Origin of the sequence: Pseudomonas sp. 37 R 15, assembly GCF_900004865.1 — a bacterium.
GTDB lineage: Bacteria > Pseudomonadota > Gammaproteobacteria > Pseudomonadales > Pseudomonadaceae > Aquipseudomonas > Aquipseudomonas fluorescens_AM.
Genome location: NZ_CVTV01000048.1, coordinates 1 through 48,635 on the forward strand (window position 1 = coordinate 1; position 48,635 = coordinate 48,635).

The following is a 48,635-nucleotide window of genomic DNA, read 5'->3' on the forward strand; positions in this document are numbered from 1 at the left end:
GAAAACTACTTAACTCATTGTTTACCAAGGAGTTTTCCGTTTCGACTGCGTCGGAAGTGGGGCGAATTATAGGCGCACAGAATCTGCCGTCAACCTTCTTTTTCACATTTCTGTCATATAAGTCAAAAAAGCCCGGAAACGCAAAGGCCGGCCCCAAAGGGGCCGGCCTTTCACTTACCCCGCTTTACAAGCTGGGAAAAGCAAACTGCGAGGCTTCATGACTGGCCCGCTGCGGCCAACGCTGGGTGATCGCCTTGCGACGGGTATAGAAGCGCACCCCATCCGGCCCATAGGCGTGCAAGTCGCCAAACAGCGACCGCTTCCAGCCACCAAAGCTGTGATAAGCCACAGGCACCGGCAGAGGAACGTTGACCCCCACCATGCCCACTTCGATCTCATCACAGAACAGACGCGCCGCCTCACCGTCACGGGTGAAGATGCAGGTACCGTTGCCGTACTCATGGTCGTTGATCAACTGCATCGCAGCTTCCAGGCTAGCCACACGCACCACGCACAACACCGGCCCGAAGATCTCTTCTTTATAGATACGCATCTCGGGGGTCACGCGATCAAACAGGCTGCCACCGAGAAAGAACCCTTCTTCATGCCCGGCGACGCTCAAGCCACGACCGTCAACAACCAACTCGGCTCCCGCCGACACCCCCTCTTCTATATAGCCGCTGACCTTATCCCGCGCCTGCCCCGTCACCAACGGCCCCATATCCAGACCGCAAGTCGTGCCCGCACCGATCTTCAGCGCCTTGACCTGCGGCACCAGCTTGGCAATCAACGCATCCGCTACCTGGTCCCCCACACACACTGCCACCGAGATCGCCATGCAGCGTTCACCGCAGGAACCATACGCCGCGCCCATCAAGGCGCTGACTGCGTTATCCAGGTCAGCGTCCGGCATCAGCACCGCGTGGTTCTTCGCGCCACCCAGTGCCTGCACGCGCTTGCCGCGCTTGGTCGCTTCGCAATAGATGTACTCGGCAATCGGCGTCGATCCTACAAAGCTCAGCGCTTTTACCTCGGGCGCCTCGATCAATGCGTCCACCGCGCCCTTGTCACCCTGCACCACGCTCAGCACGCCTTTAGGCAGACCCGCTTCCTGCAACAATTGCGCGATCAGCAACGTCGAACTCGGGTCACGCTCCGACGGTTTGAGGATGAAACAGTTACCGCACACAATCGCCAGTGGATACATCCACAACGGCACCATTGCCGGGAAGTTGAAAGGCGTAATACCCGCCACTACGCCCAGCGGCTGGAAATCCGACCAGGCATCAATGTTCGGGCCCACGTTGCGGCTGTATTCGCCCTTGAGAATCTCCGGCGCCGAGCACGCGTACTCTACGTTCTCGATCCCGCGCTTCAACTCACCGGCGGCATCCTCCAACGTTTTGCCGTGTTCTTCGCTAATCAGCTGCGAGATACGCGCTTCGTTCTGCTCCAGCAACTGCTTGAAACGAAACATCACCTGCGCACGCTTGGCCGCAGGCGTATTACGCCAGGCCGGGAACGCCGCCTTGGCCGAGTCGATCGCCTGTTGAATGGTTTCGCGACTGGCCAATGGCACCTGGTGAATGACCTGGCCGGTGGACGGGTTATACACATCGGCACTACGACCGCTGTCATTGACCAATTCACCGTTGATCAAATGCTGGATAAGGCTCATGCAGGGCTCCTGAAAAGTTGTTCTATATAGAAGGAGAAATCAGTCGATCTTGTTCAGCACTTCACCGACCGCGTCGAACAGGCGATCCAGGTCCTGCGGCTTGCTGTTGAAGGTTGGCCCGAACTGCAGGGTGTCACCGCCAAAGCGCACGTAGAAACCGGCTTTCCACAGCGCCATGCCGGCCTCGAACGGACGCACGATGGCATCACCGTCACGCGGGGCAATCTGGATGGCTCCGGCCAGGCCGTAATTACGAATATCAATAACGTTCTTGCTGCCCTTCAAGCCATGCAGCGCATTCTCAAAGTGCGGTGCGACGTCGGCTACGCTCTGCACGAGGTTTTCCTTCTGCAGCAGGTCCAGTGCCGCAAGGCCGGCCGCGCAGGCCACCGGGTGCGCCGAGTAGGTGTAACCGTGGGGGAATTCCACTGCGTACTCAGGCGTCGCCTGGTTCATGAAGGTGTGATAGATCTCGCTGCTGGCAATCACCGCGCCCATTGGAATGGCGCCGTTGGTGACTTGCTTGGCGATGCACATCAAGTCCGGGGTCACGCCAAAGCTGTCGGCGCCGAACATCGAACCGGTGCGGCCGAAACCGGTGATCACTTCGTCGAATACCAACAGGATGTTGTGTTGATCGCAAATCTCGCGCAGGCGCTTGAGGTAGCCCTGCGGCGGTACCAACACGCCTGCGGAACCGGCCATTGGTTCGACAAATACCGCAGCGATGTTCGACGCGTCATGTAATTCGATCAGCTTGAGCAGCTCATCGGCCAGCGCGATACCGCCCTGTTCCGGCATGCCACGGGAGAAGGCATTACTCGCCAGCAACGTATGCGGTAGGTGGTCAACATCCATCATTGCCTGACCAAACAGCTTACGGTTACCGTTGACGCCACCGAGACTGGTGCCGGCAATGTTCACCCCGTGATACCCACGGGCGCGGCCGATCATCTTGGTCTTGGTGGCCTGGCCCTTCAGGCGCCAATAGGCGCGCACCATCTTCACCGCGGTATCGGCGCACTCGGAGCCGGAGTCAGTGAAGAACACATGGTTGAGGTTGCCAGGGGTCAGATCGGTAATCTTTTCCGCCAGTTGAAAGGACAACGGATGACCGTATTGGAAGCCCGGAGAGTAGTCCAGGGTGCCCAACTGCCGGGCCACCGCTTCCTGGATTTCCTTGCGCGTATGCCCGGCGCCGCAGGTCCACAGGCCCGACAGCGAGTCATAGACCTTGCGCCCCTTGTCATCGGTCAACCAACTGCCTTCGGCGGCCACGATCAGACGCGGATCGCGCTGAAAGTTACGGTTGGCGGTATAAGGCATCCAGTGAGCATCCAGCTTGAGTTGGCTGGCCAGGGATGATGGGGCGTTTTCCGGCATGTTCATCAGCAAAACCTCGCAAGGCAAAAGGCAGCGTCGGGATTGAAAGAGCGTGGTTGCGGCTAAATTGCCACGGGGATAAAGTCGGTGAAATCCAACTTTTCTAACCTTCAGTCAGGACTTCACTAAACTATGAACAGCCGTCGCCCCGACCCCCTGGCCCAGGTCAGCGACTTTGATATCCGCCTGCTGCGCATCTTTCGCAGCGTGGTGGAGTGTGGTGGCTTTTCGGCTGCGGAAACCGTACTGGGGATTGGTCGCTCGGCCATCAGCCAGCAAATGAGCGACCTGGAACAACGCCTCGGGCTGAGGCTCTGTCAACGCGGCCGCGCGGGGTTCTCGCTGACGGAAGAAGGCCGCGAGGTTTATCAGTCGGCGTTGCAACTGTTGAGCGCCCTGGAAAGTTTTCGCACCGAAGTCAATGGCCTGCACCAGCACCTGCGCGGAGAGCTGATCATCGGTCTCACCGATAACCTCGTCACCCTGCCCCATATGCGCATCACCCACGCCCTGGCGCAATTGAAGGAACGTGGCCCGGATGTGCAAATTCAAATCCGCATGATCGCCCCCAGTGAAGTCGAGCAAGGTGTCCTCGACGGCCGTCTGCATGTCGGCGTGGTGCCCCAGGCCAGCGCGTTGTCCGGCCTGGAATACCAACCGCTGTACAGCGAGCGCTCGCTGCTTTATTGCGCGGTCGGCCATCCACTGTTTTATGCCGACGACAAGCAACTGGACGATGCGCGTCTCGACAGCCAGGACGCCATCGCCCCCACCTTCCGCTTGCCCGCCGAGATCCAGGCCCATTACCAGGCGCTCACGTGCACCGCCAGCGCCTCGGACCGAGAGGGCATGGCGTTCCTGATCCTCACCGGGCGCTATATCGGCTATCTGCCCGACCATTACGCCAGCCTCTGGGTGCAACAAGGCCGGCTGCGCGCGCTGAAACCGGCGACACGGTTTTACGATTTGAGCCTGGCATCGGTCACGCGCAAGGGCCGTCGCCCCCATTTGGTGCTGGAAAGTTTTCTGGAAAGCCTGGCGGCAACCCGCTAACAGGGCCTCGCACAAAAAGTTGAGCAGGTGGACAGTTTTTTGCAAGGCACAAGGACCTTGAACCGTCCGCCGCGAGTTGACCCGCCATGCCACCAGAATCCTCCTGCCCCAACGACTTGCTCTACGGCCTCGATGATCGCCCCAAACCACTGCCCGCCCTGCTGGCCGCCCTGCAACATGTGCTGGCCGCGTTTGTCGGTATCATCACGCCGCCCTTGATCATCGGTTCCACCCTGGGACTCACCGCGCACCTGCCCTACCTGATCAGCATGGCGCTGATGGTCTCCGGCGTCGGCACGTTCATCCAGGCGCGCAGGCCGTTCGGTATCGGCGCCGGGATGATTTGCCTGCAAGGCACCAGCTTTGCGTTCCTGGGCGCGGTGCTGTCCGCCGGTTTCCTGGTCAAGCAACGCGGCGGCAGCCCTGAGGACATCCTGGCGATGATTTTCGGCGTGTGCTTTTTCGGCGCCCTGGTGCAAATCGTGCTGAGCCGTTTTATCGGCCAACTGCGCCGGGTCATCACGCCCCTGGTGACCGGGATCGTGATTACGCTGATCGGCATCAGCCTGATAAAAGTCGGCATCACCGATCTCGGCGGCGGGTTCAACGCCGCCGACTTCGGCGCCCCCATCAACCTGGCCCTGGGCCTGTTCGTGGTGCTGACGATCATCCTGCTCAACCGCTCGAACACGCCTTGGGTACGCCTCTCGGCCATCATCATCGGCCTGGCCCTCGGCAGCCTTGCCGCCTGGTCCAGTGGCAAGCTGGTGCCCCAAGCATTGCCCGACGTGCCTCTGCTCAGCCTGCCCGTGCCGTTTCGCTTTGGTTTCAACTTCGACTGGAGCGCCTTCCTGCCAATCGCGCTGATTTATCTGATCAGCAGCATCGAAACCGTCGGAGACCTCACTGCCAATTGCATGATCGCCCGCCAACCCATCAGCGGTGCGTCTTATATAAGCCGACTCAAAGGCGGCGTGCTGGGCGATGGCGTCAGTTGCATGATTGCCGCCACGTTCAGCGCCTTCCCCAATACCACCTTCGCGCAAAACAATGGTGTGATCCAACTCACCGGTGTGGCCAGCCGCTATGTCGGCTTGTACATCGGCGTAGTGTTGGTATGCCTTGGGTTGTTTCCCATGATCGGCGCGGTGTTGCAGCAAATCCCCAAACCGGTGCTGGGCGGTGCGACCCTGGTCATGTTCGGCAGCGTCGCCGCAGCCGGGGTGCGCATCCTGGCCCAGGCGCCGCTGGACCGACGCAGCATGCTGATCATCGCCACCTCCTTCGGTGTCGGCCTGGGCATCGCCGCCCAGCCCAACCTGCTGCACTTGATGCCAACCCTGGTGCAGAACCTGTTTGACTCCGCTATCACCAGCGGCGGCCTCACCGCCATTGTGCTGTGCCTGCTGTTACCCGAGGCCAAAACCGCCCACGCCGTAGCAAACCACACGCCCGAAAGCGACTCCCTGGAATCGCTTTGACGGTTTTATTGCATCAACACTTGTCTGAGGCTTGAGGGTGGGGTATCTGTGCACACGTCGCCTCCATCGATCAGCACGGAAACCTCCATGAGCCTCGAAGTTCCTGCCCACAGCAACCACGCCGGTAAACCCGCCAGCCGCATTCGGCAAAAGAACGAACAAGCGATTCTCCAGGCTGCTGAGGATGAATTCGCGCGCCATGGCTACAAGGGCACCAGCATGAACACCATCGCGGCCAGTGCCGGGCTGCCCAAAGCCAACTTGCACTATTACTTCACCAACAAACTGGGCCTGTACATTGCGGTGCTCAGCAATATCCTGGAATTGTGGGACAGCACGTTCAACGCGCTGACCGCCGAAGACGATCCGGCCGTGGCCCTCTCCCGGTACATCCGCACCAAGATGGAATTCTCGCGACGCCAGCCACAGGCCTCACGGATCTTCGCCATGGAGATCATCAGCGGCGGCGAATGCCTCACCGAATATTTCAGCCAGGACTACCGTGCCTGGTTCAGCGGCCGTGCAGCCGTGTTCCAGGCCTGGATCGATGCCGGCAAGATGGACCCCATCGACCCGGTGCACCTGATCTTCCTGCTATGGGGCAGCACCCAGCACTATGCCGACTTCGCCACGCAGATCTGCCGCGTCACCGGTCGCACCAAGCTGACCAAGCAGGATATGGAGGACGCCGGCACCAATCTGATCCATATCATTCTCAAAGGCTGCGGCATCAAGCCGGCCTCCTGAACGAAGCGACTTATGCCATTCACGCTGACAGGCTTTTGCGAATTTCGTGAAGAAATACGCAAAAGCCGCTTTATCACCCTGGCGGCGCCGATTACCAGCGCGCACGACGCCCAGGTATTTATCGAGCAGCACAGCGACCTTAACGCGACGCACAACTGCTGGGCCTGGAAACTGGCCGACCAATACCGCAGCAACGACGACGGCGAACCCGGCGGCACCGCCGGACGGCCGATCCTGGCGGCCATCGAGGCGCAGGGATTTGATCAAGTCGTCGTGCTGGTGATTCGCTGGTACGGCGGGATTCAACTGGGCACCGGTGGTCTCGCCCGTGCCTACGGCGGCGGCGCGAATAAATGCCTGCAGAATGCCGAGCGCATCGAGCTGATCAGTCGTGTACCGCTGAGGTGCGCCTGCGGCTTCTCCGAATTGAACCTGCTGAAGCTGCGCGTTGCCGAACTGGACGGGCTGGTCGTGGAAGAAACCTTCACCGCCAACGGCGTGGAGTTGCAACTGGCCCTGGGCGAAGCCCACATCGACACCTTGCAAACCCAGCTCGCCGACCTGAGCCGGGGGCGTATCCTGCTGCAACGCTGAAACTGCTACTGTTGCTCACTGCAATTCCCTGAACCGCGACTCCAAAGGAAGCTTTTCATGTCTACGTCAAAAACCGCACTGATCATCGGCGCCTCGCGCGGGCTGGGCCTCGGCCTGGTCAAGCAACTGCTCCAGGACGGCTGGGACGTGACCGCCACCGTGCGTGACCCGAACAAGGCCGACGCCCTGAAAGCCGTGGGCCCGGTACAGATCGAAAAACTCGACATGGACGATCAGCAAGCCGTGATCGCCCTGGCGCAACGCCTCAAAGACCGTACCTTCGACTTGCTGTTCGTCAATGCCGGCGTCAAGGGCCCCGCGAACCAGGAGCCTGGCCACGCGACTCTGGCGGAAGTCGGCCAACTGTTTTTCACCAACGCCGTGGCCCCGATCAACCTGGCCCAGCGTTTTGTCGGGCAGATTCGCAAGGACACCGGGGTGCTGGCGTTCATGAGTTCGGTGCTGGGCAGCGTCACCATTCCCGACGGTTCGGACATGGCGCTGTACAAGGCCAGCAAGGCGGCGCTCAACTCCATGACCAACAGCTTTATCACCCAACTGGGCGAGCACAAGCCGACGGTGTTATCGCTGCACCCGGGCTGGGTGAAAACCGACATGGGTGGCGAAAATGCGCACATCGACGTCGAGACCAGCGTGCGTGGCCTGGTGGACCAGGTAAATGCCTACACCGGCAAAGGCGGCCATCATTTTGTGGACTACAAGGGCGACACCATCGCCTGGTAGATACACCGATTAACCTGTGGGAGGGGGCTTGCCCCCGATGGCGGTATTTCAGTCATATTTAGATTGGCTGATCCACCGTTATCGGGGGCAAGCCCCCTCCCACACTGACCGCGTCCGCTTGCCTGCACGTGGACCGACACGTAATCTAGCCACCTCGCCCTCCCCGGCGACCCTGGATCAGCAGACAGGGCAACACTGAGCTGGCAAACCTGAACCCATCATTCAGAGGAGCCGGCCAATGCCTGCGACCCGTATCTGGTTAAAAAACCCCCTCGCGATCTTCACCGCCAATGGTCTCGATGCCCGTGGCGGCCTGGTGCTGCAAGACGGCGTCATCACCGAAGTGCTGGCCCAAGGGCAAACACCTGCACAGCCTTGTGCGCAAATGTTCGATGCCCGCGAGCATGTCGTCCTGCCCGGGCTGATCAACACGCACCACCATTTCTACCAGACCCTGACCCGCGCCTGGGCGCCGGTGGTCAACCAACCGCTGTTTCCCTGGTTGAAAACCCTGTATCCGGTCTGGGCCCGACTGACCCCGGAAAAACTGGCCCTGGCGTCGAAAGTGGCCCTCGCGGAATTGCTGCTCTCGGGCTGCACCACGGCGGCGGACCACCACTACCTGTTCCCCGACGGCCTGGAAAACGCGATTGATGTGCAGGTCGAGAGCGTGCGCGAGCTGGGTATGCGCGCCATGCTCACCCGCGGCTCCATGAGCCTGGGCGAAGCCGATGGCGGCCTGCCGCCGCAGCAAACCGTGCAACAGGGCCAAGTGATCCTCGACGACAGCCAACGCCTGATCCGTGAATACCACGAGCGCGGCGACGGCGCGCAGATCCAGATTGCCCTGGCGCCCTGTTCGCCGTTTTCCGTCACCCCCGAAATCATGCGCGCCAGTGCCGAACTGGCCACCTCGCTCGACGTGCGCTTGCACACGCATCTGGCGGAAACCCTCGACGAGGAAGACTTCTGCCTGCAGCGTTTCGGCCTGCGCACGGTGGATTATCTCGACAGCGTCGGCTGGCTCGGCCCGCGCACCTGGCTGGCCCACGGCATTCACTTCAACCCGGATGAAATCGCACGCCTGGGCGCTGCCGGCACCGGCATCTGCCATTGCCCGAGTTCGAATATGCGCCTGGCCTCCGGTATCTGCCCCACCCTCGACCTGCTCGCTGCCGGTGCCCCCATCGGCCTGGGTGTGGACGGTTCCGCTTCCAACGACGCCTCGAACATGATCCTGGAGGCGCGCCAGGCCCTGTACATCCAGCGCTTGCGTTACGGCGCGGAAAAAATCACCCCTGAAGGTGTGTTGGGCTGGGCGACCAAAGGCTCGGCGCAGTTGTTGGGCCGTACGGATATTGGAGAGTTGGCTGTAGGCAAACAGGCTGATCTGGCGCTGTTCAAACTCGATGAACTGCGCTTCTCCGGAAGCCACGATCCGATTTCAGCGCTGCTGCTGTGCGGTGCCGATAGAGCGGACCGGGTGATGATTGCGGGTCAATGGCGGGTCATCGATGGACACGTGGAGGGCCTCGACCTGAAAGGCCTGATCGCCGATCACACCCAGGCAGCCCGCCAACTGATCGCCGGAACCTAAGCCGAATACAGTCGAAAATGTGGGAGGGGGCTTGCCCCCGATGGCGGTGTTTCAGTCCTCTGTAAGCTGGCTGACTCACCGCTATCGGGGGCAAGCCCCCTCCCACACTTGGTTTATAGTGCTTTTGAAATCGGCTTACAGCCCCAGCAGCGACAGCATGATAAAGGTCGCAAACAGCACGAAATGCGTCATGCCCTCGATGGCATTGGTTTCACCATCATTGAGGTTGATCGCACTGACAATCAGCGTAATAAACACCATCACCGTCTGCACCGGCGTCATCGCCATCTGGAATGGCTGACCGGTGTAAAGCGCCATGGCTTCCATCACCGGCACCGTCAGAATCACCGTCGACAGCGACGCACCCAGCGCGATGTTCACCACCGACTGCATGCGATTGGCCAAGGCGGCGCGCAGTGCCGTAAGAATTTCCGGCGCGGCGGAGATAGCCGCCACGACGATCGCGGTGATGACCGGCGGGGCGCCCGTGCCCTCCAGGCCCAGGTCGAGGGTTTTGGACATCACCTCAGCCAACGCACCAATCACTATCACACCAAACACCAGGGTGCCGATCGAGAACGCGAGGTTCACGGGCTGCGCGTGCTCTTGCTCGGTTGATTTCTTGCGGCGTTTTTCCGGGTAGCTGTAGCTGAAGAAATAACTGTGTGGACCTACCTGCATTCTCAGGAACAAGGTGTAGAGCACCACCATCGCACCGATGGTGAAGGCCGAGTAAATTTTCCAGTCGGCCTCGGGGATAAACTCCGGCACCACCATCGACACGCCCATCGCGGTGAGAATCATCACGCTGTAGGTGCGCGCTGAGTCATCGTTGTAGGACTGCTCGCCGTGCTTGATGCCGCCCATCAGCGCGGCCAGGCCGAGAATGCCGTTGATATCGAGCATTACCGCCGAATAGATGGTGTCGCGCACCAGTGTGGGTGAAGGCTCGTTGCTCATCATGATCGCCAGGATCACCACTTCCACCAGCACAGCCGCCAGGGTCAGGATCATGGTGCCGTAGGGGTCACCGACCTTTTCCGCCAGTTGTTCGGCATGGTGGGCCACGCGCATCGATGCCATCACAATAAACGCAATCAAGGCGAGGCCGGCGAGCAACGCCACTATCTGCCCGCTGTGGAGCATCCAGTGTTCCAGCGGGTAGGCGGCAATGGCGGCAATCAGCGCCAGCAGCATGAATTTTTCTTGCTTGAGGGAAGTGAGCATAGGGGGCCTTTAAGTACGGCAAATCAGTCATCGTTGGGGTACAGACTGCGCCACGCCGCTAACGTTTCGTTACACCTTAGTTCACGCCGCCCTTGTGCAAATAAATCAAATACTCTCCTGCTGGTCAGGTTTTGCCGATTATTTCAGCCATGGCCTGTAGAATACCGCCATTGCACCTGATGAGATTTTAGCTATGTACGATTGGCTCAACGCCCTGCCCAAGGCTGAACTGCACCTGCACCTGGAGGGCTCGCTGGAGCCTGAGCTGCTGTTCGCCCTGGCCGAACGCAACAAGATTGCGTTGCCGTGGAACGACGTCGAAACCCTGCGCAAGGCCTACGCCTTCAACAATCTGCAAGAGTTTCTCGACCTGTATTACAAGGGCGCCGATGTGCTGCGTACCTCCCAGGATTTCTACGACCTGACCTGGGCCTACCTGCTGCGCTGCAAAGCCCAGAACGTGATTCACACCGAACCCTTCTTCGACCCGCAAACCCACACCGACCGGGGTGTGCCCTTCGAAGTGGTGCTCAACGGTATCGCTGCCGCGCTCAAGGACGGCGAGCAGCAACTGGGGATTACCAGCGGCTTGATTCTCAGTTTCCTGCGTCACCTGAGCGAAGCCGAAGCCGAGAAAACCCTCGACCAGGCGCTGCCGTTCCGTGACGCGTTCGTCGCCGTGGGCCTGGACAGTTCCGAGATGGGTCACCCGCCGAGCAAGTTCCAGCGCGTGTTCGACCGTGCCCGTCACGAAGGCTTCCTGACCGTCGCCCACGCCGGCGAAGAAGGCCCGCCCGAGTACATCTGGGAAGCGATCGACCTGCTGAAAATCCAGCGCATCGACCATGGCGTGCGCGCCATCGAAGACGAGCGCCTGATGCAACGCATCATCGACGAGCAGATCCCGCTGACCGTGTGCCCACTGTCCAACACCAAGCTGTGCGTCTTCGACGACATGGCCCAGCACAACATCCTCGACATGCTCGAGCGTGGCGTGAAGGTCACGGTGAACTCGGACGACCCGGCCTACTTCGGCGGTTATGTCACCGAGAACTTCCACGCGCTGTACACCTCCCTGGGCATGACCCAGGACCAGGCCAAACGCCTGGCGCAAAACAGCCTGGATGCGCGACTGGTAAAGCCTTGACCGCTAATTACTGAATGAATGTAGGCTAAATGTGGGAGGGGGCTTGCCCCCGATTGCAGTCTGTCAGACAGACATGTATTGACTGATATACCGCTATCGGGTGGCAAGCCCCCTCCCACAGGGGCTTGATATTGTTTGTCAGACTTCGGACAACTCCTCCAGCGTCTTGCCCTTGGTCTCCATCCCAAACACCCACACCACCAGCGCCGCCACGGCAAAACACAACGCGCCCAAGGCAAACACCCCGCCCTGCCCGGTTATCGGAAACACCAGCCCGGTGACCAGAGGCCCCAGCAACGACCCCACGCGACCAATCGCCGACGCAAACCCGGACCCCGTTGCGCGTGCCGAGGTCGGATACAGCTCCGGCGTATAGGTGTACAACACCGCCCACATGCCAAACAGAAAGAACTGCATCAATAAGCCGGACGTAATCAGCAGCCCGACGTTGCCGCCGAACACCGCGCTCTGCCCATATAAAAACGCCATCACCCCGCCGCCCAGCAACGTCACCACGCACACCGGCTTACGTCCCCAGCGCTCGACCAGCCACGCCGCCATCAGGAAACCGGGTATCCCGCCCAGGGAAATGATCACCGTGTAATACACCGATTGCGTCACGGCAAAGCCTGACTGCTGCAGCAACGCACTCAACCACGAAGTCAGTCCGTAGAACCCGAGCAGGGCAAAGAACCACACGCTCCAGATCATCAAGGTGCGTTGACGGTACTGGGCCGACCACAACTGCTGGAAGGCCGAGAAAAACGTGCCTGGCGTACTCGCCACCCGCGACAAGGCGACAGGCTGCGGCAAGTCGGCGACCCCGAGGGAGTCGCGCACCTTTTGCTCGATGCCCAGCAGCACCTTGTCCGCCGCCTCGTGGCGCCCGGCCTGTTCCAGCCAGCGCGGCGACTCCGGAATGAAAAAACGGATCGCCAGCACACATACCGCCGGCACCGCCAGCACCAGGAAGATGTCGCGCCAACCCACCACCGGCAGCAGGAAGTAAGACAGCACCCCGGCAGCGACAAACCCCAGCGGCCAAAAACCATCCATCAACGCGATATACCGCCCGCGTCGCTTTGCCGGAATCAGCTCCGACAACATCGACTGTGCGATCGGAAACTCCATGCCCATGCCAATGCCCAGCAAGATGCGAAACAGCGTCAGGGTCTCGACCGTCTGCGCCGTGGAGCACAAGTAACTGGCAACGCCCCACAACACAATGCTCCACTGAAACACCGGCTTGCGCCCGAAGCGATCGGCGAGCATTCCGGAGAGCGAAGCGCCGACCACCATGCCGAAAAAGCTCGAACTGGCCAGCAACCCGGCCTGGGCCGTACTCAGGCCGAACTCGGCTTTGATCGAGCCCAATAGAAACGTCATCATCGCCAGGTCCATGGAGTCGAAGAAAAACGCCAGGGCAATGATGATGAAGATGATTCGGTGGTAACCACTGATGGGCAACCGTTCCAGCCGCTCTGCTGCGCTATAGCCCTGAGTTCCCATGCCCACCCCCAAAGTGTGAAAAACCCTGGCCGAGTGTGCGGCATCGTCTGCCCTGGCGATTGCTGGATGCGACCTGACCGAAACTAAGAGCGACGCTCGTGCACTGCGGCCAACCGGTTGATTTGCACAAGCCCGGCGTCGCTGACAGACAAGGCCCGGGACTCGCCGATGGCACTCACCCAGTTCGACTGCAAAAACAGCCGCAACAGCCCCGCGCCGAGCGCACCGCCGACATGCGGTTGCTGGTGGCTCCAGTCGAAACAGTCACAGACCAACGGCGACGAGAATGCCTGGATGAAAATACCCAGCTGCGCCAAATGCCGGGTGCCCTTGACCGTCACTTCTGTACGTTGTTCGTAGCGCTGGATCCACCCTGCCTGCGCCATCCGTTGGTACAGCCCGGCCGCCAGTTCACCGCCGAGGTGGTCGTGGCACACGCGGGCGCGACGCAACAGCAGCGGGGCCGGCAACGCGGGATGCTGAACATCCGGCGCAGTGCGCGCCGCACTCGCCATGGTTGTCGTCGCCAGCGCATCGATGGCGGCACTGACATCGGCTGCCGCCACGCGAAACAGCCGTTTACCCCGTCGCGCCTCGATCCGCAGCAGGCCGCTGCCGGTCAACCGCGCCAAATGGGCATTGGCCGACGCCGGCGACAGCCCGGCGAACGTCGCCAACTCCTCTGAAGATTTCGCCGAACCGTCCATCAATGCCCACAGCATTGCGGTGCGCTTGGGCTCGGCAAGCAAGCTGGCGATACGACTGATACATGGTGCCTGTTCCATCTTTCGACTCCCCGTTGAACCGTTTTTCTGCTGCGGTTGGCGCCAAAGTATAGGGGCCAAAACAGCCGGTTCCATGACGTCTTACAGCCTGGATACGGACAGCACTTGAGCGAAATGTCCTGCTTTGCTGGAGGCCATTACTTCACAGCGAATCGCTCCGACAACTGCTCCGTCAATGTCGCACAACGGGACACGAGCATTTCGCGCAGCAAGTTGACGGGCTTGCTCAACTGCGCACGGTGCGCGCACAGCAGGTTAAGCGGTGTACGCTCACCGCGCAGCTCCGGCAGGATCAAGCGCAGACGTCCGGCCACGACGTCGGTACTCACATCCAGCCAGGATTTGTAGGCAATGCCGACGCCCGCCACCGCCCAGCGGCGCACCACGTCGGCGTCGTCACTGACGCGATCGCCCGAAACCGTCAGGCTGACCTCGCGCTTGCCGTCATAAAAACGCCAATGGTCGTGTACACGGTCAGCGAGCATATAGAGCAGGCAGTTGTGCTGGGCCAGTTGCTCCAGATGCCGCGGTTCGCCGTGCCGGGCCAGATAACTGGGCGCCGCGCACAGCACCCGGACGTTTTCCGGGGCGATGGGCAGCGCAACCAGGCTGGAGTCCTCGGGTTCGCCATAACGCAAGGCGATGTCCACTGGCTGACGGTACAGGTCGGCAATGCGATCCCCCAGCAACAGGCGCACGCTCAGTTGCGGGTATTCACGCTGGAAATCATCCAGCCAGGGCAACAACTGATTGCGACCGAAATCCGAAGGCGCCGACAGTTGCAGCATGCCGCTGACATGGTCCTGCCCACTGGCCAGCAGGCGCCGCCCTTCATCCAATGAACTCAACGCGGCGCGGGCGTAGGTGAGAAAACCCTCACCTTCAGCCGTCAAGCGCAGACTGCGGGTGGAGCGTGCCAGCAAACGCGCGCCCAGCTGTTGTTCTATGCGCTTCAACGCAGCACTGGCCACCGCCGGGGACAGGTCCATCACCCGCGCGGCCGCCGACAGACTGCCCAGGTCCGCTGCCCGGACAAACAACTGCAAATCATCAAAGCGCAGCATCCATTTCCACCAATTATCAATTTTCTATTGAAACAGACCTTTGTTTTAGCCGCTTTTATCTGCGCTGGAAATAGCCAATCATCTGGCCATCCCGTTCCCTATCGACCCGGAGTTGATATGTCCACCGCCTTTAACGTCATCGCCACGCTGATCGCCAAGCCCGGCCAACAGGCCACCCTGGAAACCCTGCTGCGCGGTCTGCTCGAACCGACGCGCCTGGAAGCCGGTTGTGAACAGTACGACCTGCACCAGGATCTGCAACATCCCGAGACTTTCTACATGCTCGAGCGCTGGAGCGACGACGCGGCCCTGGCCGACCACGACCAGAGTGCGCATATCCAGGCGTTCCGGACCAAGGCCGCCGACGTGATCGAACACTTCGAACTCAAGCGCCTGAAGTTTCTCGCCTGACCACGCCCCTTTTTTGTAGGCGCGAGCTTGCTCGCGCCTACATTGACCGCATTTACTTGGAGAAATCATGAAAGCCATCGCCTATTACACCTCCCTGCCCATCAGCGACGTGAACGCCCTGCAAGACATCGAACTGCCCGAACCCGTCGCCGGGCCGCGTGACCTGCTGGTGGAGGTCAAAGCCATCTCGGTCAACCCGGTGGACACCAAGGTGCGCCAGAACGTCGCCCCGGAAAACGGCGCCGCCAAGGTGCTCGGCTGGGACGTGGCCGGCGTGGTCAAGGCGGTCGGTAGCGAAGTGACGCTGTTCAAGGCCGGTGACAAGGTGTTCTACGCCGGCTCCCTGGTTCGCCCGGGCGGCAACAGCCAATTGCACACCGTGGATGAACGCATCGTCGGCCATATGCCCAAGAGCCTGGGCTTTGCCGAAGCCGCGGCGCTGCCGTTGACCGCCATCACCGCCTGGGAGTTGCTGTTCGAACGGTTGCAAATACCCGAGGGCAAACAGGACCAGGGCCAGAGCCTGTTGATCGTCGGCGCAGCGGGTGGCGTGGGTTCGATCCTGACCCAACTGGCCAGCCAGCTCACCGCGCTGAAAGTCATCGGCACCGCTTCGCGCCCGCAGACCCAGGAATGGGCCAAGGCTCTGGGCGCCGACCTGGTGATCGACCATAGCCAGCCGCTGAGCGAGGCGCTCAAACACGCCGGTCACCCGCAAGTGACCCACGTCGCCAGCCTGACCCAGACCGACCTTCACCTGGACCAGTTGGTAGAAGCCCTGCAGCCCCAGGGCAAGCTGGCGTTGATCGACGACCCCAAGGCGCTGGACGTGAGCTCGCTCAAGCGCAAGAGCCTGTCGCTGCACTGGGAGTTCATGTACACCCGCTCGATGTTCGAGACCCCGGACATGATCGAGCAGCACAACTTGCTCAACCGCGTGGCCGCGCTGATCGACGCCGGCACCCTGAAGACCACACTCGGCGAGCACTTCGGCGTGATCAATGCGGCGAACCTGCGCCGTGCCCACGCGCTGCTGGAAAGCGGCAAGGCCAAGGGCAAGATCGTGTTAGAGGGGTTCTAGAAAACGGCTGTCAGTGTCGTCTGTTACTTCTGTAGGTAATGGACGACACCATTAGTCCGAGAGTTGACCTTTGTCATCTCTGGGAGCGCATGCGGGTTTATATTGGCCGCCTTTGCCACGATTCTTTTACGTGAGGAAGTCAGCAATGAAGATCCTGATAAAAGCGTTAGCAAAAAAATCCCAATGGGAGGTCCGCCTGGACCAGCGGTCGATTATTTTTCACACCGAAGCCGAGGCCCGTGCCTTTGTCGACACCTTGCAAGCCCGCATCCAGGCCCCCCACCGTTTTCCACTCAGCCAGCAACGCGCCGCCGGCTGATCGCCCTTCAGACCTGCGCCTGCGCCTGCGCGGCCCTTGCCCGTTGCAGGCGCAAGGTCGCCATCGCAATCGTCACCGCCAGCACCCCGCACAGGCTGATGACCATGGCCATCGGCATCGCCGTGCCGTCGTGCAACACCCCGACCAACGATGCCGCCCCCGCCGCCACACCGAATTGAATGCAACCGAGCAACGCCGAGGCGCTGCCGGCGCGCGCGCCTTGCCCATTCATGGCGCACGCCGAAGTGTTGGGCAGAATGCAACCCAGGCTGGCGATACAGATAAACAGCGGCACCAGCAACGGCCAGAGGGCTTCGGTGCGCAGTGCTGCAATCCCCAGCAGCGTCAGCGCCGCCGCCACGTAGACCCACACCGTACGCGAGAGCAAAAACGCCGGGCCGCGTTTGGCGAGTAACCGCGCATTCAACTGCGCCACCAGGATAAAACCGGCCGCGTTGGAGCCGAACAGCCAGCCATAATGCTCGGCGGGCACGCCATACAGTTTGATGAACACGAACGGTGAACCGGCGATATAGGCAAACATCCCGGCAATCGAGATGCCACCGGTCAGGGCGTAGCCCAGGTAAACCCGGTCCGACAACAGCGCGCCGTAACGGCGCAACGAGCCGGACAACGGCTGACGCGGCTGATGCGCCGGAAAGGTTTCCGGCAAGCCCACCGCCACCGCAATGGCCGCCATCACGCTGAACAGCGACAGCGCCAGGAAAATCGACTGCCAGCCCCACAGCCCCACCATCAGCCCACCCGCCAGCGGCGCGAGGATCGGCGCCAGGCCGGTGACCAGCATCAGTTGCGAATACACCTTGGCCGAGCCCACGGCGTCGCATTTGTCACTCACCACCGCCCGCGAGATCACCATGCCCGCGCAACCGCCGAGAGCCTGCACGAAGCGCGCACCGATCAGCCATTCCAGGGACGGCGCATAGGCACAGGCGAAGGACGCGAGGGTAAACAGTGTGACACCGCTGAGCAGCGGCACGCGCCGGCCAAAGCGGTCGGCCAGCGGGCCGTAGATCAATTGGCCGATGGCCAACCCACCGAAATACACCGCCAGGGTCAGCTGGACGTGTTTTTCGTCGGTCGCAAAAGCGCTCGCGATGGCCGGAAAGCCCGGCAGGTAAAAGTCGATCGCCAACGGCGCGAAGGCGCTCAAGGCGCCGAGGATCAGAATTATGCGAAGGTTCATCAGGCACCCAAGTGAGTCGGCAGCCTGACAGTCTAGCCGCGCTTGGGTACCTTGAACATTAAGATAGCTCGCTAACTATTAAAAATCAGACCACGGTGTAGCCTTCTTCCTTGATCAACTGTGCGATGGCTTCGCGCGCCAGCTGGCTTTGCACCCTGACCTGCTTCGCCGCAAGGTCGACCGTCACCTCGGCATCTGCATCCTGGCTCCGCACCGCCTGAGTCACCGCCCGAACGCAATGGCCGCAGGTCATTCCTTCAACATTGAATATTTGCATGACAAGACTCCTTGGATGAGGTTGAACCCAGCCTCGACCTTGCCATGATGGTAAGGTCAAGTTTAAGAAACGTCGGCCGGGCTGGTATTCGGCGGCGACGTCGGCCAAGCTTGAACTTTATCGATGTGACCCACGGAGCATTCGCCATGCGCTGGTCGTTTCTTGCCCTTGCCGGCCTGATGAGTTTTTCTGCCGTTGCCCCCGCTCAAGACTATGCGGTGCTGATCATTTCCCGGGAGCGCCTGGAAGTGCCGACCACCTGTGAAATCGGCTTGTATATCCAGGATCAACTGGCCGGCCGCCTGTTTCAGGAAGAGTCCACTTCATTCAACCTGCCTGCCGGCAATGTGTCACTGCGCCTGAAACTGCTGCCGGGGCAATCGCCAGGCTGTCTGCCCGGCATGCTCGCCCCGCCCGCCCAGAACATCACGCTCAAGGCCGGTGACGTGCGCAAGCTGCGTATCGCCCAGGGCCCGGATGGGATGTACCTCAAAGCCGCCGAGTTGGGATATTAAGCTGGGAAACCAAAGGCACTTGACCTTACCCACAGGTCAAGGTTGATCCTAGGGGCACTGTCTTCTGGAGGACTGCCCCATGAATGGAACCACCACCTTTGACCTGCCCATCGGCGGCATGACCTGCGCCAGTTGCGCCGGCCGCGTGGAGCGTGCGCTGGGCAAGGTGCCGGGGGTGCAACGTGTCAGCGTCAACCTGGCCAACGAGCGTGCTCATATTGAAACTGTCGGCCAGATGGATCCCGGCGTCCTGATCGCCGCCGTCGACAAAGCCGGCTACACCGCAAGCCTCCCCCAAGCTGAAACCACCACCCAGGCCGATCAAGCCCGGCGCCTGCATCGCGAACGCTGGGCGCTGATGCTGGCGATCGCGCTGGCGTTGCCCCTGGTGCTGCCGATGCTGGTCGAACCCTTCGGCCTGCACTGGATGCTCCCCGCCTGGGTCCAGTTCGCCCTGGCGACGCCGGTGCAATTCATAATCGGTGCGCGTTTTTACCGTGCTGCGTGGAAAGCCCTGCGCGCCGGCGCGGGCAATATGGACCTGCTGGTGGCGATCGGCACCAGTGCCGGTTACGGCCTGAGCGTCTATCAATGGCTCACCAGGCCCGCTCCGCATTTGTATTTCGAAGCTTCGGCCGTGGTGATCGCGCTGGTGCTGCTGGGTAAATACCTGGAGAGCCGCGCCAAGCGCCAGACCGCCAGTGCCATTCGTGCCCTCGAAGCGTTGCGCCCCGAGCGGGCAGTCCGTGTACGCGAGGGGCGCGAGGAAGAGGTCGCCATCACCGCGCTCACGCTCGGTGACCTGGTCATGGTCAAGCCAGGCGAACGCTTCCCGGTGGATGGCGAAGTCGTCGATGGCCAGAGCCATGCCGATGAGGCGCTGATCAGCGGCGAAAGCCTGCCGGTGCCGAAACGACCGGGCGACCGGGTCACCGGCGGCGCGATCAACGGTGAAGGTCGCCTGTTGGTGCGTACCCAGGCCCTGGGTGCGGAAAGCGTGCTGGCCCGGATCATCCGCCTGGTCGAGGACGCCCAGGCCGCCAAGGCACCGATTCAGAAACTGGTGGATAAAGTCAGCCAGGTGTTCGTCCCGACGGTGCTGGTAGTGGCACTGCTCACCCTGGCGGGCTGGTGGCTGTACGGCGCGCCCCTGGAGAGCGCAATCATCAACGCGGTCGCGGTCCTGGTGATCGCCTGCCCGTGCGCTCTGGGCCTGGCGACGCCGACGGCGATCATGGCCGGCACCGGCGTCGCCGCGCGCCACGGCATTCTGATCAAGGACGCCGAGGCGCTGGAGCATGCTCATGCGGTGAGCGCCGTGGTGTTCGACAAGACCGGCACCCTCACCTCTGGCGCGCCGAGAATCGCCCATCTCGCGGCGGTGGACGGCAACACGTCGCTGCTGCTGCAACAGGCGGGAGCGCTGCAGCGCGGCAGCGAGCACCCGCTGGCCAAGGCTGTGCTGGAGGCCTGTGACGAACAGGGTCTGGACCTGGCTGATGTCAGTGCCAGCCAGTCCCTGATCGGACGTGGCATCGCCGGCACCCTTGACGGTCGGCAACTGGCCCTGGGCAATCGACGCCTGCTCGAAGAAACCGGCCTTGACGCCGGCCCGCTGAGTCAGCGCGCGACGGATTGGGAAGCCGAAGGTCGCACCCTGTCCTGGCTGATCGAACAAGGTGCACATCCCCGCGTGCTGGGCCTGTTCGCGTTTGGCGACACACTCAAGCCCGGCGCACTGCACGCCGTGCAGCAACTCAAGGCGCAGCACATCAGCAGCCACCTGCTCACCGGCGATAATCGCGGCAGCGCGCGGGTGGTCGCAGAGGCTCTGGGCATCGACGACGTACACGCCGAAGTGCTGCCCGCCGACAAAGCCGCCACTGTGACCGCGCTGAAGAAAACCGGCGTGGTGGCCATGGTCGGCGACGGCATCAACGACGCACCGGCCCTGGCCGCGGCCGATATTGGCATCGCCATGGGCGGCGGCACCGACGTGGCCATGCACGCGGCCGGCATCACCCTGATGCGCGGCGACCCGCGCCTGGTGCCGGCGGCCCTGGAGATCAGCCGCAAGACCTACGCAAAAATCCGCCAGAACCTGTTCTGGGCCTTTGTGTATAACCTGATCGGCATCCCGCTGGCGGCCTTCGGCCTGCTCAACCCGGTGCTGGCAGGCGCGGCGATGGCGTTGTCCAGCGTCAGTGTGGTGAGCAATGCGCTGCTGCTGAAAACCTGGAAACCCAAGGACCTGGAGGATCTACGCCCATGAATATCGGCCAAGCCGCTCGCCAAAGCGGGCTGAGCGCGAAGATGATTCGCTACTACGAATCCATCGGCCTGCTCAAGGCAGCCCACCGCACCGAGAGCGGTTATCGCATCTATGGCGCCGAAGACCTGCACACCCTGGCGTTTATCAAACGCTCGCGGGACCTGGGGTTTTCGCTGGAAGAAGTCGGCAAGCTGCTGACCTTGTGGCAGGACCGGCAGCGCGCCAGCGCCGACGTGAAAGCCCTGGCGCGCCAGCATATCGAGGAGCTGAATCAGAAGATTCGCGAGTTTGAGCAACTGCGCGATACGTTGCAGGACCTGGTGGAACACTGCCACGGCGACCACCGGCCGGATTGCCCGATTCTCAAGGAGCTGGCTTCAGGCAAGTGCTGCACCTGACTGGCTGCACACAAATCCAATGTGGGAGGAGCTGGCAGTTTGTCAGTCAGGCATGCGTTGACTGATACACCGCCATCGGGGGCAAGCCCCCTCCCACATTTTGATCTTCATCTACCCGAACGTTACTGCATCCAGGGGCGAGCATTGGCCGGATTGTCCAATTCCTCAAGGAGCTGACTTCAGGCAAGTGCTGCACCTGACTGGCTGCACACAAAACCAATGTGGGAGGGGGCTTGCCCCCGATGCAGTGGTTCAGTCAACACATACAGTGACTGACACACCGCTATCGGGAGCAAGCCCCCTCCCACATTTTGATCTTCATCGACCCGAAGTTCACTGCATCCAGGGCGGCGGCGGTTCTTCTGCCGTCTTGGTCGATGGCGCATCATCCGCCGCGCGAATCGCTTGCTTGCGCTCTTCATCCAGCCGCGCCGCTTCAATCTCGCGGATCACACCGCCCACGTCCGCCAGTTCTTCCGGCTCGTCGAACTCACCGGTGAGGATACTGGCCGGGTGCAAGGTGCCGGCTTCGTACAACGCCCACATTTCCTTGGCGTACTTGGTCTTCTTCAGCTCCGGGGCAAAGCGCCCGAAGTAGGAGGCCATGTTGCCCACGTCCCGCTCCAGCATATTGAACGCATGATTGTTACCCGCCGCATCCACCGCCTGGGGCAGGTCGATGATCACAGGGCCCGTCGGCGTGAGCAGTACGTTGAACTCGGACAGGTCACCGTGCACCAGCCCGGTACACAGCATCAGCACAATCTGGGATATCAGGAAGGCGTGGTATTCGCGCGCCTGGTCCGGCTCCAGCGTCACGTCGTTCAGACGCGGCGCCGCATCGCCGTACTCGTCGGCCACCAGCTCCATCAACAGCACGCCTTCAAGAAAGTCGTACGGCTTGGGCACGCGAACGCCCGCCCCGGCCAGGCGGAACAACGCCGCCACTTCGGCGTTCTGCCAGGCATCTTCGGTTTCTTTCTTGCCGAACTTGGAGCCCTTGGCCATGGCCCGGGCCTGGCGGCTGTTACGGACCTTGCGGCCTTCCTGGTATTCGGACGCCTGACGAAAACTTCGTTTATTCGCCTCCTTGTAAACCTTGGCGCAACGCAATTCGTTGCCGCAGCGCACCACATAAACAGCTGCTTCTTTACCACTCATGAGTGGGCGCAGCACTTCGTCGACCAGACCGTCTTCGATCAGGGGTTCAATGCGTTTAGGAGTCTTCATCAGCTTTTATTGTGGGTCCTGTATTACCAAACACGCGTGTGGCACTCGTTATACGGCAATCGGCGCGCCGGTGGGAGAGGCTACCGACCTCTGGCCCTCGAAGAATGCGTTCAATAGGCCAATTTTTCTGACGCTCAGCGCTCGATAATCGCCGTCACGCCCTGGCCCCCCGCCGCGCAGATCGAAATCAAGCCACGCCCTTTGCCCGCCGCATCCAGCAACTTGGCCAGGTTGGCGACAATACGCCCACCGGTAGCAGCAAACGGATGCCCGGCGGCCAGTGAACTGCCCTTGACGTTGAGACGGCTGCGGTCGATGGCGCCCAGCGGCGCCTCCAGGCCCAGGCGCGTCCTGCAGTAATCGGCATCTTCCCAGGCCTTGAGTGTGCACAACACCTGGGCAGCGAACGCTTCGTGGATCTCGTAGTAGTCGAAGTCCTGCAACGTCAGGCCATTCCTGGCCAACAGACGCGGTACGGCGTACACCGGCGCCATCAGCAGGCCTTCGGCACCGTTGACGAAATCCACCGCCGCCGCTTCGCCATCGCGCAGGTACGCGAGGATCGGCAAACCGCGCTCCCTGGCCCATGCCTCGCTGCCCAACAGCACCAGCGATGCGCCATCGGTCAGCGGCGTGGAGTTGCCGGCGGTGAGCGTGCCTTTTTCACTGCGTTCGAACGCGGGCTTGAGCGCTGCGAGCTTTTCCAGGCTCAGGTCGGGGCGCAGGTTGTTGTCGCGGGTAAGGCCCAGAAACGGCGTGAGCAAATCGTTGTGCCAGCCTTCGGCGTAGGCAGCGGCCATTTTCTGGTGGCTCTCAAGTGCAAGCTGGTCCTGCTCGGCGCGAGGGATCTGCCAGGTCTGCGCCATCAGCTCGCAGTGCTGGCCCATGGACAACCCGGTGCGCGGTTCACCGTTGCGCGGCAGCTGCGGCTTGAGGTGATGCGGACGAAGTTGTAACAGGACTTTAAGCTTATCTGCCATGGACTTGCTGCGGTTGGCTTGCAGCAACAGCTTGCGCAAGCCTTCATTGACCCCAATCGGCGCATCGGAGGTGGTGTCCACCCCACCGGCAATGCCGCACTCGATCTGGCCCAGGGCAATCTTGTTGGCCACCAGCAAGGCCGCCTCCAGCCCGGTGCCGCAGGCTTGCTGCACGTCGTAGGCCGGGGTTTGCGGCGACAGGCGCGAGCCGAGCACGCATTCGCGGGTGAGATTGAAGTCGCGGGAATGCTTGAGCACCGCGCCCGCCGCCACCTCGCCGATGCGCAGGCCGTGCAGGTTGAAACGTTCGATCAGGCCTTCCAGGGCGGCGGTGAGCATCGCCTGGTTACTGGCGGTGGCGTATGGGCCATTGGAGCGGGCGAAGGGAATGCGATTACCGCCAATGATCGCCACACGGCGCAATTGAGTCATGGAAAGCTCCTTCTGTCTGTTATGGGCTAGATCACTGAGCCTAGTCGAACGCCTGCTACCCTGGGATGGTCAACCCTTTGAACCCCAGTCTTCGGAGAGCGTTCCATGTCTGACCGTTATATCGACTTCGCCAACTCCAGCCTCGGCCATCGCCTGGTCGCCGCCCTTGGCCTGCCGTCACCGGTGCGCCTGGAACGCTGGCAAGCCGGGCGCCTGCGCCCGGTGCAAGGTGCGCTGCTGCTGGGCGGTGGCGCGCTGGCGAGTAAAGTCTTGCCGTTTGCCAACAAACTCACCGATGCGCTGTACAGCTATGGCGCCCAAACGCTGGACGCGCCGGCGTGGATTCCCGGGCACGGTCCCAAACTCAAGGCCGTGGTGTTCGACGCCAGTACCTTGCAACACACCGACCAGCTCAAGCAACTGCGCGAATTTTTCCAGCCATTGCTGAAAAACCTCGATCACAGCGCACACCTGGTGATTCTTGGCCGGGCGCCGGAAAGCCTCAGCGACCCGTTCGCCGCCAGCGCCCAGCGCGCCCTGGAAGGGTTCAGCCGTTCCCTGGCCAAGGAGCTGCGCAGCGGCGGTGTGTTGCAGTTGCTGTACGTGGGCGAGGGTGCCGAAGACCAGCTGGAGGGCGCGTTGCGCTTTTTCCTGTCCCCCAAGAGCGCCTATATCTCAGGGCAAGTGATTCGCCTGGAGGCCTGCACCACGCCGGTCGAGGACTGGACGCGCCCGCTGGCCGGGCGCAGGGCGCTGGTGACCGGCGCCGCCCGTGGTATTGGCGCCTCCATCGCTGAAACCCTGGTGCGCGATGGCGCCGAGGTGATCCTGCTGGATGTGCCCCAAGCCAGGGCCGACCTCGACGCCCTGGCCGCACGCTTGAACGCCCGCACCCTCACGCTGGATATCTGCGCCGAGGACGCCGCCGCGCAGTTGATCGAACACGTGCCCGACGGCCTCGATATTCTGGTGCACAACGCCGGTATCACTCGCGACAAGACCCTGGCCAACATGACCCCGGAATACTGGGACGCCGTGCTGGCGGTCAATCTCAATGCGCCGCAGGTGCTGACCCAGGCGCTGCTCGACAGCGGCACCCTGCACGACAATGCCCGCGTGGTGCTGCTGGCCTCCATCAGTGGCGTCGCCGGCAATCGCGGGCAAACCAACTACGCCGCGAGCAAGGCCGGGCTGATCGGATTGGCCCAGGCATGGGCACCGCTGTTGAAAACCCGTGGGATCAGCATCAATGCCGTCGCACCCGGCTTTATCGAAACCCAGATGACCGCGCATATCCCGTTCGCCCTGCGCGAGGCCGGCCGGCGCATGAGCTCGCTGGGCCAGGGCGGCGTGCCGCAGGATGTGGCCGAAGCCGTGGCCTGGCTGAGTCAGCCGGGGTCGGGCGCCGTCAGCGGCCAGGCACTGCGGGTGTGCGGGCAAAGTCTTCTGGGAGCGTGACTATGCAATGGCAGACAGTGGACAGCACACCGTTTCTACCACCGCTGTACTGGCGCGCGGCACTCAAGCGCAAGATCACCGGCAGCGCACTGCCCGAACATGGCTTGCGTTGCCAGGTGCGCGTCGATCCCAAGGCTGTCGCGGCGTACCGCAAGGTCTGCGGGTTTGCCGACAGCCCGATGCTGCCGCCGACCTATCCGCATATCCTGGCGTTCGGCCTGCAGATGCAGCTGCTGACCGACAAGACCTTTGCATTCCCGTTGCTGGGGCTGATCCACTTGAGCAACCGCATTCGCGTGCATCGGCCCCTGGGCGGTGTGAGTGAGCTGACCGTCGGCGTGTATACGTGCAATCTCAAGCCCCACGCCAAGGGCGCGACCTTCGATGTGATGACCGTGGTCGAGGACGCCTTGGGGTTGCTCTGGGAAGCTGAAAGCACAATGTTATGCCGTGGTGTGAAGCTTGCGGGCGAGACCGTGGATCATGGGTTGTCTGTGCACGCCCCCCTCAGCGAGCTGACCCGTTGGAAAGCTCCCGCCGATATCGGCCGACGCTATGCCCGCGTGTCCGGCGATTACAACCCGATTCATCTCAGCGCACCGACGGCCAAGCTGTTCGGCTTCCCCCAGGCCATCGCTCACGGGCTGTGGAACAAGGCACGCACCCTGGCGGCGATGGGCGAGCAACTGCCGCTCGCCAATGTCGACATTGGAGTTCAATTCAAAAAACCCGTGCGCCTGCCCGGCGAAGTGATACTGATGACCAGTGGCGCCGGTTCAAGTGGCGAGTGGGTGTTGAACGGCGCAGGGGCTATTGAGCATATGCTCGGAAAGTGGCAACCGATTGCCTGAAGCGCACTGTTTAATTGTATATATACATCTTAAGTTATAGCGGACGCTACAGGGTCCGCTTTTTTACTTAACTCATTGAATAATATGAAATAAAATCTCTGAACTTATCGATTTTATATCGTTCGCATTAGCGCTTAAGCCGACTAAAACCTTATGTATATAAATCGTTAATACCAAGTTGAGCGTTGCGAGAAAACCGGCCCGGGTCTGTGATTAATCACACGGACAAACGTATCGCTAGCCGAAGAAACAGCGAACGTTTGAAACAACCAAGGTTGTACCAGGTGCAAGGAACTCAATCATGAAAACTCAAGTGGTGTTCTGGAAAGCAAGTACCGCACTGGTGGTGATTCTGGCAATGAGCCTCGGCGGCTGCAGCAGCGGTGGTGGCGGGCACAAATCAAGCGTGGCGGCGTCATCGCCGGATGCCGGCGCAGGTGCCGGTGGCGGTACGGGTGGTGGCACCGGCGACGGCACTGGCGGTGGGGCCGGTGGTGGCACTGGCGGCGGTACCGGTGGTGGTACAGGCGATGGCACTGGCAGTGGGACCGGTGGCGGTACAGGCGATGGTACTGGTGGTGGCACCGGCGGTGGTACTGGCGGCGGTACAGGCGGTGGCACTGGCGGTGGTACAGGCGGTGGCACTGGCGGCGGCACCGGTGGCGGCACCGGTGGCGGTACCGGTGGTGGCACTGGCGACGGCACTGGCGGCGGAACAGGTTCGACAGCCACCCCGCTCGTCACTGGCCAAATCGTCGGCACCCTCGGCACCACGGTGGGCAATGTAGGCGCAGCGGTGGGTGATCTCGGTTCGACCTTGAACGGTGTCCCCATTGTCGGCACGACGGCAGGCGGCCTGGTCACCTCGGCCGGCACCGCCGTCACCCGCATTGGCACGGGCGTCACCGATGGCCTGGGCTCCCTGGGCACCAACCGCAACTCGCTGGGCATCACTGTCGCGGGTGTCGGCAACGGCGTGTCCGATTTGGGCAGCGGCCTGTCGACCACCGGCAGATCGCTGTCGACCACCCTCGGCGGTGTCCCCGTTGTCGGCGGTTTGACAGGCGGCGTGGGCAGCGCAGCCGGTGGCGTGGTGGATAACGTGGGCACTACGGTGACCATGCTCGGCGATACCCTCAGCACCGCCAGCACCACCGGTCCATTGGGCTCCATGACCGGCACCCTGAACCGCAGAGTACTGGTGCCGGTGGTTTCGCTGGCGGAAAACACCACCGGCAACCTCGGCAATGCGACCGGTCTGGGTACACCTGTCAACGGCCTGGTGGACAGAGTGGGCGCCGCCGTCACTGGCCTCGGCACCCAGGTCGCCAGTACCGGCGGTACAGGCAACCCTGTGACCACTCTCGTCGCCAGCGTGCTGACGGGCGTAGGCGGCACGCTCGACACGTCCGGCGGCTATGTCGCGCCCACCGGCGGCGCCGCAGCCCCCGGTATACCGGAGCTGGCAGGTAGCCTGGTGAACAACGCAGGCACCGGCCTCAACGTCGGCAATACCAACGGCACCGTCAGTGCAGCCGGTGTGACCGGCGGCGCATTGGGCAACACCATTGCCTCGGTGGGCAGCGTACTGGGTGGCACGGGTGTCGCCAACACCGGCGCCACCGCCCCGGTCGCAACCGTGGCCACCAATGTCGGCGCAGCCTTGAACCCAGTGACATCCGGCGTCACGACACTGACGCAAAACATCGGCACCACCACCGGCGTCGGCGCTCCGGTCGATGGCCTGGTGACCCAAGTCGGCGGCGCCGTCAGCAGCCTGGGCACTAACCTGAGCACAGCCAGCGCCAACCCGGTCACCACGACCCTGGGCACCACCGTAACCGCCGTGGGCAATACGGTAGGCTCAGTGGGCGGCCTGGTCACAGGCGGCAACGGCGGCACCGGCGGCACTGCAGCAACCGGAGGCCTGGGCGGTTTGGTGAACGGCCTGACCGGCAGATAGAAAATGCACCTGGCCGATTAGACGGTCTCCCCCGCGGCGCCTACGCTTGGTTGAGACGAGAGACACGGAGTCAGTCTCTCGTCTTTTTGATGGGCTGCCGCAGTTGACCAAGGAGTGTCCCATGCGCGTGTTCACGCCGTTGTTCCTGCTGACCCTCAGTGCTTACGCCCAGGCCGAGACCCTTCCCAACTTCCTCAACAGCAACGACACCATCCGCACCTTGCCGGTACCCAACCTGCCCGCCGACGCCTATCGACCGGCCAAGCCGCACACCCAGGTGCCTGTAGCGCCGCCCACTGCCGGCCAGCCACTGTTGATGGACACCAGGGTGACCATCCGCAAATTGCAGATCGAAGGTGGCACGGTCTATCCGCTCACCGAGACGGCCCAGGTCTATGCACCACTGATTGGCCATGAGACCAATCTTGCGCAATTGATCGAAGCCACCCGGGGCATCACCCGTCGCTACCAGCAGGACGGCTACCTGTTGTCCTACGCGTTCCTGCCGCAACAGACCTTCGAAAACGGCCTGGTCCGCGTGGTGCTGGTGGAAGGCTACATCAAGGATTACCAGCAGACCGGCGACATCGGTGCGGTGTCGGTCTATGTCGACAAACTGGCGCAAAAACTCCTGGCCGAACGCCCACTCACGCGCAAGACCTTCGAGCGCTACACCACCCTGATGAGCCGCATCCCCGGCCTCACCGTACAGGCGCAAGTGCCGCCGCCGGGCACCACCGATGGCGCCACGCACATGCAGATCCAGGCCAGCCGAAAACCCTTCACCACCAGCATGAGCCTGGTGCAGAAAAGCCGTGGCGGCACCCAAGCGTTGCTCAGCGCCACCAGCAATGCGCAAACCTCCCTGGGCGAACAGCTGAGCCTCAGTGGCCTGTTCCCGCCAGGCGAGGACAAAGAGCATTACTACCGCGTGGACTACAACCAGTTCATCAATGCCGAGGGCACCCAATGGGCACTCGCCGCGGAGCGTTATCGCGCCGATCCCCACAGCCGTGTGCAACTGGACGGCGGCTTCGAACTCAAACCCCATCAGTCGATCGATCGCTACTCCATCGGCCTGAGCCACCCCTTCATTGCCTCGCCCACCGAGTCACTCACCCTGGGCACGCGCCTGTACGCGGTGGACCAGACCACTCGCTATAAACTGGTGGGCTACCCGCTGCGCTTCGATATCGAATCCAACCTGCGTGCCCTGGCGTTCGAGGGCGACTGGCGCAAGGCCGACGCGCGACAGCTGCGCATCCTCACCGGCGGCCTGTATCAAGGCATCGACGGTTTGGGCGCCAAGGCGCGCAGTGACCTGGACGTGGCCAAACCGGACCTCGACTTCTTCCGCCTGCGCCTGTCCGGCGTACAAAGCGACAAGTTCTTCGACAACTGGCAAGGCGTGCTTTCAGGCGCACTCTACTGGAGCGACAACACCCTGCCCGACAGCGAGCGCGCCACGTTTGGCGGGCAGAACTTCGGCCGTGGCTACCCCGACGACCAAGGCTCGGGCGACAAGGGATGGGGCGTGGCGTACGAGGTCAACTACAGTTTCAACCGGTCCGGCGACTGGGTGAAGGTGCTGCAACCCTATGTGGTGCTCGACCGCGCCAAGACCTGGTTCAACGACCTGCCGGTCAAGGCCAGCGACATGTCCTCGGCGGCAGTGGGTTTGCGCTTTGGCGATAACAAGTACTACAACATCGCCCTGGAAGCCGCCAAGCCGATGTCGGACATCGCTTTGGACAGCTTCAACCGACGTGCGCGGTATACGCTGAGCTTCAGTTATCAGCTCTGACGAGAGCCTCAAGCTCCAAGCCTCAAGCTCCAAGCCTTGAGCTGCAAGCGGGAATACGGGAAACCCACTTGCCGCTTAAGGCTTGAAGCTTGTAGCTGCTGTCAGGGGAAACAAACTGTTGAGCGTATCGATCAGCCGCATCAGATAGATGGGCTTGCGAAACAAGTCCAGTACCTGCAGGCGCAGCATATCGCTGACGTCGTCCATCTCGGCATGGCCAGACATCACGATAACCGGCAGGTGGGAACGCGAGGTGTGCTCGCGCAGGCGTTTGATCAAGGAGATACCGCTTTCCTCGGGCATGCGCAGGTCGGTGATGACCAGGGCGATATCGGGGTGCAGGGTGAGCTCCTGCAGGGCGAACGTCACGGAGGTGGCGGTAAAGCAAACGAAGCCCTCGTTCTCCAGCGACTCCGCCAGTTCAACGAGGGCATCTTCTTCGTCGTCCACCAACAGGATTTGCTGGCGGGGAGATACAGCAGCATTCATGGGCACGACCTGACCAATCAACAACGGGAACTCACGGAGTAATTGCTGTACCGATCCTGGTAAAGAAGGCAGTGATCTGTGGCCCCAGCGTTGTCCCGGCGGCGAGTATCACCAGCGCTACAATCGCCACAAGTATGAGGTATTCGATTGCTGTCGCGCCGTCTTTACGATGAAACAACAATTGGAGTTGAACGTAAAGCTTCATCAGCAGAGCAAGGAACATAACACTTCTCCTCAGGCGATTGGCGCCTTAATTCTGGTACCGCACGGTAATCGCGATGTGCCACTTCAGCATTGTCAACAAAGCCCGCCTTCACAACTGTAAGAACTGATTAGTCATAAAGTAATAGGTGCATTTCTGACCTCTTAAACAGGTGTTTTCAAAGGAATCGCCCTACATCCTGAAGAAATCTTTCTGCCAGTAATGGCATTTCGTCCTAGCTGAACTACCGTCAAATAGCGAAATAGTTAGTCACCGTTCATCGCTGCCAAGTTGCGAAATTTGCCTGTTGGATATGCGGGCCGTCGTGCAACAGGAAAAGGAGAGCCGTCATGAACACGCGTCTGAGCATGGTACTGGCCGGTGTGTTACTGGTCGGTGCGCTGTTTGCCGGTTACTGGGGATTGGTCCTCAGCCGTGAGCCCGCTCCGGCGCCGCCACCGCCACCAGCGGCTGCTCCCGTCGAACAAGCCGTTGCCGTGGTGGAGGACCAGACCCGTCAGTCGGTAGTCGTACTGGCCCACGATGTGCCCCCCTTCGTCCCCCTGGTTGCGGCTGATCTGAGCATCGAAAAACTGCGCACGGCACCGGCCGGCAGCATGAGCAGTGTCGACCAGGCCATCGGCCGTACACCGTGGCGCGCACTCAGCGCCGGCAGTTGGCTGAACGATGACAGCTTCACCCCCGGCGGGCCGCTGGCGCGCATGATCCGTGCGGATGAACGCGCCCTGGCGGTCGCCGTCGATGAAGTGATTGGCGCCGCCGGTCAATTGAGCCCTGGCGATTATGTGGACGCGCTGCTGTACCTGCGCCAGGACGCCGCCAACCTTGAACAATCGGCCCAAGTAGTGATCCCCGCCATGCGCCTGCTCAGTGTCGGCGACCAGATGGGCCTGACCAACGACGGCACCCCCGCCTCACCTCCCGCGCTCACCGCCGAACAGAAAGCCCAACGCCAGGCCCCCTCGCGCACGGTGGTGCTGGCCGTGCCCGAACAGCTGTTGAGCCGGTTGATGCTGGCCACCCAGGCCGGCACCTTGCGCCTGGCCGTGCGCAGCGCCGACGAACACTTGCTGAGCCGCTACTGGGCCGGCGAAGGCGATGCGCCGGGCAACCTGCAGAACGCTAACCGCGACCTTTATCAGTTCACGCAACTGGCCTTCGCCCAGGCCCCCAGGAAAGTGGCCCAGAGCAGCGCCCCACGCCGGGCCGGTGTCGAGGTGATCCGTGGCATTCAAGCAACCCAACAAACACCCGACTGAACAAGGATGCTGTGCATGAACCGACGTTTCATACCGGTGTTCACGCGGAAAATCGCCTGTGCCCTGTTGCTGTCGCAGCTGTCCATGAGCCTGGCCGTGGCCGCTGCGGGCAATTGCGCCAGCCTTGGACAACTGCCCGCCGCGTTGTCGGTCGGCGAGGGCCTGCAACAGCAATTGCAATCGCCGGTAGCGATCACGCGCCTGGCCATTGGCGATCCGAAAATCGCCGACGTTCATCTCAATGGCGACCGGGCCTTCCTGCTCACCGGCGTCGGCTCGGGCACCACCAGCCTGATGGTCTGGACCGCCTGCTCGACCACGCCACGCCAGAGCATGGTCTTCGTCAAGGGCAAGGCCAACACCGCCTTGACCAGCCTGTCGCTGTCGCCGGCCGATGATCCGCTGCTGCCCAGCCAGGTACAGACCGATATCCGCTTCGTCGAAGTCAGCCGTACCAAACTCAAGGAGGCAAGCACCAAGATCCTCGGCATCGGCAACAACTTTTTCCTGGGCAGCCCGAACTTGCTGTTCCCCACACCCAGCACCTTCAAACTGCCGGTGAGCGCGGACACCTTCAATATCGGCTTTGGCGGTGGTCGCGTCTCGGCGATGATCAACGCCCTGGAAAGCAGCGGCTTCGCCTACACCCTTGCCCGGCCAAGCCTGGTTGCCATGAGCGGGCAAAGCGCAACCTTTCTCGCCGGTGGGGAAATACCGGTGCCGGTGCCGAGCAGCGGCAGCGATAGCATCTCGATTGAATACAAGGAGTTCGGCATCCGTCTGACCCTCACCCCGACCGTGGTCGACCGAAATCGCATTTCCCTCAAGGTGGCGCCGGAGGTCAGCGAGCTGGATTACACCAACGCCGTGGTCATCGAAAATATCCGCGTGCCGGCCCTGACCATCCGCCGTACCGATACCAGCGTGTCCCTGGCCGACGGCGAAAGCTTTGTGATCAGCGGCCTGATCAGCAGCAACACCACCACCAACATCGGCAAGTTTCCCGGCCTGGGTGACATCCCGATCCTGGGAGCGTTCTTTCGCGATTCTTCGGTCAGGCGCGAAGACAAGGAGCTGCTGATGATCGTCACGCCGCACCTGGTGCAACCGCTGGCGGCCAATGCCCGGCTGCCGTCGTTGCCCGGTGAGAAAATGCGCAACTACGACCCGAACTGGTACCGCCTGTTCTTCCTGGAAAACGGCAATTTCGACCGTCTCAACGGGTTGTCTCAATGAGCGATAACCTGAGCCAGACGTTCCTGGCAATCACCCGCAACACCACCGACCTGGAGTGGCTGCAGGGCGCGCTGGCGCCCCTTGGCCAAGTGGTCAGCGCCGGCAGCGGCACCCTCGATGAATTGCTCGCCCTGGTCGATGTAACCTTCGCCAACCTGGTCTTCATAGGCCTTGACCGCGAGCACCTGGTGGCCCAGAGCGCGCTGATCGAGGGCGCGCTGGAAGCCAAGCCGATGCTGGCCATCGTCGCCCTCGGGGACGGCATGGACAACCAGTTGGTACTCAATGCCATGCGCGCCGGGGCGCGGGACTTCGTCGCCTACGGCTCGCGTTCCAGCGAAGTCGCAGGCCTTGTACGCCGCCTGAGCAAGCGCCTGCCCCCGGTCGCAACCAACACGCAACTGGGGGGCCTCTCGGTGCTCTACGGCACCCAGAGCAGTTCCGACGGCGCACTGCTCACCAGCCACTTGGCATTGGTGGTGCAAAAGAGCGGCCAGCAGACGTTGTTGCTCGACCTGGGCCTGCCACGCGGTGACAGCCTGGCGCTGCTGGGCCTGGAAAGCTCGTTCAACTTCGGCGATGCCTTGCGCCACCTGAGGCGACTGGACACCACCCTGATCAACAGCGCCTTTACCTCGGCCGAAGGCGGCCTGCGCATTCTCGCCTACGCGCCCAACGACGAGCCCCTGGAGCGCACCAGCGCCGCCGAGCTCTACATGCTGCTCAGTGCGCTGCGCCATCACTTCCAGCACATTGTGGTGAACCTTGCCGGCCAGCCGGACAGCGAGGCCCTGCGCACCTTTGTCAGCCATTGCGACAAACTGCTGTGGTACACCGATCAGAGCGTACTGGACTGCCGGCGCAACCTCGCCGTACTGAATCTGTGGCGCGAGAAAGGCATGAAGCTCGACCATGCCGGACTGCTGATTGATCGCTACATCAAAAGCTGTGCGCCGCACGCCGAAGCCTTGAGCAAAAGCTTCGGCCTGGAAGTGATTGCCGTGTTGCCACTGAGCCCGGAGGTCCGGCTGAACGCCAAGAACCAAGGGCAGACCCTGTTTGCCTTGACACCGCGCGAAGCCCTGACTCAGGCGCTCAAAACCCTGGGCGAGCGCCTGGCGAAACGTTCGCAAGACGCCAACCGGAAATCACCCAGCCGCTGGCTGGATCGCTTGTTGGGAGCCGATAAATGACCAGCGAAAAACTCTTCGGCGCCCCCGCACGGGGCCTGGGTGGCGCCACCGACCACGACGGCCTGAAACTGGTGCTGCACCGCTACATCATCGATGCCATCGAAGAGTCGGGGAAAAACCTGCTGGAAGGCTCGCGCCAATCCCTGGCGCAATTTGTCATCGACAAAGTCGCCGAGTACATCAACCGCATGCACCTGGCGATCTCGCGCTACGAGATGGAGCGCCTGGCCGAAGAAATCGTCGACGAACTGACCGGTTTCGGCCCGCTGGAAGTGCTGTTGCGCGACCCCTGCGTCACCGAAATCCTGGTCAATGGCCCGCACCGGGTGTTTATCGAGCGTGACGGTCTGCTGCACCAGAGCGACCTGCGCTTTATCGACGCGCACCATGTGGAACGTGTCATGCAACGCATCCTCGCGCCGCTGGGGCGGCGCCTGGATGAGTCGTCGCCGATGGTCGACGCACGCATGCCCGATGGTAGCCGGGTCAATGCGATCATCCCGCCGATTGCCCTGGACGGGCCGTGCCTGTCGATTCGAAAATTTCGCAAGGACATGCTCAAAAGCAGCGACCTGGTGGCCATGCAGACCATTGACCAGAACATTTTCGACTTCTTCCAGGAGGCCGTGGGCAAGCGCTGCAATATCCTCATCAGCGGCGGGACCGGCACCGGCAAAACCACGCTGCTGAATATTCTCAGCCAGTTGATCAACCCCCATGAACGCCTCGTCACCATCGAGGACGTAGCCGAATTGCAACTGGGCCATCCCCACGTGGTGCGCCTGGAAACCCGTCCGCCCAATGCCGAGGGCCATGGCGAGGTCAAGGCCAGCGACCTGATCCGCAACGCCCTGCGCATGCGCCCCGACCGCATCATCCTGGGCGAAATTCGCGGCGTGGAAGTGCTCGATGTCCTCACCGCGATGAACACCGGCCACGACGGTTCCATGAGCACCGTGCACGCCAACAATGCCGCCGATGCCCTGCTGCGCCTGGAAACCCTGGTGGGCCTGACCGGTCGCGTGGTCGCGGAAAAGACCCTGCGCCAGATGATCTGCGCGGCATTGGATGTGGTGGTCCAATTGACCCGCCTGCCGGACGGTCGTCGTTGCGTCAGCGAAGTGGTCGAGGTGGTGGGCATCCGCGAAGACGTGTACGTGACCAACACCCTGTTTCGCCATGACCGGCGCACCGGCTTCGGCTTCGTGCGCGAGGCGCTCAACCCGGCTGGCGAAAAACTGCGCCGCGAAGCGGTCTAGCCCTGGAGAGGAATCGAGCATGACAGGGGCCATCCTGCTACTCATCTGCGTGATGCTTATCGGCCTGTCGATCTGCTCATTCCAGAACGGCGTGCGCCGCGCCCGGACCGAACGCGTACTGGACCGCCTCGCCGAAGGCCAGCCGCAGCTCGTCGAAGAGAGCGTGTCCTGGAGCGGCGTGGAACGCATGTTCCTGCGCGCCGGCCTGGGCAAACCCAGTGACAGCCTGGGGCTGTGGCTGACCGCCTGGGGCCTGGGCGCGGTGCTGGGGTTGATGCTCGCCGGCTGGCTCGGCCTGCTGGTGATGCTGATGTTGCCTCCCGTGCTGCTGCGCCTGTACATCGCCTGGCGTTATCAACGCCGGATCAAGCGCATGATCGAACAATTGCCGCAGTTGCTCGACCACACCGTGCGCAGCCTCAAGGCCGGACGCACCCTGGCCGACGCAGTGCTGGGCGGTATCGAAGTGACCGAAGACCCGCTGAAAAAAGCCATGGGCCGAGTCCGGCGCAACGTGCAACTGGGCGTCAGCCTGCCGGAGTCCGCCCACGATTTCGCCGAATTCTACGAACGCGACGAGTTCCGCCTGTTCGCCCTGGGCTTGAAGGTCAATCACCGCTACGGCGGCAATGCCAGCGAGCTGCTGGAAAACCTGATCAAGATGATCCGCGAGCGCGAGCAAGCCGCGCGCCAGCTTCGCGCCCTGACCGGCGAAACCCGGGTCACCGCCTACGTGCTCACCGCGTTGCCCATCTCGATGGTGGGCTATTTCCTGGCGGTCAACCCGGCCTACCTGATGACCATGTGGAACGACGGCACCGGTCGCCTGCTGTTATTCGTCGCCCTGACCATGCAGGTGCTCGGTTGCTTCACCCTGTGGCGCATGTTGCGGAGCGTGTGAGATGGCCATTTCGTTGCTGATCAGCGCCATGTTGTTTCTGGCCGCCCTGGCGCTGGTGCTGGCCAACCTGATCAGACATCGGCGTGGTCAGCGCCTGGTTGCCCAGCGCCTGCAAGGCCGGATGGGCCGCGAACACCGCCTCGGTGCGATGATGCGGCAGTTGGGCAACAGCCCGCTCGCGCAACGTTCGGTCAGCCTGGACAACGAAACCCAGACGCTGCTCAACCGCGTGGGTTGGCGCAAAGCCAGCCAACGCTCGATGTTCGCTGCCTTCCAGATCGGCACGCCGGTGCTGCTGTTGATCGTGACCCTGATCACTCAGCAGGTGCTGGTGCCCAAGGGTGATTCGCCGTGGCTGGTGCCCCTGATCGCGCTCGGCATCGGCTACCTGTTGCCCAAGCGCATCCTGGCCAGCTTGGCCAAGACCCGTCAGCAGCGCATCTCCCAGGAAGTCTCGACGTTCATTCCACTGCTGCGCATCCTGTTCGAATCGGGCATGGCGGTCGAACAGGCGCTGCGTGTATTGAGCATCGACGCGCAACGCCTGCTGCCGGCGCTGACCCATGAATTGCGGCTGATCCTGAACCGGGTCGACTCCGGCCTTGAGCTCAGTGAAGAGCTGGGCAAGACCGCCAGGCTGCTGGCCGTGGATGAGTTCACCGACACCTGCATCATCCTCCAGCAACTGGTGCATCAGGGCGCCGGCGCGATGAAGTCGTTGCTGGCGCTCAAGCAATTGCTCGACGACCGACGCCTGACCCGCATCCAGGAATTTGTGTCGAAGATGTCGGCGAAGATGTCGGTGGTGATGATGGTGTTTCTGTTTCCCGCCTTGCTGATCGTGCTCGGGGGGCCGGCATTCATCGGCATCACCCGGGCCTTGAGTAACTTATGAGGAATGCTCGATGAAAGCCTTGATCGCCGGTTTGAGCCTGTTGCTGCTCGGTGGTTGCGCCACATATGGCCAAACCCCCTGGAGCGCCCTGACGGCCCCCGGCAGTTGCCCCAAGCCCGACGCCGAACAGACGCTGTCGTTGAACCTGGCCGATGAAATGGCCAACGACGGCAAACTGCACGCCAGCCTGGCCAACCTGCACACCCTGCCGGCCAGTTTGCCCCAGGTGCGCCTGCGCCAGGCCAAGGCGTATCGCTTGCTCGGGCGCAGCGCCGAGCCCCTGTACCGCAGCCTGCTCGGCACCTGCATGGCCGCCGAAGGCGAACACGGCCTGGGGCAAATGGCAGTGGCCAAAGGCGACAACAGCCTGGCCATGGCCCATTTGCAGCGCGCGGCGCGGCTGGCGCCCACCGACGAGAAAATCCGCAATGACCTGGGCGTGGTGTACCTCAACCAACTGCGCCTGGAAGACGCCCGTTTTGAATTCATGACCGCCATGGAGCTCAAGCAGAGCGACCCGCTGGCGGCCATCAACCTGGTGACGCTGCTGATCTATCAAGACAACTGGAAGCAGGCCGCGCAGGTGGTCAGCCAGACAGGCCTGGACCCCGAACAAGTCACCCAGGCCCAGGCCCGCGCCGAGAAACTCAAGGCCTCAAGCGCCCCGGCCGTCAAGGCCAAGCGGCAGATCGCCACGGTCAGTGAAGCCAACAGCAACCCGAGGAATTGACGATGAAACTGCCCTGTCTCGCCAGCCTGGCCGCGCTGGCCCTGCCCCTCAGCGTCATGGCCATCGAGCCTGGCCCCTCTTCCCCGCAGCAGGCCGCCACGGAAAACTGGCTGGCGTTGCAGGTCAGTGGCCAAGCGGCATCAACCACGCCACAGGCAGCCTCCGCCACCGAACGCGACCTGGCCGCGCAGCGCTGGCTGGAAAGCTTCAAGCATGAGATTCCGGAGTTCTTCGAGCAGAAAATCGGCGGCGAAACGGAGGGCGGCAACTGAGCAATGCAGGAGCGAGCTTGCTCGCGAAAAACGTCAACGATAACGCGTGCTTTCTGAATGAACGCGGCGCCTGTGAGTTTTTCGCGAGCAAGCTCGCTCCTACATCATCATCGACCGTCGTTTTTCAGTGCGCCGTCACCCGCTGGCGCATCGCCGAGTTGGTAGGCGACAACGCCAAGGCCAACTGCGTGCGGTTGTGCATATGCGTCAGCCGCAGCACCTGTGACACATACAGTTTGACGGTGTTCTCGGTGATGCCCAGTTCGCAGGCGATCTGATAGTTGGTCTGGCCCTTTCCGACCAGCCTGGCCACGTCCCACTGGCGCGGTGACAGCTGGTTGAAAATCGCGGGGATTTCGACCGGGCCCGTATCTTGCGTCGAGGCCTCTTCACCGTCCGGGCCAGCCGGACTGCGGCGCACTTTATCGAGGTCCTGGTACAGGTCGTTGATGGTTTCGGAGAGAAATTGCAGCTTCTGGTTCAGGTTGCCCAGTTGCAGGTCTTTCCTGCGCTCTTGCAACGCCGCTTCCTGGCGCTGCACGCCTTCGAGCAATTCATCCAGATTGATCGGCTTCTGGTAGTAGTCCGCAATCCCGGCGCGCAGGGCCTTGATTACGTCCTGTTTGTCGGCGCGCCCGGTCAGCATGATCGACTCAAACACCCGCTGCCTGCCGGCAATCTTTTGCAGAGCCTGGACCAACTCGATGCCGTCCATGTCCGGCATATGCAGATCACACAACACCAGGCCGATGTCGCTGTCTTCGCCAAAGCGCTGCAAGGCTTGCTCACTGGACTCACAGGGGACACAACGGAACCCGCTGCTTTCAAGAAATTCACACAGCTCTTCCACGATCAGCGGCTGATCGTCGACCACGAGCACTTTTACCGCAGAGGTAAGCTTGTTCACGCGCTACTCCATGCCTGGCAAGCCAAAGATTGAACCATCCTTAACCACGAAAATTCCTGTACAACGTTTTAGTAAACGTAGACGTACTTCCCGACTCTGTACATAGCGTCAAACCGCTGCGACGCTCAACGGCCCCAGAACCACACAAGGGCAAATCCCACCAGCAGGAAGGGGGCAAACGGCAGTTTTTTTGACGGTTCGGCTGCCAGGTGCCCGAGGCAATCTGTAAGCCTTTGACTCATAAGCGGCCAGAGCTTTGGCGCCAGCAAAAGCCAGAGCACACTCGCCCCGGCAGCGCCAATAAACGCGCCCAATACATACTCGGCATCCGACACCAATGCCAAGGCCGCGAGCAGCTTCACATCCCCGGCGCCGAGACGGCCCAGGGCGTAACCCGGCAAGGTCAACAGCAGCGCCAGGACAAACGCCCACAGGCCTTGGCCGACTGAGGCACCGAGCCAGGTGCTGCCGGTCCAGAACAGGTAGATCCCCGCCAGCAACGCAACCCCCAGCGTCAGACGGTTGGCGAGCAATCGCTGCCGCATGTCCTGCACGGCACACACCATCAACCACAACAGCACCACCACACTCTGGATCACGTAAAAAACCTGCCTTTTCGCCGATTGATTCTATGCTGATATCAAGTAGTAGCCGTCAGGGTAGACGCGGTGATGAAAACTAGCCTCCCCCACCAGCAGAAAGGCACGGCCGCGATCGAGTTCGTGGCCGTCTTCGTGATTTTTTTCGCGGTGTTCTATGGCATGGTCAGCTATAGCCTGCCGCTGCTGTTACTGCAGTCGTTCAACCAGGCTACCGCCGAAGCGGTGCGCCTTAGCGTGGGGCTCGACCCGGCGATGCAGGGCTACAGCACCGCCGTGCAAACCACCGCCAGAAGCGCAGTCACCGACCGCCTGCGGTGGATCCCCAGCGCCTTTAATTTCAATGCAGCGACACACGTCAACACCACGTTCGTGGGTGGCCTGCTGTCGGTGCAGATCAACTATCCCTCTGCCAATCTGCACGCGGTAATGCCCTTCATTGTGCTGCCCGGCATTGGCAGCGTGCCGCGATTGCCGGTGACGCTGCAGGCCCAGTCGAGCCTGCAGTTTTGACCTCGGGGGACAAACTGCTCGGGCGTCTGCTTGGCCGTGGCCGCGCGCTGGCGATCGCGCCTGCTGCGCCGCCTTCGGCCGGTTTGCAGGTGCAACTGGATGCGCAAGGCCAGGTGCTCGGTATCAGCGGCACACTGCGCTCACAGCTGGCGCCCCATGCCGAGGCGGCGCCGCTGCGCGCCTTGCTGCGCGCCCATAGCGCGCTGGCGGTGGAGGGCGTTCCCGCCGACTGGCAGCGCCATAGCCTTGACCTGGATTTCCAGGGCATCGACGGGCAGGTGCTGCACACCCGTGGCACCCTCGAGCCGCACGACTCTGGGTGGCGGCTGCACGCGGTGGATATCGGCGATCTGCTCAACGGCCGCCGATTGGCCGAGCAGCGTGAACAGAATCAGCATGTGACCAGCCAGGTCAGCGAGCAATTGCGCGTGTGCAGCCTCAGCCGATTGCCCGATGTATTCAACGAACAATTGTGCAGCGTGGCGCAGCGCTGGCGAATCCCGTGTATCGCCCTGGCGCTGCATGCTCAAGAGGACCAGGGCTGGGTGATCTACAGCCAGTACGCCTACCATGACGCGCCGCTGTTCTGGCACACCGGGCAGCGCCTCGGGACGTGCCTGGACGGCCTCGAAGGCACCGCCCCCTTGAGCCTGCAAACCCTCTACGGTCGCGGTGAACACCCGCGCTTGCACAGCGTGTTCGGCAATGCCGACGGTTTCCTGGTGCCCTACCGCGATGGCCAGGGCGTCGCCGCGTGGCTGCTGTGCGCAGCCTTCAGCGGTGAAGCCGACACACGCGAGCGCGACTGGCTGAACCTCGCCGCCGCCCTCGCCGCCCCGCTGCTCAGCCGTCTGCGTGAACAGCACCACCATCTGCAACTGGAACGCCAGGAAGCCCTGCAGGGCTTGCTGGGCACCGGCTGGTGGGAATTGCTGCCCGCCAACGGCGAGATCCAGCTCGCGGCGCAATTGATGCGCAACCTGGGCTGCGAAGAAAGCCCTGCCCGCCTAGTCCTGGAAACCTGGCTGAACCTCATCCACCCCGCCGATCGCCAGGAACTGCACAGCCGCCTGCGCGACTTGCAGACCCTCGGCAAACCCTTGCTCGCCAGCGTGCGCCTGAACCGTGGCGACAGCGACCAGCCACCCACCTGGTACCGCGTGCAGGGCCAGGTTCTGGGCGCCGGTGAGCAGCGCCGCTGGATTGGCTTCATGCTCGACATCAGCGACATCAAGAACCAGCAACTGCAAGCCGATGCCGCCCACGCCCGCCTGGACAACCTGATCGCCAGCTCGCCGGCGGTGATCTATGTGCAACGCTACGTGAAAGGCGCCCTGCAGCCGGTGTTTTTCAGCGACAGCCTGCTGCCGCTGCTGGGCCGCACGCTCGCCGAATGCAGCCACGACAGCCTGGTGCAATGGGTCCACCCGGATGACCGCGACCTGTACTTCCAGCGTACGCGCCAACTGCTGCGCGAAGGCAGTGTGCGCAGCCGCTACCGGGTCCAGGATAAACACGGCGACTACCACTGGCTGCTCGACGAAGCCAAGTTGCTGCGCGACGACCTCGGCCTGCCGGTGGAGGCGGTCGGCCTGTGGCTGGACGTCACCGAGGCCACGCTGGCGGCGCAACAGGTCAAGGACAGCGAGGAGCGCTACCGCATCCTCGTGGAAGACTCCCCGGCGATGATCTGCCGCTACCGTCCGGACCTGACCCTGACCTTTGGCAACACCCCCCTGGCCAACTACCTGGAGTGCCTGCCCGGCCAATTGCCGGGGCTGAACCTGGGGCACTGGTTATCGGCCGAGCAACGCGCGGCGTTTGTGCAGCGCATCGAGCAACTGACGCCGGAGTTTCCCGTGAGCACCGCGGAGATCAGCCTGCAACTGCCGGGGCGCGAGCACGCCTGGTGGGTGTGGTCGGACCGTGGTGTGTTCGACGAGCACGGCAATCTGCTCGAAGTGCAGGCCGTGGGCCGCGACAACACCGAAGTGCGGCGCTCCCAGCAGCAACTGACGCAAAGCGCGAAAATGGCCACCCTCGGCGAAATGGCCACCGGCCTGGCCCATGAGATCAACCAGCCGCTGAACGTGATGCGCATGGCCATCGTCAACGTACTCAAGCGCCTGGGCAATGGCGACGTGCAGATCGACTACCTGACGGAGAAACTCCAGCGCATTGACGCGCAGGTACAACGCGCGGCGCGGGTGGTGGACCACATGCGCGTATTCGGCCGCCGCTCGGAAGTCGAGCAGCAGCCCTTCGACCCGGCGCAGGCGGTGGAAGGCACCCTGTCACTGCTCAGCGAAGGCCTGCGCGGCAAAGGCGTGGAGATCAAACTGACCCAGGCGGATATTGCGGTGCAGGTCACAGGCTACGCCGACCAGCTGGAGCAAGTGCTGATCAACCTGATGGTCAATGCCCGCGATGCGCTGTTGGGCTTGAAGGAAAAACAACCGGACCTGCGCCCATGGATCGCCGTACAGACCGAACACGACAGCCGCCACGTGCGCATCTGGGTCGAAGATAACGGCGGCGGCATTGACCCGCGTTTGCTGGAGCGCATCTTCGAGCCGTTCTTCACCACCAAGCCGATTGGCGTGGGGACCGGGCTGGGCCTGTCGGTCAGCTATGGCATCGTTGAAAACATGGGCGGACGCCTCAGCGTCAGCAACGGCGAACACGGCGCGCGGTTCTGCGTGGAACTGCCCAGGGCCACCGACGCTTAAATCACCAGATACGCCTCGCCGGCCTGGCCGCAGCTCAGGTTGGCGCCCACAGTCACGCTCGCCAGGTTGATGCCCAAGCTGCTCAACAGGTTGTTGAGGATCGGATTGAGCAACGGGCCCAGGGCGTTATTCAACACTGGCGTGAGGAGCGCGCTGACGCCGCTGAGCAGCGACACTGTGCTTGCGATCACGCCCCCCAAGGGGTTGCTCCCTACCGGTTGATAAGCGGTAATGCCGACGCCATTGAGGGCGGCGGAAAGGCCGCTCACCACGTTGGTGGCTGGCGTGGCCGTTTGATAGCTGGGGGCAAGCCCTACATCAGCGGGCATGGCAAATGGCGTGGTGCTGGAAAACACCAGGTTCTGGTTACTGTTGCTGCCCACGATCGGGCTTTGCACCTTGATCCCGACGCCGCCCCCCGCAAACGGAATGCGAGGTCCGCAACTGCCGATGCCGAGGATCTTATGGCACGTCTTGATACCGAAATCGATCAGGGCCAACGGCGCCACGGTCATCGGCTGTGTAGAGGAAAACGCATTGGTGATATTACCCACGTTCAGCGATGCCGCCGAGGTGGTGGTGTAGGCCGTCAAGCTCTTGGTGCCCGCGCCTCCCGCCGGGCAGCTATAGGCGGTGACATAGCTGCTGGCGCCGCCGGCATCCAGCACGATCTGCAGCGGCAGGTTGCCCGGCAGTGCCAGCACGTCCAACTGTTGGCAACCGGCGCCCAACAGGCAAAGCGTCGAGTTGATGGTGGTCACCAGGTTCAAGCTCAACAGGCTGCTGATGACCGGTGTCAGTGGCCCCACCAGGTCATTCACCGCTGTGGTCAAACCGGACAGGCTGCCGAGCACCGGCAAACTCACGGTTATCTGCGTGCGCAGTTGGGCGGTGCGCACATAAATTTTATTCGGGCCCAACGGGTTGGCCGCCGCCAGCATCGGATTGCCGATGGCCGATAACTGCGGCGGCTCCATGACTTTGATCTGAGTGGTGATATTGGCCAGACCCAACAGGCTCACGGGCAGTGTCACCGCCGCCGCGCTCTGGTTGCCGGCCAGTTGCACCACGCCTTGAACCAGTTGAAAGAGTTGCAGATCGGCATTGAGCGCGGCGGCGGTGATGCCCGTCTGCAATTGCAGGATTTTGCCCAGTGTGAGCGGCAATGGATTGTTGATCGTCGCCCCTTTGATAGCGCCCAGCGCGGTGACTGCATCCAGCGTCAACGGGTCGCTGCCCAGCACGGTGATTGCCGCCTGAACCAATTGCGAGGCGCTCACCGTGGTGCTTAACAGTTGGGTGTAGTCGCCGGCGGTGACATGCAGGTCGACGGCCAATTGATCAAGGTAACTGAGCATATTGATATCGCTGTTGAGCAGGCCGTTCCAGCCGAGCACAGAAACATTGACCCCACCACCGAGCAGCCCGCTGAACACCGCGTTCAGCATGCTGGCACTGGCGGTATCAACGTTGACCAACGTGCTCCTGATGCTCAACTGCGCGATCGGCGGGGTGGGTTTGGCCGCCACTGCCGTCGCGCTCAATCGGGTATCGAGGCTGACCGAGTTACCCGACATCATCGACCAGATGCCACCGGCCACGCTGGTGGGGACGGTTTTGCCGACCACCACCTCAATGGCTGACGACAGCGCCGGGTTGGCAGCGAACACCCGTCGGCCGGAAGCCGCAGTGGTTACCGCACCGCAGCGGGTGACCAGGGTATTACCGTTACCCACGACAAAGTGATTGCGTGCCACGCTTTGCGCCGCATACGCCGCCGCGCTCAAACCCGCCGCACAGGTGCCGTTGCGGCTGACCGCTTCCAGCGCTGCCGTGTCCGCCACTCCCTGCAGCCGGCGCTTCTCCAGGTAAAGCCGTCCGCTGTCCACAGCCAGCAAGGTAAACGCCAGCACCAGCGCCAACACACCAACGGCCATCAGGCCGATAGCGCCACGTTGCTTGCCATGAAATCGGGGAGACATCGAGCACTCCTGTGCCGGCGAGTCGCCGAGCGCTTACTCTCCTGAGGGTATGGATGAGTGTAGACAAGAGTGGCGGCTGGCAATGGTCGAATGTGGAAGAGGGTTTGAACGGGTGCAGTCATTTCGGACATTCTCTTCGGTTCTCACGCCGCCAGCTTTTCTGCCGCTTCCTGCCGACGTCAGGTTGTGGACTTTGGATGCCCTGAAAAACGGGATGCAGCCTGTTCAAAACGTTGTTGTGCACGGGGGTTCCACTGCACACCCGAGCGGGCCTCAATCCCGGGTTTGAGTTGCTGGTTGTCGTCATAGTCTTCACGAGGGTGAAAAAACAGCGGCTGCACCGCTTCCAGGTTGCGCAAGTAGTCGGCATATGAATTCAGATAGTGCTGACGTTCGTCAGCGCTGAGCTGCGCCGGCGCCCATGCAGCAAACGGGGGAAGCACGGTGAATCCGGTATAGGCCAGAATGCCGTTATGGATAGGCCAGAGTATGTGATGCAAGTCGCCATCAATGCCCGCAGGTGTGTAAAGACTGCTTGCGGTGCCCGTGGTGAGACAAAGCATGGCCTTCTTTCCCTTGAGAAGTCCCGATCCATACTTGTGCCCTGATGAGTATGCGAACCCCCGGCTCAACACCCGGTCTACCCAGCCCTTGAGAATGGCGGGCATCGAAAACCACCACACAGGAAACTGAAAAATCACCAGGTCAGCCCACATGACCTTCGATTGCTCAGCCTTGACGTCGTCGGTGTGGGAATCGTTTGCAACCGCATGTTCTTGCTCGCGGGAAAGATCGAGATAGTCAGGATCGGCGCGATTATCGGGGAAGTCATCGATACCCAGCTCAGCCTTCCAATTCATCGCGTAGAGATCGCTCACCTGAACCTGGTGACCGAGTTCGCGCAGCGTTTTGACAGCTTCGTTCTTTAAAGCAGCGTTGAAAGAGCGTGGTTCCGGGTGCGCCAACACGATTAACGTTTTCATGACTACATCTTCTCCTTGGGATTTTTGGATGTTGGGTAACTGTCGCCCCGAGTCTGTCCCACCGCTTTGCTGAGGTTCACCACGAGCAGGCCGACAATCGTCAGGCTTGCGCCCAGCAAAAATCCGAAGCTCGTCTGCTCTGCGAGCCACAGATAACCCATCAGTACGCCAAACAGCGGACTCATGAAGGCCAGCACTCCAAGGCGAGCCGCGAGGTAGCGACGAAGCATCCAGAACCAGATCAAGTAGCTTGCTACTGACACGATTAATGTCTGGAACACCAGGCTGGCCACTGCACCGTTTGAAAAGGTCATTGAGCTTTGGCCCGCTAGCAGGCTCAACGGCAGCAGAAGGAGAAAGGCACCTGCCAGTTGGTAAAACAGGGTCTGGGTTGCGGGAGCTTCACTCAGGCGACTGGTACGCACCGCTACCGTCGTAAATCCCCACGTGGCGCCCGCGCACAAGCCCAGCAGGTCACCCAGGAGACTGTTGGCGTTGGTGGTTTGAATGGCTGACCCAGCGCGTGGCATGAGAAAGGTGATGGCAATCCCTGCGAACGCCAGAGACATACCCAACCACTGAATCGCGCCAAGACGCTCCTCCGGCAAACGCAGGTGCAGACCAATGGCGGCGAACAAGGGAGCCGTATAGAGAAAAACCGCCATATGCGAAGCACTAGTCCAGCGTAACCCTTGCGCGATGAACAGAAATTCACCCGCGAACAGAACAGCCACGACCATTCCGGAGCGGTACCAGACGCCTGTCAACCACACCTCCCGCATGAGCCATTTTCCGATTAGCCAGACCAGGGCTGCAGCGACTCCGGAACGAACAGCGACTTGCATCACAGGTGCTATGTCACCAGCAACGGCCTTCATTGCCACCTGCTGGGCACCCCAAATAAGACACAGCAGCACCATGATCGCCGTGGCAGCGCCATCTACTGACTTCCTCACTTATTGGCACCTTTTATCATTGATAGAGACAACCATTTATTCCTCACTTGGCCTGCCAGACAGCCGACCACCCGTTGCCCCATCAGCAGCTGCAACAGGATTCGTTGTGCGCTGTGGTGGAATTCGATTGTGGGAAAGTACGCAAGCCGCTACAAATCATGTGTTTTCAGTCTATAAGAGAGAAAAACTACGCCATGAGAGCTGATACGCCCCTCAGGGCCATCGCTTGCTTTGACGCGGTCATGCGCACCGGCAGTGTCAGCCTTGCTGCAAGCCAACTGTTCGTTACGCCGGGAGCGGTAGGGCAACAGATCCGCAAGCTGGAAGACTGGCTGGGAACGCCCCTGTTTGTACGCAGTGTGCGCAGGCTGCAGCCAACGGCTCAAGCGCTGAGCTACTGGGAGCAGGTAAAGCCAGCTCTTCGCCAGCTGGAGACCGCCAACCTGGCCGTCCGGGGTCTTCGAGACAGGCAGGTACGGTTAAGCCTGCCGCCGGCGTTCGCCAGTTCCTGGTTCGCCAAGCGAATGCCATTGTTCACGGAGCGTCATCCAGAGGTGCAACTGCACCTGAGCGCCTCCACCGATACCGTGGATTTCAATGACGCTACCTGCGACCTGGCGGTGCGGCATTTCGATGGATATGGCAGTGATGTGGACGCAGAACTGCTCTTGCCGGACGAGGTGAGGGTCTATTCCAGCCCGGCTTACCGCGAACGGCTCCAGTTGCACAGCCTTGATTGTTTGCCGGGAGCAACCTTGCTCTATACGACGTCCCATGCTCACTGGTCTCAATGGCTATCATCGGTCGGTATCTCCCCCGATAGCTTCTCCAGCAGCCTCAAATTCGATCAGTCTGAGCTGGCCATCGACGCGGCGCGCCGCAATCAGGGTCTAGTGCTCACCAGCCCATGGCTGGTGGAAGAAGACGTACAACGAGGCCTTCTCGTACCGGTCTTTGACGCTATACTGAAGACTGGCAAGGGCTATTATTTGGTGCAGGCCAAGGATGTGGTGCTAGGTGAGGCAGCCCAGTTGCTGCGCCGCTGGCTTTGCGACGTAGCGCAGCATTCGGCCTGATCAAACCTGATGGCAGGCTGCCATCAGGCATAGATATCACACAACGCTGCAGCGCCCAAACGTAACCACGATGCGAAGCGAGCCGCTCTTGATCCTGATCTTGATCTTGACCTTGATCTGGCTTTTGATCTCAGGCGCCCCGTTAAACCACGCTGGCCGAACGCAGGCTTGAATCCGTGGGTAACCCGGCAGGACGCCGGGTTAGCCGCCCCGCGCCATGGATGGC

At 61.9% G+C, this 48,635-nt stretch carries 46 protein-coding genes; 29 read left to right on the forward strand and 17 right to left on the reverse strand.

Annotated elements, in window-relative coordinates:
* Positions 1-221 (forward strand): hypothetical protein (locus BFQ04_RS29840; protein ID WP_218187762.1); only part of this gene is annotated, 221 nt, incomplete at its 5' end.
* Here the strand turns inward: BFQ04_RS29840 and BFQ04_RS14345 are convergent.
* Both BFQ04_RS14345 and BFQ04_RS14350 read right to left on the reverse strand, forming a co-directional pair.
* Complete coding sequence (locus tag BFQ04_RS14345) at positions 185-1,678, reverse strand: CoA-acylating methylmalonate-semialdehyde dehydrogenase (protein ID WP_065951392.1); 1,494 nt, start codon at positions 1,676-1,678, stop codon at positions 185-187. The two genes, BFQ04_RS29840 and BFQ04_RS14345, sit on opposite strands and share 37 nt — an antisense overlap.
* 39 nt (positions 1,679-1,717) lie before the next feature.
* A complete protein-coding gene (locus BFQ04_RS14350) occupies positions 1,718-3,067 on the reverse strand; it encodes an aspartate aminotransferase family protein (protein WP_065951393.1) in 1,350 nt (449 codons plus the stop codon).
* A gap of 126 nt (positions 3,068-3,193) precedes the next feature.
* On the opposite strand from BFQ04_RS14350, the gene BFQ04_RS14355 reads away from it, so the two are divergent.
* From BFQ04_RS14355 to BFQ04_RS14380, 6 genes are all read left to right on the forward strand, one after another.
* Positions 3,194-4,114, forward strand: a complete 921-nt coding sequence (locus BFQ04_RS14355) for a LysR family transcriptional regulator (protein ID WP_065951394.1) — start codon at positions 3,194-3,196, stop codon at positions 4,112-4,114.
* Positions 4,115-4,200: 86 nt separating this feature from the next.
* Positions 4,201-5,595, forward strand: coding sequence for a uracil-xanthine permease family protein (locus tag BFQ04_RS14360; protein ID WP_065951395.1), 1,395 nt, complete (start codon positions 4,201-4,203; stop codon positions 5,593-5,595).
* A gap of 87 nt (positions 5,596-5,682) precedes the next feature.
* Positions 5,683-6,342: a TetR/AcrR family transcriptional regulator gene (locus BFQ04_RS14365; protein ID WP_065951396.1), complete on the forward strand. Its 660-nt coding sequence runs from the start codon at positions 5,683-5,685 to the stop codon at positions 6,340-6,342.
* Positions 6,343-6,354: 12 nt separating this feature from the next.
* Positions 6,355-6,936 carry an IMPACT family protein gene (locus BFQ04_RS14370; protein ID WP_065951397.1) on the forward strand — a complete coding sequence of 194 codons (582 nt, stop codon included), beginning with the start codon at positions 6,355-6,357 and terminating at the stop codon, positions 6,934-6,936.
* Between the two features lie 57 nt (positions 6,937-6,993).
* Complete coding sequence (locus BFQ04_RS14375) at positions 6,994-7,680, forward strand: SDR family oxidoreductase (protein ID WP_065951398.1); 687 nt, start codon at positions 6,994-6,996, stop codon at positions 7,678-7,680.
* 238 nt (positions 7,681-7,918) lie between these two features.
* Entirely contained in the window at positions 7,919-9,277 is a 1,359-nt protein-coding gene (locus tag BFQ04_RS14380; RefSeq protein ID WP_065951399.1) for an 8-oxoguanine deaminase, read from the forward strand.
* Positions 9,278-9,412: 135 nt separating this feature from the next.
* Here the strand turns inward: BFQ04_RS14380 and BFQ04_RS14385 are convergent, their stop codons facing one another.
* Positions 9,413-10,504 carry a calcium:proton antiporter gene (locus BFQ04_RS14385; RefSeq protein ID WP_065951400.1) on the reverse strand — a complete coding sequence of 364 codons (1,092 nt, stop codon included), beginning with the start codon at positions 10,502-10,504 and terminating at the stop codon, positions 9,413-9,415.
* A gap of 193 nt (positions 10,505-10,697) precedes the next feature.
* On the opposite strand from BFQ04_RS14385, the gene BFQ04_RS14390 reads away from it, so the two are divergent.
* Positions 10,698-11,651 (forward strand): adenosine deaminase, encoded by a 954-nt coding sequence (locus BFQ04_RS14390; protein WP_043051475.1) that lies wholly within the window; start codon positions 10,698-10,700, stop codon positions 11,649-11,651.
* 138 nt (positions 11,652-11,789) lie between these two features.
* Here BFQ04_RS14390 and BFQ04_RS14395 read toward each other — a convergent pair whose 3' ends face one another.
* The 3 genes from BFQ04_RS14395 to BFQ04_RS14405 all read right to left on the reverse strand — a co-directional run bounded on the left by BFQ04_RS14395 (position 11,790) and on the right by BFQ04_RS14405 (position 15,009).
* Positions 11,790-13,160, reverse strand: coding sequence for an MFS transporter (locus BFQ04_RS14395; protein ID WP_065951401.1), 1,371 nt, complete (start codon positions 13,158-13,160; stop codon positions 11,790-11,792).
* Between the two features lie 83 nt (positions 13,161-13,243).
* Positions 13,244-13,945, reverse strand: a complete 702-nt coding sequence (locus tag BFQ04_RS14400; RefSeq protein WP_065951402.1) for an ArsR/SmtB family transcription factor — start codon at positions 13,943-13,945, stop codon at positions 13,244-13,246.
* Between the two features lie 137 nt (positions 13,946-14,082).
* Positions 14,083-15,009, reverse strand: coding sequence for a LysR family transcriptional regulator (locus BFQ04_RS14405; RefSeq protein WP_065951403.1), 927 nt, complete (start codon positions 15,007-15,009; stop codon positions 14,083-14,085).
* A gap of 117 nt (positions 15,010-15,126) precedes the next feature.
* On the opposite strand from BFQ04_RS14405, the gene BFQ04_RS14410 reads away from it, so the two are divergent.
* The 3 genes from BFQ04_RS14410 to BFQ04_RS29680 all read left to right on the forward strand — a co-directional run bounded on the left by BFQ04_RS14410 (position 15,127) and on the right by BFQ04_RS29680 (position 16,820).
* A complete protein-coding gene (locus BFQ04_RS14410; RefSeq protein ID WP_065886502.1) occupies positions 15,127-15,420 on the forward strand; it encodes a putative quinol monooxygenase in 294 nt (97 codons plus the stop codon).
* 67 nt (positions 15,421-15,487) lie between these two features.
* Positions 15,488-16,501, forward strand: coding sequence for a zinc-binding alcohol dehydrogenase family protein (locus BFQ04_RS14415; RefSeq protein WP_065951404.1), 1,014 nt, complete (start codon positions 15,488-15,490; stop codon positions 16,499-16,501).
* A 145-nt stretch (positions 16,502-16,646) separates the two neighbouring features.
* Positions 16,647-16,820 (forward strand): hypothetical protein, encoded by a 174-nt coding sequence (locus BFQ04_RS29680; RefSeq protein WP_164485079.1) that lies wholly within the window; start codon positions 16,647-16,649, stop codon positions 16,818-16,820.
* Positions 16,821-16,827: 7 nt separating this feature from the next.
* On the opposite strand, the gene BFQ04_RS14420 is transcribed toward BFQ04_RS29680, so the two are convergent.
* Both BFQ04_RS14420 and BFQ04_RS14425 read right to left on the reverse strand, forming a co-directional pair.
* Positions 16,828-18,027 carry a multidrug effflux MFS transporter gene (locus BFQ04_RS14420; protein ID WP_065951405.1) on the reverse strand — a complete coding sequence of 400 codons (1,200 nt, stop codon included), beginning with the start codon at positions 18,025-18,027 and terminating at the stop codon, positions 16,828-16,830.
* Positions 18,028-18,112: 85 nt separating this feature from the next.
* Complete coding sequence (locus BFQ04_RS14425; protein ID WP_065951406.1) at positions 18,113-18,304, reverse strand: heavy-metal-associated domain-containing protein; 192 nt, start codon at positions 18,302-18,304, stop codon at positions 18,113-18,115.
* A gap of 146 nt (positions 18,305-18,450) precedes the next feature.
* Between BFQ04_RS14425 and BFQ04_RS14430 the strand changes: the two genes are divergently transcribed.
* The 3 genes from BFQ04_RS14430 (at position 18,451) to cueR (ending at position 21,489) form a co-directional block, all read left to right on the forward strand.
* Complete coding sequence (locus BFQ04_RS14430) at positions 18,451-18,819, forward strand: hypothetical protein (protein WP_065951407.1); 369 nt, start codon at positions 18,451-18,453, stop codon at positions 18,817-18,819.
* Between the two features lie 79 nt (positions 18,820-18,898).
* Positions 18,899-21,091 (forward strand): heavy metal translocating P-type ATPase, encoded by a 2,193-nt coding sequence (locus BFQ04_RS14435; RefSeq protein WP_065951408.1) that lies wholly within the window; start codon positions 18,899-18,901, stop codon positions 21,089-21,091.
* Entirely contained in the window at positions 21,088-21,489 is a 402-nt protein-coding gene (gene cueR, locus BFQ04_RS14440; protein WP_065951409.1) for a Cu(I)-responsive transcriptional regulator, read from the forward strand. Before BFQ04_RS14435 ends, cueR begins: the two co-directional genes overlap by 4 nt.
* 333 nt (positions 21,490-21,822) lie before the next feature.
* Here cueR and BFQ04_RS14445 read toward each other — a convergent pair whose 3' ends face one another.
* Both BFQ04_RS14445 and BFQ04_RS14450 read right to left on the reverse strand, forming a co-directional pair.
* Positions 21,823-22,719 carry a PA4780 family RIO1-like protein kinase gene (locus tag BFQ04_RS14445; RefSeq protein WP_065894635.1) on the reverse strand — a complete coding sequence of 299 codons (897 nt, stop codon included), beginning with the start codon at positions 22,717-22,719 and terminating at the stop codon, positions 21,823-21,825.
* A 134-nt stretch (positions 22,720-22,853) separates the two neighbouring features.
* On the reverse strand, positions 22,854-24,131 hold the full coding sequence (locus BFQ04_RS14450; RefSeq protein WP_065951410.1) for an acetyl-CoA C-acetyltransferase: 1,278 nt from the start codon (positions 24,129-24,131) through the stop codon (positions 22,854-22,856).
* Between the two features lie 105 nt (positions 24,132-24,236).
* Here BFQ04_RS14450 and BFQ04_RS14455 point away from each other — a divergent pair, with 105 nt between their 5' ends.
* The 4 genes from BFQ04_RS14455 to BFQ04_RS14475 all read left to right on the forward strand — a co-directional run bounded on the left by BFQ04_RS14455 (position 24,237) and on the right by BFQ04_RS14475 (position 30,207).
* On the forward strand, positions 24,237-25,589 hold the full coding sequence (locus BFQ04_RS14455; RefSeq protein WP_065951411.1) for a 3-oxoacyl-ACP reductase: 1,353 nt from the start codon (positions 24,237-24,239) through the stop codon (positions 25,587-25,589).
* Between the two features lie 2 nt (positions 25,590-25,591).
* Positions 25,592-26,440, forward strand: coding sequence for a MaoC/PaaZ C-terminal domain-containing protein (locus BFQ04_RS14460; protein WP_065951412.1), 849 nt, complete (start codon positions 25,592-25,594; stop codon positions 26,438-26,440).
* Between the two features lie 301 nt (positions 26,441-26,741).
* Positions 26,742-28,403, forward strand: a complete 1,662-nt coding sequence (locus BFQ04_RS14470) for a collagen-like triple helix repeat-containing protein (protein ID WP_083217988.1) — start codon at positions 26,742-26,744, stop codon at positions 28,401-28,403.
* A gap of 121 nt (positions 28,404-28,524) precedes the next feature.
* Positions 28,525-30,207 (forward strand): ShlB/FhaC/HecB family hemolysin secretion/activation protein, encoded by a 1,683-nt coding sequence (locus BFQ04_RS14475; protein WP_065951415.1) that lies wholly within the window; start codon positions 28,525-28,527, stop codon positions 30,205-30,207.
* A gap of 75 nt (positions 30,208-30,282) precedes the next feature.
* Here the strand turns inward: BFQ04_RS14475 and BFQ04_RS14480 are convergent, their stop codons facing one another.
* Positions 30,283-30,696, reverse strand: coding sequence for a response regulator (locus tag BFQ04_RS14480; protein WP_065951564.1), 414 nt, complete (start codon positions 30,694-30,696; stop codon positions 30,283-30,285).
* Positions 30,697-30,727: 31 nt separating this feature from the next.
* A complete protein-coding gene (locus BFQ04_RS14485) occupies positions 30,728-30,919 on the reverse strand; it encodes a Flp family type IVb pilin (RefSeq protein WP_065951416.1) in 192 nt (63 codons plus the stop codon).
* 329 nt (positions 30,920-31,248) lie between these two features.
* On the opposite strand from BFQ04_RS14485, the gene cpaB reads away from it, so the two are divergent.
* Genes cpaB through BFQ04_RS14525 form a run of 8 tightly spaced genes read left to right on the forward strand, consistent with a single transcriptional unit; the run spans position 31,249 to position 38,664 of the window.
* Positions 31,249-32,178: a Flp pilus assembly protein CpaB gene (cpaB, locus tag BFQ04_RS14490; RefSeq protein WP_065951417.1), complete on the forward strand. Its 930-nt coding sequence runs from the start codon at positions 31,249-31,251 to the stop codon at positions 32,176-32,178.
* A gap of 15 nt (positions 32,179-32,193) precedes the next feature.
* Positions 32,194-33,414 carry a type II and III secretion system protein family protein gene (locus BFQ04_RS14495; RefSeq protein WP_065951418.1) on the forward strand — a complete coding sequence of 407 codons (1,221 nt, stop codon included), beginning with the start codon at positions 32,194-32,196 and terminating at the stop codon, positions 33,412-33,414.
* Positions 33,411-34,607 carry a pilus assembly protein gene (locus tag BFQ04_RS14500; protein WP_065951419.1) on the forward strand — a complete coding sequence of 399 codons (1,197 nt, stop codon included), beginning with the start codon at positions 33,411-33,413 and terminating at the stop codon, positions 34,605-34,607. Before BFQ04_RS14495 ends, BFQ04_RS14500 begins: the two co-directional genes overlap by 4 nt.
* Positions 34,604-35,866, forward strand: a complete 1,263-nt coding sequence (locus BFQ04_RS14505; protein ID WP_065951420.1) for a CpaF family protein — start codon at positions 34,604-34,606, stop codon at positions 35,864-35,866. The genes BFQ04_RS14500 and BFQ04_RS14505 overlap by 4 nt, the downstream gene beginning before the upstream one ends.
* Positions 35,867-35,885: 19 nt before the next feature.
* Positions 35,886-36,767 (forward strand): type II secretion system F family protein, encoded by an 882-nt coding sequence (locus BFQ04_RS14510; protein WP_065951421.1) that lies wholly within the window; start codon positions 35,886-35,888, stop codon positions 36,765-36,767.
* A gap of 1 nt (position 36,768) precedes the next feature.
* Positions 36,769-37,662, forward strand: a complete 894-nt coding sequence (locus BFQ04_RS14515) for a type II secretion system F family protein (RefSeq protein WP_083217989.1) — start codon at positions 36,769-36,771, stop codon at positions 37,660-37,662.
* A 10-nt stretch (positions 37,663-37,672) separates the two neighbouring features.
* The gene (locus tag BFQ04_RS14520) at positions 37,673-38,392 is read left to right on the forward strand and encodes a tetratricopeptide repeat protein (protein WP_065951422.1); all 720 of its coding nucleotides are present in this window, start codon (positions 37,673-37,675) and stop codon (positions 38,390-38,392) included.
* A gap of 2 nt (positions 38,393-38,394) precedes the next feature.
* Positions 38,395-38,664 carry a DUF3613 domain-containing protein gene (locus BFQ04_RS14525; protein ID WP_065951423.1) on the forward strand — a complete coding sequence of 90 codons (270 nt, stop codon included), beginning with the start codon at positions 38,395-38,397 and terminating at the stop codon, positions 38,662-38,664.
* Positions 38,665-38,788: 124 nt separating this feature from the next.
* Here the strand turns inward: BFQ04_RS14525 and BFQ04_RS14530 are convergent, their stop codons facing one another.
* Together BFQ04_RS14530 and BFQ04_RS14535 are read right to left on the reverse strand one after the other, a co-directional pair.
* Positions 38,789-39,571: a response regulator transcription factor gene (locus BFQ04_RS14530; RefSeq protein WP_065951424.1), complete on the reverse strand. Its 783-nt coding sequence runs from the start codon at positions 39,569-39,571 to the stop codon at positions 38,789-38,791.
* 125 nt (positions 39,572-39,696) lie between these two features.
* A complete protein-coding gene (locus tag BFQ04_RS14535) occupies positions 39,697-40,170 on the reverse strand; it encodes a prepilin peptidase (protein WP_083217990.1) in 474 nt (157 codons plus the stop codon).
* 72 nt (positions 40,171-40,242) lie between these two features.
* Here BFQ04_RS14535 and BFQ04_RS14540 point away from each other — a divergent pair, with 72 nt between their 5' ends.
* Together BFQ04_RS14540 and BFQ04_RS14545 are read left to right on the forward strand one after the other, a co-directional pair.
* Positions 40,243-40,683, forward strand: a complete 441-nt coding sequence (locus tag BFQ04_RS14540) for a TadE/TadG family type IV pilus assembly protein (RefSeq protein ID WP_065951425.1) — start codon at positions 40,243-40,245, stop codon at positions 40,681-40,683.
* The gene (locus BFQ04_RS14545) at positions 40,680-43,412 is read left to right on the forward strand and encodes an ATP-binding protein (RefSeq protein WP_065951426.1); all 2,733 of its coding nucleotides are present in this window, start codon (positions 40,680-40,682) and stop codon (positions 43,410-43,412) included. Before BFQ04_RS14540 ends, BFQ04_RS14545 begins: the two co-directional genes overlap by 4 nt.
* On the opposite strand, the gene BFQ04_RS14550 is transcribed toward BFQ04_RS14545, so the two are convergent.
* The 3 genes from BFQ04_RS14550 to BFQ04_RS14560 form a co-directional block, all read right to left on the reverse strand.
* A complete protein-coding gene (locus BFQ04_RS14550; protein ID WP_065951427.1) occupies positions 43,409-45,394 on the reverse strand; it encodes a pilus assembly protein TadG-related protein in 1,986 nt (661 codons plus the stop codon). The genes BFQ04_RS14545 and BFQ04_RS14550 overlap by 4 nt on opposite strands.
* Positions 45,395-45,573: 179 nt before the next feature.
* Positions 45,574-46,377 (reverse strand): NAD(P)H-dependent oxidoreductase, encoded by an 804-nt coding sequence (locus BFQ04_RS14555; protein ID WP_065951428.1) that lies wholly within the window; start codon positions 46,375-46,377, stop codon positions 45,574-45,576.
* Between the two features lie 2 nt (positions 46,378-46,379).
* Positions 46,380-47,297, reverse strand: a complete 918-nt coding sequence (locus BFQ04_RS14560) for a DMT family transporter (protein ID WP_218187763.1) — start codon at positions 47,295-47,297, stop codon at positions 46,380-46,382.
* 230 nt (positions 47,298-47,527) lie between these two features.
* On the opposite strand from BFQ04_RS14560, the gene BFQ04_RS14565 reads away from it, so the two are divergent.
* Positions 47,528-48,409, forward strand: a complete 882-nt coding sequence (locus BFQ04_RS14565) for a LysR substrate-binding domain-containing protein (RefSeq protein ID WP_065951567.1) — start codon at positions 47,528-47,530, stop codon at positions 48,407-48,409.
* Positions 48,410-48,635: the final 226 nt, after the last annotated feature.

Bases quoted from the DNA above. Each gene is read 5' to 3' on its own strand.
- BFQ04_RS14345 (WP_065951392.1), bottom strand. From the start codon at position 1,678: ATGAGCCTTATCCAGCATTTGATCAACGGTGAATTGGTCAATGACAGC.
- BFQ04_RS14350 (WP_065951393.1), bottom strand. From the start codon at position 3,067: ATGAACATGCCGGAAAACGCCCCATCATCCCTGGCCAGCCAACTCAAG.
- BFQ04_RS14355 (WP_065951394.1), top strand. From the start codon at position 3,194: ATGAACAGCCGTCGCCCCGACCCCCTGGCCCAGGTCAGCGACTTTGAT.
- BFQ04_RS14360 (WP_065951395.1), top strand. From the start codon at position 4,201: ATGCCACCAGAATCCTCCTGCCCCAACGACTTGCTCTACGGCCTCGAT.
- BFQ04_RS14365 (WP_065951396.1), top strand. From the start codon at position 5,683: ATGAGCCTCGAAGTTCCTGCCCACAGCAACCACGCCGGTAAACCCGCC.
- BFQ04_RS14370 (WP_065951397.1), top strand. From the start codon at position 6,355: ATGCCATTCACGCTGACAGGCTTTTGCGAATTTCGTGAAGAAATACGC.
- BFQ04_RS14375 (WP_065951398.1), top strand. From the start codon at position 6,994: ATGTCTACGTCAAAAACCGCACTGATCATCGGCGCCTCGCGCGGGCTG.
- BFQ04_RS14380 (WP_065951399.1), top strand. From the start codon at position 7,919: ATGCCTGCGACCCGTATCTGGTTAAAAAACCCCCTCGCGATCTTCACC.
- BFQ04_RS14385 (WP_065951400.1), bottom strand. From the start codon at position 10,504: ATGCTCACTTCCCTCAAGCAAGAAAAATTCATGCTGCTGGCGCTGATT.
- BFQ04_RS14390 (WP_043051475.1), top strand. From the start codon at position 10,698: ATGTACGATTGGCTCAACGCCCTGCCCAAGGCTGAACTGCACCTGCAC.
- BFQ04_RS14395 (WP_065951401.1), bottom strand. From the start codon at position 13,160: ATGGGAACTCAGGGCTATAGCGCAGCAGAGCGGCTGGAACGGTTGCCC.
- BFQ04_RS14400 (WP_065951402.1), bottom strand. From the start codon at position 13,945: ATGGAACAGGCACCATGTATCAGTCGTATCGCCAGCTTGCTTGCCGAG.
- BFQ04_RS14405 (WP_065951403.1), bottom strand. From the start codon at position 15,009: ATGCTGCGCTTTGATGATTTGCAGTTGTTTGTCCGGGCAGCGGACCTG.
- BFQ04_RS14410 (WP_065886502.1), top strand. From the start codon at position 15,127: ATGTCCACCGCCTTTAACGTCATCGCCACGCTGATCGCCAAGCCCGGC.
- BFQ04_RS14415 (WP_065951404.1), top strand. From the start codon at position 15,488: ATGAAAGCCATCGCCTATTACACCTCCCTGCCCATCAGCGACGTGAAC.
- BFQ04_RS29680 (WP_164485079.1), top strand. From the start codon at position 16,647: ATGAAGATCCTGATAAAAGCGTTAGCAAAAAAATCCCAATGGGAGGTC.
- BFQ04_RS14420 (WP_065951405.1), bottom strand. From the start codon at position 18,027: ATGAACCTTCGCATAATTCTGATCCTCGGCGCCTTGAGCGCCTTCGCG.
- BFQ04_RS14425 (WP_065951406.1), bottom strand. From the start codon at position 18,304: ATGCAAATATTCAATGTTGAAGGAATGACCTGCGGCCATTGCGTTCGG.
- BFQ04_RS14430 (WP_065951407.1), top strand. From the start codon at position 18,451: ATGCGCTGGTCGTTTCTTGCCCTTGCCGGCCTGATGAGTTTTTCTGCC.
- BFQ04_RS14435 (WP_065951408.1), top strand. From the start codon at position 18,899: ATGAATGGAACCACCACCTTTGACCTGCCCATCGGCGGCATGACCTGC.
- cueR (WP_065951409.1), top strand. From the start codon at position 21,088: ATGAATATCGGCCAAGCCGCTCGCCAAAGCGGGCTGAGCGCGAAGATG.
- BFQ04_RS14445 (WP_065894635.1), bottom strand. From the start codon at position 22,719: ATGAAGACTCCTAAACGCATTGAACCCCTGATCGAAGACGGTCTGGTC.
- BFQ04_RS14450 (WP_065951410.1), bottom strand. From the start codon at position 24,131: ATGACTCAATTGCGCCGTGTGGCGATCATTGGCGGTAATCGCATTCCC.
- BFQ04_RS14455 (WP_065951411.1), top strand. From the start codon at position 24,237: ATGTCTGACCGTTATATCGACTTCGCCAACTCCAGCCTCGGCCATCGC.
- BFQ04_RS14460 (WP_065951412.1), top strand. From the start codon at position 25,592: ATGCAATGGCAGACAGTGGACAGCACACCGTTTCTACCACCGCTGTAC.
- BFQ04_RS14470 (WP_083217988.1), top strand. From the start codon at position 26,742: ATGAAAACTCAAGTGGTGTTCTGGAAAGCAAGTACCGCACTGGTGGTG.
- BFQ04_RS14475 (WP_065951415.1), top strand. From the start codon at position 28,525: ATGCGCGTGTTCACGCCGTTGTTCCTGCTGACCCTCAGTGCTTACGCC.
- BFQ04_RS14480 (WP_065951564.1), bottom strand. From the start codon at position 30,696: ATGAATGCTGCTGTATCTCCCCGCCAGCAAATCCTGTTGGTGGACGAC.
- BFQ04_RS14485 (WP_065951416.1), bottom strand. From the start codon at position 30,919: ATGTTCCTTGCTCTGCTGATGAAGCTTTACGTTCAACTCCAATTGTTG.
- cpaB (WP_065951417.1), top strand. From the start codon at position 31,249: ATGAACACGCGTCTGAGCATGGTACTGGCCGGTGTGTTACTGGTCGGT.
- BFQ04_RS14495 (WP_065951418.1), top strand. From the start codon at position 32,194: ATGAACCGACGTTTCATACCGGTGTTCACGCGGAAAATCGCCTGTGCC.
- BFQ04_RS14500 (WP_065951419.1), top strand. From the start codon at position 33,411: ATGAGCGATAACCTGAGCCAGACGTTCCTGGCAATCACCCGCAACACC.
- BFQ04_RS14505 (WP_065951420.1), top strand. From the start codon at position 34,604: ATGACCAGCGAAAAACTCTTCGGCGCCCCCGCACGGGGCCTGGGTGGC.
- BFQ04_RS14510 (WP_065951421.1), top strand. From the start codon at position 35,886: ATGACAGGGGCCATCCTGCTACTCATCTGCGTGATGCTTATCGGCCTG.
- BFQ04_RS14515 (WP_083217989.1), top strand. From the start codon at position 36,769: ATGGCCATTTCGTTGCTGATCAGCGCCATGTTGTTTCTGGCCGCCCTG.
- BFQ04_RS14520 (WP_065951422.1), top strand. From the start codon at position 37,673: ATGAAAGCCTTGATCGCCGGTTTGAGCCTGTTGCTGCTCGGTGGTTGC.
- BFQ04_RS14525 (WP_065951423.1), top strand. From the start codon at position 38,395: ATGAAACTGCCCTGTCTCGCCAGCCTGGCCGCGCTGGCCCTGCCCCTC.
- BFQ04_RS14540 (WP_065951425.1), top strand. From the start codon at position 40,243: ATGAAAACTAGCCTCCCCCACCAGCAGAAAGGCACGGCCGCGATCGAG.
- BFQ04_RS14550 (WP_065951427.1), bottom strand. From the start codon at position 45,394: ATGTCTCCCCGATTTCATGGCAAGCAACGTGGCGCTATCGGCCTGATG.
- BFQ04_RS14555 (WP_065951428.1), bottom strand. From the start codon at position 46,377: ATGAAAACGTTAATCGTGTTGGCGCACCCGGAACCACGCTCTTTCAAC.
- BFQ04_RS14560 (WP_218187763.1), bottom strand. From the start codon at position 47,297: ATGGTGCTGCTGTGTCTTATTTGGGGTGCCCAGCAGGTGGCAATGAAG.
- BFQ04_RS14565 (WP_065951567.1), top strand. From the start codon at position 47,528: ATGAGAGCTGATACGCCCCTCAGGGCCATCGCTTGCTTTGACGCGGTC.